Below are 54,412 nucleotides of genomic sequence, written 5' to 3' on the forward strand. Positions count from 1 at the left end.
CATGGGGTGGCTCCGGGGCTTTGCGAGGGCCTGGTCAGGTGCTGCGGCCGACCTTCAGCATGCACATGGAGATCCTCTGCCTCCAACTGGGCCATGAACTCGTCGTGGAACATCGACGGACCGGACGGAGTCGCCTGACGAGCGCGCGCTTCGGCGATGTCGGCTTCGTCGAGCACGCGCTGGAGCTTTTCCCGCGGAGTCATGTGGCTGCTCCGTCCATTCCGTGGTGGTCAGTGCGCGTAGTCCTTGAGCTTCTCGGTGTCGAGGGTGATGTTCACGGGGGAGGGGAGCTCAACGGATGCGCCCCAGGGGTAGGAGGGTGACTGCTGGTAGCGGCCTTCTTTGGGCTCGCTGTAGACGGTGACGGTGTTGTTGTCGCGGTCGATGAGGAGGTAGACCGGGATGTCGGCTTCGGCGTATCCCACGGGCTTGTCGATGCGGTCGCGCTGGTCGGTGTCGCGATCGTGGGAGGTGATTTCGACGGCCATGAGCGCCCCGTCTGTCTCGGACCATTCGCCGTCCTCCACGAAGTGGTCCACCGGTGCCAGGAATCCATCCGTACGGGCACGGCCCTTGCGGTAGGCCTCAGCCTTGACGCCCCGCTCGGGTGCGAGGTCCAGATCGGGGCGCTGCTGCATGCACTGGCGTAGCAGCCACATGAAGATCGACGTGTGTTTCCCGTCCGGCATGGCCTTGACGACTACCTTTCCGTTGATGTACTCGAGCCGCACGGTTTCCGGAGCTGCGGCGGCCAGCTCCTCGAATTCGTCGACGTCGAGTGGGCTGTGCCGGATGCAGAGCCTCCCGCCGAGGAACTCCAGCCGGTTGCGCAGCTCCCTCGGAGCCCTCCGGACGAGTTCATCGAAGTCCTCGACGGACATCTGCGGGCGTTCAGCGGTGTCAGGGGTCATGGCGTCGCCTCCTTCCTCCCATCCTGCCCTGGAGTGGTGACGTCGGACTGTGGGTGCTGTCATGCGGGTGTCCTTTCGTGTCGTCGTTGATCCATTGCGGCACGGATTTCTGCCGCGCGGGCTTGGACGGTGGAGGCTTGCAGAGGCGCGTGGTGGCGACTGGGGGCGCGTTCACCCCGGCACGCGCCGCAGATGCCGCCGGGCAGAGCCTCCGGGCGGCCGGGTACTCCGCACTTCGCGCACTCCAGGATGCGGAGGGGTGGGGGCGAGGTGGGCTTCTCCGGTGGGAGTTTGTCGGTCAGGCAGCGGCGGAGGAGGGCCGCCGGGTGGTGGACCGGCGTGGGCAGGCCGGTGGTCAGGGCTCGGCGTACGTCCGTGTCGGTGGCGCCTCGGGCGTACCAGTCGGTCACCAGCGGGGCGAGGGCCGCGCAGTCGGCCTCCGAGAGGGACAGGGCCGGGGCTTCGCGGCCGAGGGCGGCCAGGAGGATGTGCGCGCGGGAGCGGCTCGGGCGGGAGGGGATGTGGTTGTCCGGGGGCTCCTGCGGTACGTCGCCCCGTGTGAACGTCGTCCACCAGTCGTCGTCGCGGGCGGTACGGGTGAACCACGATCGGGTGATCCATCGCGAGCTGCCCTCGCCGGTGATCCGTTCGCGACCTCGGCGCAAGTGGCCTGCCCGCTGGAGGTTGTTGAGGGCCGTGCGGAGGGCGCACTGTCCGTACGGCAGCTGCTTGGCCAGCGTTTTTACGGAGATGTCGGCGCCGTCGGGGAGGCGGTCGATGTACGCGGCGATGGCGGCTTCGCGGGGTGGGAGGGCGGCGAAGCCGTGGGCGGCACGGGGGGGTTGGTCCGGGGCGCTGCGTTTGCCGTAGCCGGGATTGGCCATGGGGTGCGGGGACGCGTGCGCGGGCAGGGAGGCAGCACTAAGCTTGGCTTCAGCCATGGGATCGGTCCTCATCAGTCTTCGATCTCGCTGGTTAAGCCCCCGCAGGTGTTGGTAGCACCTGGCGGGGGCTGTTCGTTATTCGGGCACGCTAAACGATCGTGACTGTGCGTGGCAAGCCGAACGCGTCAAGTCAACTCGCGGGGTGGGAGGGTGGGTTGAGGCCCTCCAACCATTCCTTGAAAAGAGGGCTCGGGGCTGGATGCTTGAGCTTCGGGGGCGGATCAGTTCCTGATCGCGTTGACGAACGCGGTCCAGGCCGGGGCTTGGAACACGAGCTTCGGGCCGTGGGGGTTCTTGGAGTCGCGGACGGGGATGAGGGCGGGGTTGCCGTCGGCTACTTCGAGGCAGTCGCCGCCATCCCCGCCGCTGTATGTCGACTTGCGCCAGCGGGCGACCTCCAGGCAGTCGCCGCCGCTGCCGCCGCTGTAGCTGGACTTGTGCCAGGTGGCCGTGCTCAGGTCGTAGTCAGGGATGTTCCTCATGGGCGTAATCCTGCGCCACTGCCTCGATCAGGGATAGAGACTTCTCCGGCGAGAGTGCGGCGGCTGCGAGGAGTTCGAAGGTGAACCTCAGACGGGCGACGGTGGCCGGGTCGTCCTCCAGCCGCCCGGTGCCGACCCCCTCGAAATACACCAGCGGAGGGGCGTCCTCGAAGTCCATCAGCTTCAGGGGGCCCTGCATCGCCGTGTGCGCTCCCGCGCTGAACGGCAGCACCTGCACGATGACCCGGGCCCGGCGGGCCAGGTCCGCGACGTGACGGAGGACCTCCGCCATCACCGGTCGGCCGCCGGTCACCCTGCGCAACGCCGCTTCGTCAAGCACCGCCCACAACAACGGCTTTGTTGGATCGTCGAGTAGACGGGTCCGCGCCATCCGGGCTTCCACCCGCTCGTCGACGATCTCCTCCGGTGCTGTCGGGCCGTATGCGCGTGTCACGGCCCGTGCGTACGCAGGCGTCTGGAGCAGCCCCGGGATCAGCATCGGCGCGTACTGCCGGATCGCCGTGGCTTCCGCCTCAGCCTCTGCCGCCTCCGCGAAGTGCTCGGGATAGCGGGACTTGGCCGCAGCCCTACAGTTCCGCTGGAAGAAGTCCCCCGTCCCCAGCACCTCGTCCAACACCCGCGCGTGTTCGGGCTGTATCCGCCGCGTCCCCGCCTCCAGTTGCCCGACGAACGAGCCGCTGGCGAACAGCAGTTGGCCCAGCTGCTCCTGGCTGAGTCCCGCCTTCTCGCGTGCGTGCCGCAGCTCCGCGCCCAGCAGCGCGCGCGGCGATGACGACGGGTCGAGGTCCTTTGGTCCTGGCATCGGCAACTCCCGGTCCACCAGACGACGTTGTTGGTACGCCACGTATGGCCAGGTTAGGCACACGACCGACACGCTGTGTTGCGAATCGCAAACTCAGCGTGGATATGGGCGTGGATGTGGAGGCAAGTGTGCGGTCGACCGAAGAAGTCGTGGTGTCCCTGAGGGAGGCCCTCGTGGGCGCCGGGGTTGTTCTGCCGTCCCTGTGCGTGGATCCGGTGACCGGCGCCAGTGACGAGCCGTTCCCGCTCGGCGACCTCGGGCGCTGCAATGTCCGTGTCGCCGAGAAGCTGGCCTCCGTGGTGCGCGGGGAGCGGCCGGTCGTCGGCAGTCATGCCGTGGATGTGCGGGACGGGCGTATCGGCGAGGTCAGAGGGCATGTGGGCGGCAAGGTGCAGTTGCGGCCCGTCGGGGGTGGGCGGGAGTGGGACTGTCCGCCGGATGCGGTGGAGGTCGCGTCGCGTGCGGAGGTGTTGCGGGAGCAGGTTCAGGCCGTCAACCGGGAGGGGCGTATGCCCTGTTGAGCCGATCTGCCGATCTGCCGATCTGCCGATCTGCCGATCTGCCGATCTGCGGTGTCGGTCGGCTGTCGGGTGCTGTCGGGGGTTGTCGGTCCGGTGTCGGTGGCCTGTAGGTGGGGTCTTGCACCTTTGCGGAGACGGCCGGCCGGGGTTCACCGGGCGGCCCCGATCCCGAGGAGTCACCATGCACACGCCTGTCACGATCATCGGCGCCGGACTCGGCGGCCTCACGCTGGCCCGTGTCCTGCACGTTCACGGCATCCCGGTCACGGTCCACGAGGCCGAGTCCTCCGCGGGGGCGCGTACGCAGGGCGGGATGCTCGACGTCCACGACTACAACGGGCAGCTCGCCCTTGAGGCGGCCGGTCTCATGGACGAGTTCCGCGCCATCGTCCTGGAGGGGCGGCAGGCGATGCGGGTCCTCGACCCGGATGGGACCGTCATGTTCGAGCAGGGCGACGACGGGATGGGGGGACGCCCCGAGGTGCAGCGCGGTGAGTTGCGGCAGGTCCTCCTCGACTCGCTCCCGGTCGGTACCGTCCGGTGGGGGCGCAAGGTCAGCGGCACCCGCGCCCTCGGCGAGGGGCGCCACGAGGTGACGTTCGCCGACGGCGGCACCGTCGTCACGAGCCTGCTGGTCGGCGCGGACGGCGCGTGGTCACGGGTCCGCCCGCTGCTCTGCGACGCCACACCCTCGTACGCAGGCACGTCGTTCGTCGAGACCTACCTGTTCGGCGCCGACACCCGGCACCCCGCGGCCGCGAAGGCGGTCGGCGGCGGGTCGATGATCGCGCCCTCGCCGGGCAAGGAGATCCACGCCCACCGGGAGAGCGGCGACACCCTGCACACCTACGTGGTGCTGTCCAAGCCGCAGGACTGGTTCGCCGCCGTCGACTTCACCGATGCCGCCGCGGCCACCGCGCGGATCGCGGCGGAGTTCGAGGGGTGGGCGCCGGAGCTCAGGTCGCTGGTCAGCGACGGCGACATCGCACCGGTACTGCGCCCTCACTACGCTCTGCCGACCGGGCTCCGGTGGGACCGGGTGCCGGGGGTGACCCTGCTTGGCGACGCCGCCCACCTCGCGGCTCCGAACGGCGAGGGCGCCAACCTGGCCATGCTCGACGGCGCCGAACTCGGCAAGGCCCTCGCCGCGTACCCCGACGACATCGAGGGCGCCCTCGCCGAGTACGAGCAGGCGATGTCCCCCCGCAGCGCCGAGGCCGTCACCTATGAAGGTGTCGAGGTGGAGGGGATCGACTCCGAGAACAACACGGCTCAGGGCCTGATCGAGATGTTCACCGAGGGGCGTCGGTGAACCACTCAAGCCCCGAACCGCCACGTGGTCGGCTCAGCCCATGCTCTTCGCGCCGTCCAGGGACTCCCGGATGATGTCGGCGTGGCCCGCGTGCTGGGAGGTCTCGGCGATGATGTGCAGCAGGACCCTGCGGGCCGACCAGTGGGCGCCGGGCTCGTTCCAGGGGGCCTTGGGCAGCGGGTGGGCGGCGTTCAGGTCGGGCAGGGTGGTGACCAACTCGTCGGTGTGGCGGGCCACTTCGGCGTAGTCGGCCAGGACGCCCTCCAGTGTCTCGCCGGGCAGCATGCGGAACTCGTCGGCGCGCTTGGCGAAGTCGGCCTCGGTCATGGCGGTGAAGTCGGGCATGGACGACGGTCCGTGCTGGATGAAGTCCGCCCAGTTCCGTTCCACCGACGTGACGTGTTTGATCAGGCCGCCGAGGCAGAGTTCGCTGGCGGTGGTCCGCTGTCCGGCCTGCTCGTCGGTGAGGTCGCGGGTGGTGAAGCGCAGGAACTGGCGGTGCTTGGCCAGCGCTTCGAGGAGGTCGGCGCGCTCGTCGGTGGCGGTGGCGGTGGCGGTGGCGGGGGCGGAAGCGGGGGCGGTGGCGGTGTTGTGCGTGGTGTCCTGCATGGTCTCGGCCTCCATGGATGTGTGTTCCATCGGTCGAGGCTCACGCTAGAAGCCAATGAGGTCAGATTCTGACCTCAATCGCCCGGTCCGGGCTACCGGTTCCAGAACCACGTCTCTTCCATCCGGAAGGTGGAGCTGCTGGTGTGGCGGACGCGGAAGACGGACATCCTCAGGTCCCGGCGGCCCCATGGGTCGTACGGTCCGAGCGCGAGCCGGCACAGGGTCCGCCAGTCGATCTCATCGGACTCCTCGTCCAGGTCGATCGCTTCGTCGGCGAGGGTCTCGGAGCTGATGCCGAGGGCGCGCACCACGGCCCGAGGGTCGCCGGTGACTTCCAGCGGTTGCACGCCGGGCCAGCCTTCGGTGTGCAGCATCAAGCCGTCGGGAAGCTGGATGACGTGTTCGGCGCGGTCTTCTCCCAAGTCGACGTTGGCCGATCCGACGATCATGGCGTCGGGGTGGCGCTCGCGGAGCATGGTGGATGCCCCGAGCAGCGGCACATCGCCGATGTTGTCGGCCAGGGCCGGGTCGGATATGGAGATGACGTTGCCCCAGCAGCCCACCTTGATGATGTCCAGGTCCGCCCGCGTCACCAGAGCCGGAGAGTCGGCTGCGGAGGCAGGGGGCAGCTCTTCGAGGATCTCCTCGACGGTGTTGAATTTCTCGGCGAAGTGGCGGGCTTCCTCCGGGTTGTGGGGGGAGAAGTTCACGGTGCCCGCGGGGAACGGGGGGAGGAGAAGGGTGAGGGTGCAGTCATCGCTGGATGCCCGAACTTCTCGGTCCGGTGGGCAGGTCCAATATGTGGTGTCGGTCATCAGTGCACCGTAGCGACGGGCACTGACAGCCCGAGCCCTAGGACAGGCCTTAGGACCGGCCCTGGGCCGCCCCCGGCTCGGGACGGTTCCGGGGACGGACGGTCATCCGCAGGGCGCGCGGCCGTACGGTGAGCCGGGCGACCTGGCGGATGACCTGGCCCTCGGCGAGTTCCAGCCGTACCGAACGCAGCATCGTCGCGAGCGCCGTGACCATCTCGGTGAGGGCGAGACGGTCCCCCATGCACTTGTGCTTGCCGTCCCCGAAGGGCAGGAACGCGCCCGGCGGAAGCTCCTGCGCGGGGTCCTTCCACCGGTCCGGGTCGAAGGTGTGCGGGTCGGGGAAGCGCTCGGGGTCGCGGTGCAGGGCGTGCTGGCAGTAGGCCAGTTCGGTGCCGGCGGGCAGCGTCCACTCGCCGAGCCGGGTCTCCTCCGTGGTGCGGCGGGTGACCAGCCAGCCGGGGTGGTGCAGCCGCAGGGTCTCGGTGATCACCCGGTTCAGATACGGCAGCCGGGTCACGTCGTCGAGGGTGACCGGCCGTTCGCCGAGGACCTCGTCCAGCTCGGCCAGGATCCGGGCCTCGATATCGGGGTGGCGGGCGAGTTCGTACAGGAGCCAGGACAGCACCGACGCGGTGGTCTCGGTGCCCGCCACGGCCAGGGTGAGGATCTCGGAGCAGATCTGATGCCCGGTCAGCGGCTCGCCGGTCTCCTCGTCGATGGCGCGCAGCAGCATGGAGAGCATGTCCCCGGTGTCGTGCCCGGAGGCCTGCAGTTCGTCGACGGCGGTGTTGATGGTGGCGCGTACGCCGTCCCGGGCCCGGTCGAAGCGGCGGTTGAAGGGCAGCGGCAGGCGCTCGGCCCAGTCGGGCAGCATGATGCGCACACCGACGTCGTTCAACACCACCGACAGGTCGCTGCGCAGCCGGCGGAAGACGGCGTCGTCGAGGCTGCCGGCGAACACCGTCTTGGCCAGCATGTCGAGGCTGAGCCCGACCATCGCCTCGCGTACGTCGAGGGGCCGCCCGGGCTCCCAGCCGGCGACCGTGGCGGCCACCTCGGCGCGCATGATGTCGACGTACCGGCTGATCTCGGCGTGGGCGAACGCCGGTTGCACCTGGCGGCGTTTGCGGACGTGGGTCCGGCCGGTGGCGGTGACGACACTGTCGCCCAGCAGCTGGCCCAGCTTGTCGTAGAGCCGGCCCTTGTCGAGGGTGGGCGCCAGGGCCTTGAGCATCTGGTGGATCAGGGCCGGGTCCTGGACCACGATGGTGCGCGTCCCCGGTTGCAGGACGATCTCGACGAGTGGTTCCCGTGTCTCGCGCAGTGAGTCGATGAAGCCGAGGTTGTCGCGCATTTTCAGAGCGTGGCCGATGAACGGAAACGATCCTGCGGCTCGGGGTATGGGGGGAGGCGCAGTGGACGGCACGGGTCATCCCTTCAGGGCGGCAATGGCGCCTCTATGCCTTCCCTGACCTTTCCCCAACGCAATCCTGTCATGAACGTGTCCTGCGCCACGTGGGGGCGAGCTGGCCGGGGGGGGGAGGGGGAGCCCCTCCCCCCCCCGGGGGTCCCCCGGTTACCCCGTCCCGGTCAGCCGAGCTTGGCCGCCTGGGCCTCGATGACGGCGGTCGGCTGCTCGAACGCCTCGCCCCGGGTGACCGCCGCGATGTTGAAGGACGAGAACCCCGCGAGCGTGGTGCCCTGCCGGAAGACGACGACCTTGGTCTCGGCGGGGGTGGCGCCCGTCTTCGTGGCCACCGTCCAGGCGACGGCGTCCTCGCCGGCCGAGAGCTTCTCCTCGCTGACCTTGCTGACCTGCTGCTTCTCCCCGTCGATCGTCATGGAGAAGCCCCCGGCGCACTTCTTGCCCGCCTCCCGCAGCGTGGCGAGGGTCTGCTCGGCGCCGTCGGCCTCGTAGGACCAGAGGGAGGCCATCGTCTTGGTGATGTCGAGCGAGTCGAGCGTCGCCTGCTCGGCCTCCTCCTCCGTCATCTCCGCGAGCTCCTCCATCGAGGGCATGTCCTTCTTGGCCGCCTCGGGCTCCTGGACCACGAGCCGTTGGACGCTCGACGCCGGCTTGCTCGCCGGCAGGGCCGACAGCACCTGAGCGACGGGCTCGCACTCGGCCTTGTCGACGGACACCGAACCGGGCTCGAAGACGTCGTCCTTCCCCGGCACCGTGATCTTGTGGCCCTCGACATCGCCCTTGGCGACCACGAGCTTCTCCAGTTCGGCGGCGGTGAGCGCCTTCGCCGCGGACTTCTCGGACGTGGAGCCGCCCTTCGCCTCCTTGTCCTCACCGCCCTGCTCGCCGCCACCGCAGGCGGTGGCGAGAAGCGCGAGGGAGACCGCGGAAGCGGCCAGGACGGTACGGCGAATGGCAGTGGCTGACATGGTGCATCTCCCGTGCTCAACGCTCTGCGCCCGGTAGCGGCGCAGAGTTCACGGAGACAAGACCAGCGTGACCCGGGCAGGGTTGTGCGCGAGCTACGGGGTTTCTGTGGCGGCGCGGCTCAGCCGGTCGTACTGCTCCCGGCTGAGGCGTACGGCGTCCGCCCCGAGGTTCTCCTCCAGGTGCGCGACGCTCGACGTCCCCGGAATCGGCAGGATCACCGGGGAGTGGGCCAGCAGCCACGCGAGGGCGACCTGGGTGGGCGTGGCGTCGAGTTCGGCCGCCACCGCGGCGATCTCCGCCGACCTCCCCCCGGACCCGCCCGCCGCGGCCGGCCGCCACGGCAGAAACGCGATGTCCGCGGCCGCACAGGCCTTCAGTACGGGTTCGTGCTCACGGTCGAGGAGGTTGTACCGGTTCTGCACGCTCGCGATGTCGACGACCGACCGCGCCTCGGCGAGCTCGTCGGCCGTCACCTCCGACAGGCCGATCCGCCCGATCTTGCCCTCGTCGCGCAGGTCGCGGAGGGCGCCGAGCTGGTCGGCGAGGGGCACGCCCGGGTCGAGGCGGTGGAGTTGGAGCAGCTCGATGCGGTCCAGGCGCAGTCGGCGCAGGGCCTCGTCGACCTGCCCGCGCAGATCGTCCGGTTCGCCCGCGTGCCGCCAGCCCTCACCGGACGTGGTCTGCCGGAACCCGACCTTCGTGGCGATCAGGAGCCCCTCCGGGTACGGATAGAGGGCCTCGGCGAGGAGATCCTCGTTCGCTCCCCAGCCGTACAGATGCGCCGTGTCGATGAGCGTGACGCCCAGTTCGACCGCGCGCCGGGCGACCGCGACGCAGGCGGCGCGCTCCTCGGCGGATTCGGGACGCAGATGCATGGCCCCGAACCCGAGCCGTCGTACTTCCAGATCGCCGCCGATGCGGAACGTCGTCGGTGCCGTCATGCGGCCACGCTAACAGGGGAGTTGACTCAGTCCCCGGCTGTTTTCAGCGCCGTCCGCAGGTGTCCGTCGGACGCCGACAGCAGCCCCGTCGCGGTGGGCCCGTCCACGCCGGCCAGCAGAATCAGGATCGCCGTCTTCACCTCGCCGCCCGCCTCGGTCAGGGCCCGCTCGATGTCGGATTCGGGCGCGCCGGTGGCCAGGGCGACGATACGGCGGGAGCGGGCGCGCAGCTTGTCGTTGGAGGCGCGGACGTCGACCATCAGGTTTCCGTACGTCTTGCCCAGGCGGATCATCGTGATCGTCGAGAGCATGTTGAGGACCAGCTTCTGGGCCGTACCCGCCTTGAGCCGGGTAGAGCCGGTCAGCAGCTCCGGGCCCACGACGACCTCGATGCCGTGCTCGGCCGCGGCGGCCAGGGCGCTGTCCGGGTTGCAGGACAGGCCGACCGTCAACGCCCCCTGCGCCCGCGCGTGTTGGACCGCGCCGATCGCGTACGGGGTGCGCCCGGAGGCGGAGATGCCGACGACCGTGTCGGCGGGGGTGAGCGGGAGGGCGTCGAGATCGGCCCGGGCCAGCGCTTCGGAGTCCTCGGCGCCCTCGACGGAGGTCACCATCGCCTCCGGCCCGCCCGCGATGAGCCCGACCACTTGGTCCGGCTCGGTGTTGAAGGTCGGCGGACACTCGGAGGCGTCGAGCACCCCGAGGCGCCCGGCGGTACCGGCACCCGCGTAGACGAGCCGGCCGCCCCGGGCCATCCGCTCGGCGATGGCGTCGATGGCGGCGGCGATCTGCGGCAGCCGCGACGCCACGGCGGCGGGCACGGAGGCGTCCTCACCGTTCATGAGGCGGGCGATATCGAGGGTGGGCAGCTGATCGATCTCGGCGAGCTCGGGCCGGAAGGCTTCAGTTGTCAGGGAGTCCAACTCGGCGCGGAGATCACGGGGGTTGGATGGAGAGGTCATGAGAGACGGCTCTTTCTGATGTGCGGTGCTCTGTCCGACCTCCAGGGGCGCGGGGAACTGCGCGACCAGCCACAATGGACCCGCAGACAACCCACAACAGTCGGACCTACGGTCTATCTACGATGCCGATGTGCCAGCGCCTCGTAAGACGCGGCCAACGCAGGCGCCGCAGTCTCATAAGTCTGCTGAGCAACCCCCACAAACAGGCAGTCCACCACAAGAAGCTGACTGGTCCGAGACGACATGGCCGCGGGCCGCAACTCACTCTCCCGAGCCGTGGACGTCGTAAGGATGTGATCGGCGTACTGGGTGACGGGCCCGTCCGGCCGCCCGGTGATCGCGACGGTAGTCGCCCCGTGCTCGAAGGCGACCCGCAACGGCTCGATGACATCCCCCGTCGACCCGGAATGCGTGATCGCGATCGCCACGTCACCGGCACGGAGCTGCACGGCGTTGGTCACGGCAAGATGCGGATCACTGTGCGCATGGGCTATCAGCCCTATACGCGACAGCTTCTGCACAAGGTCCTGTGCGACCAGCCCAGACGCGCCGACGCCGTACACGTCGATCCGGCGGGCCCCGGCGGCGGCCGACACCGCCGCTCCCAGCTGGCCCGTGTCGAGGCCGGCGGCCGTGTCGGCGAGGGTCTGCTGTTCGTCGTAGGCGAGCTTGGCGACCACGTCCGCGATCGGGTCGTCCACCGCGATGTCGGTGGTGATGGCGGGCGCGCGGCCCGACTGCTGCTGGGCGGCGAGGCCGGCGAGGGCGAGGCGCAGGTCGCGGTAGCCGGGGTAGCCGAGGATGCGGGCGGTGCGCACGACGGTGGCCTCGCTGGTGCCGGTGCGTTCGGCGAGGCCGGTGACCGTGAGGGCCGCACAGCCCGCCGGGTCGTTCGCGACCGCTTCGGCGACGCGCTGCATGGAGCGGGTCATCGACGGGGCGAGCGTGCGCACCTTGGCCGCGAGGGCGGCGGGCGCGGGCGGGGGCCCTCCGGAACCACTGCCGAAACTTTCCTTCACTTCCTGGGTCACAGATGAAAGATATTTTCGGCTCGGTGTCGTGGTCAAGAGTGCGCACAATGGGACCCATGGAACCCATCACTCCGCTGGAGCAGGCGCTGCACACGGCCCGCGCCCTGGTGCTCGCCGATCTGGTCGCGGGCGAGGTCGCCGAGGCGGACGTCGTCTCGCTGGTCGAGGAGTCGGTCGTACAGCGGCGTTGGTGGGTGGAGCAGTGGCCGGACGGCGTGGCGTACGTGGCCGGGCTCGTCGCCCAGGACGTGCAGGACGCCCTGCTGGACAAGTACGGCCGCTGGCCGCTGTGCCCGGTCTGCCGCTCCGGCGTCCCGCACGCGCTGGAGATCGAGCCGGAGCTGGGCCCCGATCCGCACTGGGTGTGCCACGAGGCGGGCGTGAAGGTCGCGGCGGTGGGGTCACTGGGGTCGGCCGGCACCTCGTGACGATCTACATCGACCCGCCGACCTGGCCGGGGCACGGGCGGATGTGGTCGCACCTCGTGAGCGACGTGTCGTACGACGAACTGCACACGTTCGCCGAGGGGTTGGGCGTGCCGCGGCGGGCCTTCGAGCGGGATCACTACGACATCCCGTCCCATCGGTACGCCGATGTGGTGCGCGCGGGGGCGGTGGAGGTCAGCAGCCGTGAGGTGGTGCGGTTGTTGTACGGGGCGGGACTGCGCAGGCCGAAGGGGCGGGAGCTGGGCTGACGGGCGTTGGTCCGGCGCCCCCTCGGCCGTGCGGCAGGCTCGCAGGCCCTAGGCGAACTGGCCGGGCTGGTAGCTGCCCGCGGGCTGCTGGATCATGACGTTCAGTCGGTTGTAGGTGTTGATCATGGCGATGAGGATCACCAGGGCGGCGAGCTGCTCCTCGTCGTAGTGCTTGGCGGCGTTCGCCCAGACCTCGTCCGGGACCCCACCGGCCCCGTCCGCGATGCGGGTGCCCTCCTCGGTGAGTTCCAGGGCGGCGCGCTCGGCCTCGGTGAAACAGGTGGCCTCGCGCCAGGCCGCGACCAGGTTGAGGCGCAGCCAGTCCTCGCCCGCGGCCACGGCGTCCTTGCTGTGCATGTCGGTGCAGAAGCCGCAGCCGTTGATCTGACTGGCCCGGAGCGTCACCAGGTGCTGGGTGCTGAGCGGCAGCGGCGAGTCGTGCACCACCTTGCCGGCCGAGCCGAAGTGCTTGATGACCTTGCCGGCGATCGGGTTCTCGAAGAGGTTCAAGCGAGCGCTCATGGCCAACTCCCAAGTCGTTGTCGTCGGTTGTGGGTTACACAGCTCTGACGGAACGGCTCGGCGGGATGTGACATGAGTCGTGGCCCCTTGGGTGTGACGTGGGTCACGTGTGCGTGGCTCGGCGCATGGGGTACCAGGAGTCGCCGGCGGGCCGGGGAGGGTCGGACAGGTTCCAGCTCCACGAGAGGGTCGGCGTGATGCGCAGGTAGTGCCCGGGGCCCACCATGCCGGCCCGCTCGACGGGCCCGTCGGCGATGCCGTACACCCGGATGCCGCGCGCGATGAACGGCTCGACGGAGACCATGTCGTCCACGACGAAGGCCACCTTGTCGCGGCCGTGCCCGACATTGCGGAACTTGCGGGTGCCGAGCACCTCGGCGCCCGGCCCGCCCACCCAGAAGTGCGTGCCGTCGAACTCCAGGGCCACCGGCACGACATCGGGCTGCTCGCCCGCGCAGAGGCTGGCGAACCGGGCGAGCGGGTTGGCGTACAGGTAGGCGGTCTCCTCGTCGGTGAACGACATGGCGGGCTCCCTGAAGGCGTGCGGGTCGGCTCGGCGCGCCTCGGCTCATCGCGCCTCGGCTCGGCTCGGCCTCAGGCTAGGCTGCCGCGGGCCGCCCCCGGCGGACGTAGAGCCGGAGCGTCCGGTCCATGTCCTGCTCCTCGTGGGCCGTGCGCTCCTCCTCGCTGCTCGCCCGGACGTATCCGGCGCGCGTGGCCACGCCCTGCGACGGCGTGTTGGTGTCCTCGATCGTCGCGAACAGTTGCTTGACGTCGTCCCTGGTCAGCGCCAGGTCGGAGAGGGCGCGCAGGGCCTCGCCGGCGTAGCCGTGGCCGCGGGCGGATTCGGCGAGGTCGTAGCCGACCTCGGCCCGGCCCTGGTCGTCCGGTACGCCGTGGAAGCCCACGCCCCCGACGGCGCGGCCGTCCTCCCGCCGGACGAGGACGAACAGCCCCCATTCGGGCCGGTGCACGCCTCCCTCGTACGCCTTCATCATCCACTCGGCGGCCTCCCGCGTGCCCTGGAAGGGCCCGCCGGCGACCCATTCGAAGCCGCCGTCGCCGCCGGAGCGCAGGTCGGCGGCGGAGGCGGGGGTGACGCCCTGGAGGGTGAGGCGGTCGGTGGGGATGACGAGGTTGTTGCGCCAGCGCCACTCGGTGACGGGCGCGCGGCCGGGCAGGTCGCCGCGGCCGGTGGCCCACAGCAGGGTGCGCCAGTGGTCCGGTCCTGGCCGGACGTGCGGAAAGATCGTCGTGAGCACGAACTCGGGGAGTTCGGCGGGCGGTTCGTATGCCAGGCCGAGCCCCTCGGCGATGTCGTGCGTGTGCAGCAGCACTTCGGCGACGCCCATCGCGGCGAAGCCCTCGCGGTTCGCGCTGCGGAAGGGGTAGGGGTGGAAGCCGCGCGCCTCGCGGGGCGCGGTGCGGACGGCGGCGGTGAGGAGGGCGCCGGTCGTCTCGATGACGTGGAGGAGGCCCTCGTTGCCGGTGCCCTCGTCGAGGGTGATCTCGAACGGGACGTAGGCGTCCTGGGCGCGTCCGGCCAGGTTGGCGGCGTAGGCGATGAGGTCTTCGGCGATGTGGAAGGCGGTGGTGTGGCAGTCCCACTCCACCCGCCCGGCCCGGACGGCTGTCCAGTCCCGCTCCACGGCCGTCCGCAGCAGCGCCACGCTGCCCGCCACGGCTTCCTGTACGCGTTCCCCACCCATGTCTCGCATGCCGTGCAGGCTACGGCGACGGGCTGCTCAGAGCGACAGCATTTCCAGCTCGGAGGCGAGGTTGTAGCGGGCGGTCGCCTCCCATTTGTCCTGTCCGTGCGGGGTGCTGAACAGGCTTGGCAGGGCGAGGAGTTGGCGCAGGATCGCGGCGCGGCCCTCGCGGAAGGCGTCGTTCGGCACGAAGTGGTACTCCTCGCGGACGGCGGCCGTGTAGGCGGCGTACGCGGCGGGCGGCGCGGCGAGGATCGCGAGGTCGGCGTCGCACAGGACCTGGCCGTCGCGGTCGTCCGGCGCCGGGTCGTGGCCGGTGGTCAGGCGGACGAGGCGGGCCACCTCGGCGGTCCGCTCCGCGGGGACCCCGGCCTCTGGGAGGGCGCGTTCGGCGAGCCGGGCGGAGCGCTCCTCGTTCGTGGACCTCTCCGGCAGGTACACGGCATCGTGGAACCAGGCCGCGAGCCGCACCGCCACGACGTCGTCCGCGTACTGCTCCAGTACGTCGATGTGCCCGAGGACCGCGGCCAGGTGCTCGACGGTGTGGTATCGCCGCTGCGGCTCCGACCAGCGGCGCAGCAGGGCCTCCCCGTACCGGTCGGGGGAGGGGGCGGGGGAAGGGGAAAGGGCGGGGGCGCGGGAATCGTCGTCCCGCGCCGCGAGCAGGGTGCGCAGCCAGCGGGACCGGAGATCTTCGAGATCGGCCATGTCCTCATTCTCCCGTCCCGGCGTTCTCCCGTCCCGGCCGCCCCGGCCCCTAGCGTGGAGGGCATGACTTCTGCTGACGTGCACGAGGTACGGGATCCCGGGCTGCCGGGACGGCTGCTGGTCGTCGAGCGGGACGCGCTGGTTCCGCTGCTCCGCGCGAGGTCGGACGCCGACTTCGCGTTGCCGACCGTCGCGTGTCCGGGGTGGTCGGTGCGGGATGTGCTGGCGCACTGTTCGGCCGCGCTGATGCGGGTGGTGGAGAGCCGGTTCGAGGAGGGCGTGTTCTCGCCCGAGTCCAACGACCGGGACATCGCCGAGCGCGCCGACTGGCCCAACGCGCGGGTCGTCGACGAGCTGGAGCGCGGGATGACCGAGGCCGGCCCGGTGATCGCCGAGGCGGGCGGAGCGCTGGACGGCATCGCGCTGGGCGAGTGGGTGCACGCCGGGGACGTCCGGGAGGTGCTCGGGGAGCCCGGGGCGTATGCGGGCGCCGGTCTGCCGGATGCGCTGCGGCTGCTGGTCCGGCTGACCCGGGAGCGCCGGCTCATCCCGCTCCACGCCGATCTGGACGACGTCGACGAACCCCTGCGCCTGGGCGAGCCGGCGGCTCCGCGGCCCCCGGCGCGGTACATCGGCGACGCCGCCACACTCGTACGGCTGTATGCGGGACGCTCGGCGGAAGGGGCGTCGTACGAGCTGGCGGGGGCGGAGGTGCGGGAGCTGAACATCTTCGGGTGACCGCAGGGGATCACGCCAACTGGGAGGCCCTCCTCCGCGACGGCGTCTCCAACCCGTACCCTTGGATTGGACTAGACCTGTAGACGCGTGCAGTCGTCGTCGAATGCCGAGGAATGGGGTCCCATGAGCAAGCGTGCAGTCCTGGAGGTGATCGCCCTCGGCGTCGAGGACGCGGTCGCCGCCCAGGCCGGAGGTGCGGATCGGCTCGAACTGGTCACCGACATGGCGGCCGACGGGCTGACCCCGCCGGTCGAGACCGTCGCCGCGATCCGCGCCGCCGTCGACATCGACCTGCGCGTGATGCTGCGGCTGACGGACGGCTTCGCGGCAGGAGACCTGGACCGGCTGGCCCGTACGGCGCGCGAGATGCGGGACGCCGGAGCCGACGAGTTCGTGCTCGGCTTCCTCGACACCGACGGCGGTCTTGACCTCGCGGCCGTCGAGCGGGTGGTGGCGGCGCTGGATGGATGCCGGTGGACCTTCCACCGGGCGATCGACCGGGCCGCGGACCGTGACGCGCTGCGCAAGCAGATGGACGGGATGCCGGGGTTGGACACGTATCTCACGGCGGGTTCGGCGGCGGGGGTGGACGACGGGCTTTCTACGTTGCTCGCCGAGGCGGCGCGGAGTGGGGAGCCCGGGTACGAGCAGCGGATCCTGGTGGGGGGTGGGCTGCGGCTCGATCATGTGCCGGGGCTGGTGGCGGCCGGGATCGATGGGTTTCACATCGGCGGGGCGGCGCGGCCGGAGGGGTGGGACGGGTCGGTGTCGGCGGAGGCGGTGCGGGAATGGCGCCGAGTCCTGGACCTACCCAGGGGCGCGGGGCTGTGTTGAATTTGCGGCTACCGCCGCGCGGGCGCGACCAGCCCCCACGCGCCCGCACCCGGCGACGAACCGCACGAGGCACCCCACTAACCATCCAGAGGCACCGCACCAGCCATCCTGAGGCACCTCACTAGCCATCCAGCTGAGCCGGCAGCGGCGCCCCATGCACCACGATCAACCCCGAAACCGCCCGGGTCAGCGCCACATACAACCGCCGCAGCCCCGTCCGCTCATCCGGCTCGCCGTCCACCACCGCCTGGGGCTCGTCCAGGACGACGTAGTCGTACTCCAGACCCTTCGCGAGCGAAGCCGGGACCAGGGTCAGGCGGGTCTCGCGGGTCGTCTCCTCGCCGGGGGCCAGGTAGGTGATCCCCGCTGCCGTGAGCGCCTCCGCCAGAGCGGGCACCCGCGCATCCGCGGCGATCAGTCCGACCGACCCCTCGTTGCCCAGCAACTCCCCGCACGCGGCGACGACTTCGGCCGTCTCCGCGGACGCCGTACGGACCTCGAAGAACCCCGGGTTCTCACGGATCGAGGCCACCGGTGTCAGGCCGGGCGCGATGTGGGGGAGGAGGCGGGAGGCGTAGGTGATGACGTCCGTCGGGACGCGGAAGCCGGCCGTCAGTTCCTCGATGAGGCCGTCCGACTTGCCGAGGTGCGCCAGCGCCTCGTCCCAGCTGCGGGTCGCCCACGGCGTCGTGCCCTGCGCCAGGTCGCCGAGGACCGTCGCCGAACCCGTCGTGCAGCGGCGGCCCACCGCCCGGTACTGCATCGGCGAGAGGTCCTGCGCCTCGTCGAGGACGACATGGCCCAGGGAGGGGGTGCGGGCCACGATGTCGTTCGCCTCGTCGATCAGTACCGCGTCCGCGGCCGACCACTTGGCGGACTTCACCGACCGCGCCGGCTTCGCCCACAGGATCGTCTTCTGCTCGTCCTCGTCGAGGACCCCGTCCGCGTGTACGGCGAGGAAGTCGGCGTCCGACAGCAGCCGCAGCACCAGTTTCGCCGGGTCGACCGGCGGCCACAGCTCCTTGACGGCCGCCTTCACCGCGCTGTTGCGGGCCACCGCGTCCTGCACCCGGTCGTCCGGCGCCTCGCCGGACCGCTCCATCTGCACCAGCACGGCGTGCGCGATGCGCTGCGGAAGGGCCTCGCGGGCGGCGCCGTAGCGGATGTCGCGGGCGAGCAACTCGCGGACGATCTCCTCGACTTCGTACGCCGCGACGCGCCACCGCCGTGATCCGCGCACCACGACCACCGCCTCCGTCGGCATCGTCACGTGCGAGTAGATCGCCCGCCGCAGCACCTCCGCCATCCTCGCGTCGCCCTTGACCACCGCGGTCGCCGCCTCGTCCGCGCCGCGCACCTCGACGCGCGCGACCAGGTCGTCGACCGTCGCCTGGCGGACCGCCAACTCGCCCAGCGCCGGCAGCACTTGCTCGATGTACTGCAGGAAGGACTTGTTCGGCCCGATGACCAGCGTGCCGGTGCGGGCGAGCCGCTCGCGGTGGGCGTACAGCAGGTACGCCACCCGGTGCAGGCCCACCGCCGTCTTCCCGGTGCCGGGGCCGCCCTGGACGCACACCGTGCCGCCGAGACCGGACCGTACGATCTCGTCCTGCTCCGGCTGGATCGTCGCCACGATGTCCCGCATCGGGCCGACGCGCGGGCGCTCGATCTCCTGCTGGAGCAGCTTGCTGGTGCGGGCGGCCTCCGCCGGGTCGGAGAGGTGCTCGTCCTCGTAAGCCGTGAGGTCACCGCCCGTGTAACCGAAGCGGCGGCGCAGCGCGATGTCCAGCGGGTCCTTCTTCGAGGCCCGGTAGAACGGCTGGGACACAGGCGCCCGCCAGTCGATCACCATCGGGTCGCCGTCGGCATCGTGCACATGCCGACGCCCGATGTAGAAGCGCTCGCCCTCCGCGCCCTCCGCCTGCTCCACTCCGGGCGCGTGCAGATAGTCCAGCCGGCCGAAGAACAGCGGGGTGTCGCTGAGGTCGGCCAGTGCCTTGATGCGCAGGTCGATCTGGTGGGCGAGGACTTCGGCGTTGACCCAGTTGGCGGTGACGTCGCTGATGTCGAGGGACTCGACGTCCTCCCGCATGGCGCGCAGGGCGGCGCGGGAACCGGCGAGGTGGGCGCGCTCCCGGGAGAGCGGGTCGATCGGGTCGAGCGGGTCGGGTGGGCCAAGGGGGTCGTCGACGGGCGTGGACAAGGGGGGTGCCTCCGGAGGGCCTACGAGTGAGACGGGCGGCGCTGCGATGTGCCGACCGGTTTCCGTCCGGTCGGCGGCGCTCCATGAACGGAGGCGGGCAAGAGCGGAGATTTTAGGTGAGCGCCGAGGTCGGATGCCAATGCATTTTCCGGGTCGCAACGGGTGACGGGTCTGCGGGTGAAGGGTTTTCCGCCCCCTAGGGGACGCCGCCGACGCCGCCCTCCTCCCTGGGGGTAGGGGGGTCCGTCCGGAGGTGTACGGAGGTAGTACGCGGCTTGGCACCATAGGCCGATGCGTTCTTCGTGCCGATGAACCCATCATGAAGACATGAGCGCAGCAACCATCCACCCAGCCCCCATGGGCCCCCGAGGAGCGACAGCGCTCCAGGGGAGCCACCACCGTCACCGCCTCGGCGAAGCCCTGCGTGCCGTCAGGGTGTTCGCGGGTGCGGCCTTCGACGTGATCGTCCTCGGTGAGTACGGCGAGGAAGCGGGCGTCCGCCGCAAGTGACGCCTAGGGTCACTGCGTGACCTGCCGATCACACTCCGCAACTCCCTACGGCCTCCTGGCGATTTCCCTCCTCGCCTTCACCGCCTTCGCAGCCTTCATCGCCCTCAGCGTCCACCAGCGCCTCCCGATGGCCGACGCGCTGGTCTACCGGGCGGAAGGCGAAGCCGTCCTCCGAGGCGGCGCCGATCTCTACGGCTTCACGGTCACCGAGTGGCAGCTCCCCGCCACCTATCCGCCCTTCGCGGCCCTCCTCTTCGTCCCGGCGGCGCTCATCCCGGTCGCCGTCCTCAAGGCGGCCTTCCTGGTGGGCAACGCGCTCCTGGTCGCCGTACTGATCCATCTCTCCGCCCGCCTCGCCGGCCTGACCCTCGGCCTCCCGGTCCGCTGCGCCGCCACGGCCCTGGCCCTCTGGCTTGAGCCGGTCTTCCAGACCCTCCTCTTCGGCCAGATCAACCTCGCCCTGGCCTGCCTGATCCTGTGGGACCTGACCCGGCCGTCGGGCGCCCGCTGGAAGGGCGTCGCGATCGGCGTCGCCGCCGGGATCAAGCTCACACCGGCGATCTTCATCGCGTACCTGCTGCTGCGAGGGCGCCTGCGGGAGGCGTGCACGGCGACGGCGGCCTTCGCGGGGACCGTCGCCGTCGGCGTCCTCACGCTCCCCTCCGCGAGCCTCGACTTCTGGGCCCGCCGCCTCTACGAGACGGACCGCGTGGGCAAGGCCTGGATCGTCGACAACCAGTCCCTGCAGGGCCTGGTCGCCCGCGCCCTGGGAACTGCCGAACCGGGCCCGGCCTGGGCGCTCCCGGCGGCGGCCGTCGCCCTCACGGGGCTGTGGCTGACCGCGCGGGCCGCCCGGGAGAGCCACGCCGTCCTCCTCACGGCCTTCACCGCGCTGCTGATCTCGCCGATCAGCTGGTCCCATCACTGGGTGTGGTGCGTGCCGCTGATCGCGGTTCTGGTGGCGGAGGGGCGGCTGCGTACGGCATGGCTCGTGGTCGTCGTCTTCACGGCCCGCACCATGTGGCTGGTGCCTCACGAGGGTGCCCTGGACCTCGAACTGCCGTGGTGGCAGCAGGCATTGGCTGCCCCGTACCCCCTCCTGGTGCTCACCATCGTGTGTGGCAGCATGATCAGCCGTTGTCCGAATCACTCGAATCATTCGATTCAGTTGATTCATTCGATCGAGCAAACGGGGAAATCTGTATGCGCTTCTCGTCGCTTCCGTTCCGCAAGGCGGTGAGCGGTCTGACCGCCGCCACCGCACTCGCCCTCGGCGCCACGCTCGTGGCCGCGCCCAGCGCCTCGGCCGTGGGGGAGCACTCGTCGTGCACCAAGAACATCAGGAACAAGACCCTGCAGGTCGTCCAGTGGGACCACGCGGACATGTACGCCAAGCCCAGCTTCAGCTCCACGGTGAAGAAGTCCGTGTTCGCGGGCAGCAACGTGACCGTGTACTGCACCGCCAAGGGCGGTGACTGGTACTACTCCAAGTCCGGCAACACCAAGGGCTGGATGGAGTACCACGCGTTCTTCTAGGCCGCACAGCCGGGCTGTAGCGGGCCTAGCAGGCCATGGCCCGTTATAGCCGCTACAGCCCGGTTCTCTGCCTAGCCCTCCGCCAGCATCTCGTCCGCGTCCACGATCCGGTACGCGTACCCCTGCTCCGCCAGGAACCGCTGGCGGTGGGCGGCGAAGTCCTGGTCGATCGTGTCGCGGGCGACGACCGAGTAGAAGTGGGCCTGGTGGCCGTCGGCCTTGGGCCGCAGCACCCGCCCCAGCCGCTGTGCCTCCTCCTGGCGCGAGCCGAAGGTGCCCGAGACCTGGATGGCGACCGTGGCCTCCGGCAGGTCGATGGAGAAGTTCGCGACCTTGGACACGACGAGCACGCTGATCTCGCCCTCCCGGAAGGCGTCGAAGAGCTTCTCGCGCTGGGCGTTGGAGGTCTCGCCCTTGATGACGGGGGCGTTCAGATGCTCGCCCAGTTCGTCGAGCTGGTCGATGTACTGGCCGATGACCAGGATCTGCTGCCCGGCGAACCGGCGGACGATGGCCTCGGTGACCTTCCGCTTGGTGTCGGTCGTCGCGCAGTAGCGGTACTTCTCCTCCTGCTCGGCGGTGGCGTACGCGAGCCGCTCGGAGTCGGTGAGATTGACCCGGACCTCGACGCAGTCGGCGGGCGCGATGTAGCCCTGCGCCTCGATCTCCTTCCACGGCGCGTCGAACCGCTTGGGGCCGATGAGGGAGAACACGTCGGACTCGCGCCCGTCCTCCCGGACGAGGGTCGCGGTCAGCCCGAGCCGTCGCCGGGCCTGGAGATCGGCCGTGAACTTGAAGACCGGCGCGGGCAGCAGGTGCACCTCGTCGTAGAGGATGAGCCCCCAGTCGCGGGAGTCGAAGAGCTCCAGGTGCGGATAGACACCCTTCCGCTTCGTCGTCAGGACCTGGTACGTCGCGATGGTGACGGGCCGGATCTCCTTCTTCGTCCCGCTGTACTCGCCGATCTCCTCCTCGGTGAGCGACGTCCGCTTCACCAGCTCGTGCTTCCACTGCCGGGCCGAGACGGTGTTCGTCACGAGGATGAGCGTGGTCGACTTCGCCTGGGCCATCGACCCGGCGCCGACGAGGGTCTTACCGGCGCCGCACGGCAGCACCACGACCCCGCTGCCGCCGTGCCAGAAGTTCTCCACGGCCTGCTTCTGGTACGGCCTCAGCGCCCAGCCGTCCTCGTGCAGCTCGATCGGGTGCGCCTCGCCGTCGACGTACCCGGCGAGGTCCTCGGCCGGCCAGCCCAGCTTCAGCAGCGTCTGCTTGATCTGGCCCCGCTCGGAGGGGTGCACGGCCACGGTGTCCGGGTCGATGCGGGCGCCGACGAGCGGCGCGACCCGCTTCGAGCGCAGCACCTCCTCCAGGACCGGGCGGTCGGTGGTGGTGAGGACGAGGCCGTGCGTGGGGTGCTTGGAGAGCGTCAGCCGGCCGTAGCGGTCCATCGTGTCGGCGATGTCGACCAGCAGGGCATGCGGCACGGGGTAGCGGCTGTACGTCACCAGCGCGTCCACGACCTGCTCGGCGTCGTGCCCGGCCGCGCGCGCGTTCCACAGGCCGAGCGGGGTCACCCGGTAGGTGTGGATGTGCTCCGGCGCGCGCTCCAGCTCCGCGAACGCGGCGATCGCCCGACGGCACTCATCGGCCCGCTCGTGGTCGACCTCCAGGAGCAGGGTTTTGTCCGACTGGACGATCAGTGGTCCGTTCACGTGCGTCAGCCCTTCCGCTAGACCACCCGGCCAAACGTCCAGTGTGCCTGATCGATTCCGGAGTCCTACAGGATGTCTTTTCATTCTTGTGAGTGACGTGGTTTTCACCTGGACGGCGCAGGCTGCGAAGAATTGCCGACCGTGCAGCCCACCAGCCGTGATCCCTCCCCCACGACCACCACTCTCGGGTACGCCCTGTTCGCCACCCGCTGGCTGCAGGCCCCGCTCTACTTCGGCCTCGTGGCCGCCCAGGGGGTGTACGTCTACAAGTTCTTCAACGAGCTGTGGACCTTAATCCTCCGGTGCGTGAGCGGTCAGGCGACCGAGACGTACGTCATGCTCGCCGTGCTGAAGCTGGTCGACGTGGTGATGATCGCCAATCTGCTGATCATGGTGATCGTCGGCGGATATGAGACGTTCGTCTCGCGCATCGGCCTGCAGGGCCACCGCGACCAGCCCGAATGGCTCTCGCACGTGAACTCCAACGTGCTGAAGGTCAAGCTCGCCACCGCCATCGTGGGCATCTCCTCCGTCCATCTGCTCCAGATGTTCGTGGACGTCCACCACACCCCGCGCCACTCACTGCTGTGGGGCACGGTGATCCACATGGCGTTCATCGCCTCGGCGGCGATCCTGGCGTACATGTCGGGGCCGATGGCCGCGCACGCCGAGCGCGGCCATCAGAAGACGCACCGCGAGCACGCTCCCGAGGAGCCCGCCGAGAAGGTCTTCGTGCCGGCCCAGGCAGCCTCGCGCGAGGACGAACCGAGCGCCGAGGAGCGGCTGCGGGCCGCCGGATTCCCCGCCCGCAAGCAGCTGGAGGACTTCGACTCCGAGCACCCGCGCTCCTTCGACCGGGAGATCGTGGCCCGGCTCGGCAAGCTGGACTTCGTCGCCGCCCGCCGGAACGTGGCCTTCGTCGGCCCGCCCGGCACCGGCAAGACGCATCTGGCCGTCGGCCTCGGCGTCCGCGCCTGTCAGGCCGGGCACTCGGTGCTGTTCGCGACCGCCGCGGCGTGGGCCGCCCGACTGGCCGGCGCACGGGACGCCGGGCGGCTCACCGAGGAACTGGCCGCGCTCGACGACCACGCCGTGCTGATCGTCGACGAGATCGGCTACACGCCCTTCGACGCGGAGACCACCGCCCTCTTCTTCCAGCTGGTCGCCCACCGCTACGAACGGGCCTCTCTGATCGTGACCGGTGACCGCCCGCTCGGCCGCTGGGACGAGATCTTCGGCGGCCCGTCCGCGCCGGCGATGGTGGACCGGCTGGCCCACCACGCCGAGGTCGTACGGATCGACGGGGACAGCTACCGGATGCGCCGGGCTACTTCAGCGTGGGCAGATTGATGTTGTTCAGGAGCGGTCCTTCGATGGTGATGCCCTCGGTGATCAAGGGCTCCCCGCCCTGCGGCCCGATGGGCAGCGGCAGCGCGGACGGGTTCGCGGCGGCCTCCGGGGCGAGCACGGCGACGAGCGCGGTGGCGGAGATCAGCGCGGTGACGGAGGCGGCGACGGCGGAACGGGCGGGGCGCTTGGAACGCATGGGGACTTCGGGACCCTTCTGAAACGGACGGATGAAGCGGACGGATGAGTGGGCCGGTCCCAGGGACTGGGACCGGCCCGGGAGCGGGGCGGGACGTGTCAGAAGGTCAGGCCCCCGCCGAGATCGATGCCGATGGCGGCGGCCTGGGTGGTGAGGGCGCCGACCATCGCCGCGGTGGCGGTCAGGACGGCGGCGACGCGACGAACGGCTCGCATGGGGACTCCCTTTCAGTTGCTTGCTCAGGACACCGGGTTGCTGCCCGGCGGCCGTCGGCGCGATGCGAAAGGCCCCTCAAGGTCATACAAGGGTGGGAAAACCCCGGCGTGGCGTGCATGAACCCACGCCTACGCCCGAACGAGTGAGTGGATCAGCCCGCGTCGTCCGCCAGCTCGGCGACACCCGTGATCCGGTGCAGCGGATACGTCCGCACCTCGTCCGCGGTGTGGTCGTACGCCGTCACGAACCCGCCCTCGACCCGCACCGGCGCGATCACCCGCTGACTCGCGGCGCCCTCGGCGTTGACGTACCCGATCCACAGCACCTCGCCGGTCAGCACGGCGGCCTGCATGGTGGCGAGGGTCTCCGCGGAGGTGGTCCGGGGCAGCTCGCCGCCGGTCACCGCGGGGGCGCTCGCGCTCGGCTTGCGCGGCGTGGTGGAGGCGAGGTCGCCCGCCCGGATGGCGCGGATCGCGGCGGCCAGCAGTGTGGTGTCCGGCGTCGGCGGACCGTCCGGGACCGGCTCCGGGGCCGTGCGCGGCGGGGTGCGGTGGGCGTCGGCGCGGGTGATCACGACGTCACCCTCGGCCGACTCGGCGGCCGGCGCGAAGCCCATCGCGCGCAGGCCCTCCAGCAGCGCGGCCGGGTCGGCCTGGGCGGCGAGCACCGTCGGCGCGAGACGCCGCAGCCGCAGACCGGCGGCCCGCTTGTCGGCGAGGATCTCGTTCAGCACCGCGTCGTCGTCGCAGCGGACGTACGCCGAGGCGGCGCCCACCCGCAGATGCCCGTGCCTACGGGCCACGTCGTCGATCAGATACGCCAGCGGCTGCGGCACCGGCGTACGCGAGTGCTCGGCGAGGAAGGCGTGCAGATCGGAGGCGCTGCGCCCGGCGTCGAGCGCGCGGCGCACCGAGCCGGGCGTGAAGCGGTACACCGTCGCCCCGCCCTTCGACTCCACGTCCGCGAGCACGTCCAGCATGGCGGCGAGCGGCCGCTGCAACGGCCCCGGCGCCACGGCCGTGAGGTCGGCCTGGAGCAGGACGTGGTCGAGCGGCTCGGGCAGCAGCGGGGCGAGCAGCCGCACGGCGGCGGCGGTGGCCACGGCCTGCTCGGCGGGGGAGAGGGGCTCGGGGTGAGCCGCGGGGCGGGGGTGCTCGTGGTGGACGGGGAGCTTGTCGCCGGGGCCGGTGGGGGCGTTGTCGGGCGGGGCCGGTGCCGAAGGGGCGGTGGCTGCGGGGCCGGTGGTCGAAGGACCCGAGTCACGGGTTGTCGCCGAGGAGCCGGCGTCGCGGGCAGCCGCAGACAGGCCCGTGCCCGCCGACGGACCCACGACCGAGGGGCCCGCATCGCGCGTCGTCCCCGACGGACCCGTGGCCGAGGGACCTCCGCCCCGACTCCCCGTCGCAGGCCGACCGGCCGTCACCGGCGTCGTCGCCGCGGGTGCGCCCAGCAACGCCCGCCCCTGCGTCGACAGCGCCCCCCGCCCCGTCACCCCCAGCAGCTCCGCCTCGCTCAGCGCCCAGCGGGCGAGCCTGCCGCGCAGGTCGTCGTCCTGCTGGGGGCCGCGCAACGGCCGCTCCCAGCGCAGCCGGGCCAGCACCGACTCGGCGGACGGGGACTGTCCCTCCGGCAGCCCGGCGAGCAGGGTCAGCACCCGGTGTCGTACCTCCGGCGCGGCGGAGCGGTCGAGTCCGGGGCCCAGCGTGGACAACGTACGGTCCTTCGCGTCCCGCCCGCCGATCAGCCCCGCCGTACGCGTCGCCGTCAGCCAGGTCTCCGCCAGCAGGGCCCAGCGCTGGGCGACGGGCTGGTCCAGCCACTCGTCGTAGGCGGGCGTCGCCGCGTACCGCTCGTCGGCCTCGCCGTCGGAGGCCAGCAGCCCGGCGGCGTAGGCCAGCTCGACCCAGAACGCGGCGACGGGCTCGGGCACGTCGAGGGCGACGGCGGTCCGCTTGAGGTCGCGCACGCTGAGCCCGCCGGCCCGCAGCACGGCAGGCCCGCCCTCGTCCCAGTCCTTCAGCAGGTCCTCCACGGTCGCCAGCGCCGTGTACGCCTGCCCGGCCGCCGTCGTGTCCACAACCTGTGGACGGTGCGTCGAGGCCGCCTCCACGGGCGGCGGCAGCGGCTCGGTGGCGCGGTGCGCGCGGCCCTCGCGCAGGTGCAGGGCCACCTCGCGGGGGAGGACGACCGTGCCGGGCGTCGTCGGCAGGAGCAGACCGCGGTCGAGGAGCCGGCGCAGATGGGGCGCCGGATCGGCGGTGACCTGCCCGTACGGCGGGCCCCAGACCAGGCGGGACAGGACCTCCCGGGACTCCTCCGGGACGTCGGCGAGCAGGGCCGCCATGCGCCGCCGGTCGGTGAACAGCGCGCTGAGCGAGGCCACGGCGGACACGGCGTCGTGGGTCGAGGCCAGCCCGGCCGTCGTGACGATCTCCTGGATACGGCCCGGCGACATCCCGGAGGTGGCCTCCCGCACCGTCGGGCCGAGTCCCGTCGGCGACGGGTGCTGCGGCGCGGGCACCAGCAGCTCGCGTGCCGTGCGGACCAGACGCAGCCGGTCGTCGCCGCCCCACACCAGGGCCTGGTCGCGCAGGGTGCCGAGGGCGTGCGGCAGGGCGCCCGCCACGGCCGGGTCGCCCGCGTCGCCGGCCATCAGGCCGAGCAACTCGTCGTACGTCGCCGGGTCCGCCGCCACGGCCAGCGCCTCCGCCGTCTGCAGCGTGAAACGGTCCAGCCGTTCCAGGGCGCGCACGACGGAGGCCCGGGTGCCGGCGCGGGTCGCCAGCTGGGTGAGGTCCGTCGGGACGGGGGTGATGAGATCGGGCCGGCTGCGCAGGAGCACGGCCAGCGAGGCGTCGTCCCGCACGCGGAGGGCCTCCGCGAGGGAACGGGGCGGTGTAGCCGGGTCCGGGTCGCTCATCCTGCTCACGTTAGCGGGTGGGGCAACGGGACAGGGGGTGTGCCGGTCGCCCGGAACGCCGCCCCACGGGCGAACGGAACGTTTCGCAGATGACCCCCGGATGAACATCATCCGGAGGATTCCGGCACCCCTGGCAACACGACGCACCCACTGGTCACCCTGGGCACCCTGTCAACTACTTCACAGTGCAAGGGAATTGGGGGTCCCGGCGGTGAGTGAGCAGCTTGAGCGGTGGATCGCGATCCTGAGTCTCGCGTTTCCGGTGGCGGCGTTCGTCTGGGAGTTCGCCATCATCGGCCGCAAGCGGCTCGGTTACCGGGTGCAGATGGACACCCTGGCCGCGGAGGCGGCCGGCAAGCCGTACGCCGGCGTGCTGAACGACATGAAGCACGACGACCACGAACTCAAGGACCCCTCGTTCGTCCTGCTGCGCATCGAGAACGCCGGATCGGCCAAGATCGGGTCCGAGGACTACCTGGCCGACCCCAACGACCCCTACGGCATCAAGGTCACCTTCCGGGCCCGCCAGGTCGCGGCCGTCGTGCTCACCGATCCGAGCCAGGGCGTGCTGCGCGACTTCTTCTTCAGGACCGAGCGCTACCTGGCGCAGGACGGCGACGAACGCACCCGCTTCGTCGCCAAGGACGGCTTCAGCCGCGAGAACATCCGGGAAGAGCGCACGGGCATCATCCGGCTGCCGAAGGTGACGCTGCTGCGGGGAGCCGAGTACAAGGTGCTCGTCGTGCTGGAACGCTGGCCCGAGGACACCTCCAAGGACCCCTTCCCCGATCCGGTCGTCGAGGGCGCCGAGGGACCGAGCCGCTGGTACGACCCGCTGGTGCGGCTCCTGAGGCTGAAGGCGACCAGGACCGAGAGCCATGTCTTCGCCTCCCGGCCCGCCTGGTGGGTCATCTGGATCCTGATCGCCGCCGTCGCCGTACAGGCCTCCTTCACGCTCCTCATCCGCGACGACCGCCGCCCCCCGCTGGACTGCGTCGGCGGGACCCTGCACCTCACCGGCTCCACGGCCTTCGGGCCCGCCGTGCGAGCCGCCGCCGAGGACTACCTCAAGCGGTGCGAGGGAGCGGGTCTGTCCATTCCGCTCGACGACAACCCCTTCAAGGGCAGCACCGACGGCGTCACCGATCTCGACCAGGCCGGCAAGGACGCCGGAATCAAGGTCGGCGAGGGTCTCGGTGACCGCGTCACCTTCACCGACGGCGTCGCCTCCGACGGCCACCCCCGGCTGGTCCCCAAGCCCGTCGCCTTCTCCGTGTTCACCCTCGTCGTCAACAAGGACGCCGGCGTGGAGAACCTCAGACTGGCCCAGATCCGCGACATCTTCGCCGGCCGGGTGAAGAACTGGTCCGACGTCGGCGGGAACGACGTCCCCGTCCATCTGGTCAACCGCGACCCCGGCTCGGGCACCCGCAACACCCTCGTCGCCAAGGTCCTGGACGGCAAGGAACCGCCCCAGTTCACCGTGACCGACTGCGCGTCCCTGAACGCGACCCAGTACGGCAGCTGCCAGGTCACCAGCACGGACACCATGCTGAACACGACCGCCACGACCCCCGGTGCCATCGGCTACAGCGAGGCCGCCGGAGTCGACGACCACAAGGCCGCAGACCAGCTCGCCAAGCTGAGGATCGACGGCAGACAACCCACGGCGCAGGGCGTAGAGGACACCAACTACCCCTACTGGCAGACCGAGTACGCCTACACCTACGGCGACGCCCCGGCCCGCTCCGCCGCCGCGGCCTTCCTGAACTTCCTCACCCAGCAGAGCGGCCGCGACATCCTGCACGAGCACGGCCACGGCCTGTGCTCCGAAGCGGAGAACTCGGGGGAGTGCAGGCCGATCTGACCGAACCGACCCACGGACAGGACCCACCCGACCCACCCTGTCCTGCGCTAACGTCGTCCCACGGGGTATCCAACGCAACGCACCCACCCCGGAGGGGACTTCGTGGGGATCGAGAGCGACCAGGTCGTCTACGAGTATCTGAGCCGCGTCGGCGACGTGGCCCAGCAGCGACAGCTGCCGTCGTCCACCCGCATGCGCCTGGTGAACGAGCTGCGCGGCGAGATCGACCGGCGCCGCGCCAAGGCCCCGGTCGACAGCCCCGCCGCCGTCCGCCGCATCATCTCCCGCCTCGGCACCCCGGACGAGGTCGTCACGGCCGCCGGAGGCACGGCCGCCCCCACCCCCCAGGCGCCGGTCACCTCCGTACCCGTACAGCCGGAGAGCCGGGACGACGAGCCCGACGGGGAGCGCCGCAAGGGCCTGCGCCGGATGGTGCCGCGCCCGCGCCCCGCGGAAACCCCGACGGCACGCGACGACGCGCCCCCTCCGCCCCACCTCGCCAGTACCACCGACCTCGGGGGCAGCGCGACCCAGCCCGACTGGTGGCGGGTCGACAGCACGCCCTTCGGCCCCGGCGAGGACGTCCCGGGATTCGTCGGCGGCGTGGAGATCCCGGAGATGCTCAGACGCCCGCCCGCGAAGGACGAGGTGCTGCTGCGGAAGAAGGAGCCCGACCAGGCCGCGGTCGAGAAGGCAGAGGACCCGGAACCGGAACCGGAACCGGAAACCGAGGCCCCCCGTCGCCGCCGCCGCCTCCTTCCCCGCCCGACCCTCCCCACCGGCCGCTGGAGCAACCCCCTCCTCCTGCTCGCCGCCGCCCTCCTGGTCGCCGGCGCGATCCTCGGCAACCTCATCGCCCTGCTCCTCGGCTGGCTCATCGCCTGGGGCTCCCGCCGCCTGACCGACGCCGAAACGAAGTGGGCGGTCATCATCCTGCCCGCCCTCTCCCTCACGGCAGGCATCACCTGGCTCTGGGGCCGCACCACCGGCCGTTGGGGAGCCCCGATCGCGGAGGGCCACATGAACGCCGCGATCAGCGACACGTGGCCGTGGGCACTGAAGGGCGCGGCGGTGGCATCGGCGCTGTTCATCGTCTGGCGCTCACAGAAGCAGACCTAAGGGGCGCGGGGAACTGCGCGATCGACCCCCACAGGCCCGCAGTCGCCGTACAACGCACACAACCGAGCTACTGGGCGCACATCACACCCACCCACCGTCTGCCCCGCCGCAGGCCTGGGCACAATGGCCGATATGGCACTCACCGTCGGCTTCGACCTCGACATGACCCTCATCGACTCCCGCCCCGGCATCCACGCCTGCTACACGGCACTGTCCGAGTGCACGGGCGCATACATCGACGCCGACCTGGCGATCACCCGGCTGGGGCCCCCGCTGGAGGAGGAGTTGATCAACTGGTTCCCGGCGGAGCACGTCGCGGCCATAGCCGACCAGTACCGCGAGATGTACCCGACGATCGCCATCACCGCGACCCCCGCGCTCCCCGGCGCCCGCGAGGCGATCGCCGCCGTACGGGAGGCCGGCGGACGCGCGATAGTCGTCACCGCCAAGTACGAGCCGAACGCCAAGCTGCACCTGGAACACCTCGGCATCCAGCCCGACGCGGTCATCGGCAATCTGTGGGCCGAGCGCAAGGCGGAGGCCCTGCGCGAGCACGACGCGCGCGTCTACGTCGGCGACCACGACGGCGACATCCGCGCCGCCCGCGCGGCCGACGCCCTGTCGGTCACCGTGGCGACGGGGCCGTTCAGCGCCGACGAACTGGGCGCGCTCGGCGCCGACGTGGTCCTCACGGACCTGACCGAGTTCCCGGACTGGCTCGCCGGCTACCTCGAAGCGCCGCGCGCCTGACGCCTTCCGGCCGCGATCGACTGGAACACCCCCGCGCCGGCGACGAGGAATCCGACGCCCATGAACATGCTCAGTCCGAACATGTATGTCGGAAAGGGCGTCGTACCGAGCAGAAACGGGGCCACCGTGACCAGAGTGGCCACGGCACCGATGAAGAACAGGACCGCACCGGCACGGATCAGTCGGTCACCGGGAGCGGCGGAATTCGTTTGGGTTTTGTCGCGCACCGGACCAGGGTAGTTCCCTGCGCGAGGGAACTACCGGGCGACGTCTTGTCACCTGCCCGGGGAGCATTAGCCTTGGTACCGGCGGGTCATGGTCGACCCGCTGTAGTGCTATCAAGAGCCGTTTTCAGAAGCAGTTTTCCGACGAGTACGAGGACGAGGACAGACGTGCCTACCGGCAAGGTCAAGTGGTTCAACAGCGAGAAGGGCTTCGGCTTTCTCTCCCGCGACGACGGCGGTGACGTCTTCGTTCATTCCTCGGTCCTCCCCGCCGGAGTCGAGACTCTCAAGCCGGGCCAGCGGGTGGAGTTCGGTGTGGTCGCGGGCCAGCGCGGCGACCAGGCACTTTCGGTCACCGTCCTGGACCCGACCCCCTCGGTCGCGGCCGCAACCCGTAAGAAGCCGGACGAACTGGCATCGATCGTCCAGGACCTGACGACCCTCCTGGAGAACATCACGCCGATGCTGGAGAAGGGCCGTTACCCCGACAAGGCAGCCGGAAAGCAGATCGCCGGCCTGTTGCGGGCGGTCGCCGACCAACTCGACGTATAGACGCGTCAGATCCGACCAGACCGGTCAGACCCGACTACGGGAATTCCAGCGCATCCGGGCCGAGGGGGCGGCACCAGCCCCTCGGCCGCCGCACGTGGCACCTCTTTCTGCCGCCGGTGTGCGTGAAGGCGGAAGCCTGGGTCAGGTTCAGGGAAACGCCAGCGCTTCGGGCCCGAGTGCCGGCACCAGGCCCTCCGCCGCCGCACGCGTCAGCAAGCCCCGCACCGCCGCATACCCGTCCTCACTCAGTCCGGCCGTGAACTCGTTGACGTACAGCCCGATGTGCTGGTCGGCGACGGACGGGTCCATTTCCTGGGCGTGCTCCATGACGTACGGGCGGGAGGCCTCGGGGTCGTCCCAGGCGGCGCGTACGGAGGTGCGGATCGAGTCGGCCAGCCGCGTCAGCGCCGCAGCGCCCAGCGACCTCTTCGCGATGATCGCGCCCAGCGGGATCGGCAGCCCGGTGGTGTCCTCCCAGTGCTCGCCCATGTCTGCGAGCTTGTGCAGCCCGTAGTTCTGGTACGTGAAACGCGCCTCGTGGATGACGAGTCCCGCGTCGACCTTCCCGTCCCGCACGGCGGGCATGATCTCGTGGAACGGCATCACCACGATCTCGCCGACCCCGTCGGGGAGCGTGTCCGCGGCCCAGAGACGGAACAGCAGATACGCCGTCGACCGCTCGCTCGGCACCGCGACCCTACGGCCGGTGAGGTCCGCCCCCGCCTCCCGCGTCAGTACCAGCGGCCCACAACCCCGGCCCAGCGCGCCCCCGCAGGGCAGCAGGGCGTACTCGTCGAGGACGTACGGCAACACGGCGTACGACACCTTCAGCACGTCGAACTCGCCGCGCTCGGCCATGCCGTTGGTGATGTCGATGTCGGCGAAGGTGACGTCGAGGGCGGGGGCGCCGGGGACGCGGCCGTGGGCGAGGGCGTCGAAGACGAAGGTGTCGTTCGGGCAGGGGGAGTACGCGATCCGCAAGGGCTGCTCACTGGTCATGTGCGTTCCAACTCTCCAGTACGGGCGCGAGCTTCCCGAACGCCTCCGTCAGTGCGGCCAGCGCTTCGCCGATGCGCCACGCGGCGCGGTCGCGGGGGCCGACCGGGTTGGAGACAGCGCGTATCTCCAGCACGGGCACCCCGTGAACGACCGCCGCCTCGGCGACGCCGAAGCCCTCCATCGCCTCGGCCAGGGCGCTGGGGTGGCGTTCGCGGAGCTGCGCGGCGCGGACGGCGGTGCCGGTCACCGTGGAGACGGTGAGGACGGCGCCGGGGCGGGCGCCGGTGGCGGCGGCGATCTCTCGTACGAGTGCTTCCGGCGGGCGGTGCGTGACGGTGCCGAAGCCCAGCTCGGTGACCGGCAGGAAGCCGTCGGGGGTCTGCGCGCCCAGGTCGGCGGCCGTGATCTCGTCGGCGACGACGAGGGAGCCGACGGGGGCGTGCGGCGCGAAGCCGCCGGCGATGCCGGTGGAGACGACCAGGCCGTAAGGGGCGCCTTCCAGGGCGGCGGTGGTGAGCGCCGTGGCGGTGGCGGCGGCGGCCCGGGCGGGGCCCACGCCGACGGCGATCAGGTCGGCGCCGGGCACCGGGAGCGCCCCAGCCACCGCGTCCCTCTCAGCGGGGACCGCGGTGGCCACGAGCACGCGAAGCCGAGCGGCAGCGATCAGCTGTCCTTCTTGAGCTTGAAGGACCACAGACCCGTCACGTCCTGCTCGCCCTCCTTGATCGACACGAGCGTCGAGTCGCCGCTGGCGCCGTACTGGGCGTTGAAGAACACGCTGCCCGGGACGGTGCGGTAGGTCTTCTTGCTGGAGTCGGTGAGCGGCTGGCCGTTCATGAGGATGGTCCAGCCCTCGTCCGCGATCTCCGGGTCGACACCGAAGCGCACGGTCTCGTCGGGGTCGACCTTGATGGACTCGATGCCCTTGTCCTGCAGGCACTTCGCCAGATCAGCGGACTTCAGGGCCTCGCCCTCGCCACCGCAGGTCGCCTGCGCGTGGACGGAGGAGGTGCCGACGGTGATGGTGGCCAGCGGGGTCGGCTTGTCGCAGGCCGACAGGACGAGCAGTCCGGCGGAAACGGCGCCGGCGGCGGCGAGCGCGCGGCGGCGTCGCACAACGGATTGCATGGTCATGGGCGAAGGCTATCGGGCCCGTGTGACGCTCTCTCTACGCGGGGGCGGCGTGCCGTACCTCACGGAGGCGTATGGGCGCGTACGGCGTCCCGACCGGTCGCGGCGTTTCAGGCCACCCGTGGCCGTGCGTGGCCGCCGTGCCGGGCCGAGGCGATCAGGCCCTTGGCGGTGGTCAGCCAGCCGGTGGCGACGATCCCCGCGCCGATCAGCAGCCCCAGCGAGCCGTTCAGCGGCAGCACGATGCCGACCGCGCCGCCGAGCACCCAGGACACCTGCAGCAGCGTCTCCGAGCGCGCGAACGCCGACGTACGGACCAGTTCCGGCACGTCCCGCTGGATCAGCGCGTCCAGCGACAGCTTGGCCAGCGCCTGCGCGAACCCGGCGACCGCCGCCAGGAACGCCACCAGGACCGCCCCGAAGAAGAGCGCGGCCGTGAGCGCCACGGCCAGCACGAACCCCATGACGGTCACGATGATGATCTCCGGCGCCCGGGAACGCAGCCACGCCCCGACCGCCGTACCGCAGGCGTTCCCGACGCCCGCCGAGACGGCCACTATCCCCAGCGACACGGCGGCGCTCTGGCCGGACATCGGTTCCTCGCGCAACAGGAACGCGAGGAAGAAGATCAGGAAGCCGGAGAGACAGCGCAGGGCGGCGTTCGCGCCCAGGGCGTGGGTGACGGCGATGCCGACCGTGCGCAGCCCGGGCCGCTTGACGGGCTTGCGGTGCGGCCCGTGCAGATGCTGCTCGTCGGCCGCCAGCAACGCGGTGTCCTCACCCTTGGCCGAGTCGACCTTGTGCGGCAGGGAGAACGACAGGAACGTACCGGCGATGAAGATCACGAAGGCGCCGTAGAGCGGCCAGCGCGGCCCGATCGCCTGGAGCCCCGCGCCGACGGGCGCGGCGATGCCGGTGGCGAGCAGCCCGCCGAGGGTGACCCGGGAATTGGCTTTCACGAGGGAGAAGCGGGGTGGCAGGAGCCGGGGCACGACGGCGCTTCTCACCACCCCGTACGCCTTCGAGGCGACCAGCACCCCGAGGGCGGCCGGATACAGCTGGAGGTCGCCGCTGATGACGGCGCTGGACAGGACCAGGGCGAGCAGCGCCCGGGCGAGCATCGCACCGGCCATCGCGGCGCGGCGGCCGTGCGGGAGGCGGTCCAGGAGGGGGCCGATCACGGGCGCGAGGAGCGTGAAGGGCGCCATGGTGATGCCGAGGTAGAGCGCGACACGGCCGCGGGCCTCGTCGGTCGGGACGGAGAAGAAGACGGTGGAGGCGAGGGCGACGGTGATCATCATGTCCCCGGCGCCGTTCACCCCGTGCAGCTCGATCAGCTTGCCGAGGCCGGACTCGCCGGCGCCGTGCGCATGGGTGGCCTTGCGGATACCGCGGGCGGTGCCGGTGAACGGGAAGTGCAGGGCGCGGCCGACCGCACGGAGTGAGCCGCCGATCCGGCCCGCTCCGCCACCTCGACTACGGCCGCCCTTGGCCCCACCGACACCGGTGGCTCCTTGGGGCTGCCTCGCGGTTGCCACGACGCAATAGTGCCCCGAGATGGGGGTGGGTAGTGCGGTTACGGCGCGTATGGGGGGAAGCTATGGGCAAGGACTCAGGTTGCCGACAGGTCTGCGGGAGGTCGGATGGAGGTCTGCGGGCGGCAACTCTCGGGGCGGCGGCAGGGTTTCCGTTTGGTTTCCGTCGGCCGCCGCGCACGGTGAAAGGGCCGTCGGTGTAGGCCCAGCGCTCGCGAACAGGTAGCGTGCGTATCTCAGCCATCCCGCACAATGGATGACGTAGGTGCGCCCGAGCGCGTTTCGGACGCGGACGTCGACGCGGCCCACAGGTCCGCTCCGTCCGTTCCAACGCCCTAAGGCACCGCACCCGAGAGACGGCGTAGGAGAGAAGCGATACCTGTGAGCGCAGCGACAACGCGAAGCCGCACCCCCGACCGTCTGTGCGCCGAGGCGGTCGACCTCGCCCGCAGTGCCGCCGAGGAGGCCGCCGCGCCCGGCGTCGTGGGCGAGCACGCGGGCCTGTCCTCCGAGGGCGACCGTGTCGTCACGCACTTCTTCGAGTGCAAGGAGCTCGGGTACCGCGGCTGGCGCTGGGCGGTGACGGTGGCCCGCGCGTCCCGCGCGAAGGTCGTCACGCTCGACGAGGTGGTCCTGCTCCCCGGACCGGACGCCCTCCTCGCCCCCGAGTGGGTGCCGTGGAGCGAGCGCCTGCGCCCCGGCGACATGGGCCCCGGCGACCTGCTCCCCACCGACGCCGAGGACCTGCGCCTGGAGCCCGGCTACTCCGGCGAGGACGAGCCGGTGCCGAGCGCGGCCGTCTCCGAGGAGATGGCGGAGCTGGTGGAGGCCGAGGACGCCGAGGTCACGGCCGGGGTCCCCGCGAACCTTCCCTTCGCGCCCTCCCGCGGCTCGATCGCCGCCGTGGCGGAGGAACTGGGCATGCGCCGCGCCCGCGTCCTGTCCCGCTACGGCCTGCACGTCGCCGCCGACCGCTGGGAGGAGGCGTTCGGCGCGAAGACCCCCATGGCCCAGGCGGCCCCCGCCTCCTGCGTCACCTGCGGCTTCCTGGCCCCGATCGGCGGCTCCCTGGGCCAGGCCTTCGGCGTCTGCGCGAACGAGTTCGCCCCGGCGGACGGCCGGGTGGTGTCGTTGACGTACGGCTGCGGCGGCCACTCGGAGGCCGCGGTGATGCCGAAGCCGCCGCGTCCGGCTCCGCCGGTGATCGACGAGACGCGAGTGGATCCGTTCCCGTTGCGGCCGGCGGCGGATTCGGGGTCGGTTTCGGATGTCCCCGACGAGGATGCTGCGGAGCTGGGCCACTCGTAGCGACGTCAGTTCCGCAGACCGGGGCGGCCGGCTACTCGTCAGCGAAGACCTCGGTCGTGGACGCGGCCGTGATGGCCCGATCGAACCAGCGGCCCAGTACGCCCAGGTCGTCACAGGACGTGATGCGCTCGCGGTCGTCATTCGAGACGTCGATGCCGCGACGGTCCAGGAGCCGCAGGACGTCCGTAGCCGCGCGTTGCGCCCGGCCCTCGTCCCGGATCTCTTCTGCGATGGACGACTTGTAGAAGGAGAGGTCCACAGCCACCAGGTTCCTCCAGAGTTCCGCCGCCGGGCGCTTGCCCAAGCCTTGTGCGATGAGTTCGATGATCGGGTCGGCGATGGCCTGCGGCGTGTCCCGCAGCACGGTCGTCATTGCCTTCAGTATGGCCCCGACGTCCGGATTCTTGGCGTGGGTGATTGCCGACAGTGTGGCGAGCGCGAGGTCTTTCCGGACCTCGGCCGGGTCGGTGATCACCGGCATGTTGTGCGGACCGGCGACCAGCGGGCGCAGGGTGAGCAGGGGCCACTGGGGAGGGCCGAAGTCGACCGGGCCGGCGGCCCATTCTGCGGTGGAGCGGTCCTGGCACACGACCAGAAGTACCGGCTGCAGCCGGTACTTCGTGAGTAAGTACGAGGCGTAGTACGCCCAGCTGGCGGGCTTGTCCGGGTCCTTCTTGTGAGTACGAGGTAGCCGCTCAGGCGGCCTGTACGGGATCCGGCATACGGCAGGCGCGGCAGCTTCCGGGCAGCGGTGCGCGGAAGGCGCGGTCGCAGTCTTCGCAGGTCTGGAAGGGGTGGCGGACGGTCGGTCGTGGTGCTGGGGCGCGGAACGGGGGTGGGGGTGGTAGCTGGGCGGCGAGGCGGTGGGCCAGGAGGGCTGCCGGGCGGCACAGGGGTTCGGGTGGCAGGTCGGTGGTCAGGGCGTGGCGTACGGCGGTGGGGGTGACGTCGCGTTCCAGCCAGGCGGCGACGCCGGGGCCCAGGTGGGCCGTGTCGCGCTCGCTGAGCAGGAGGCGCGGGTCGTGGTGGCGCAGGCCCGCGAGGAGGTCGGTGGCCGTCTGGAGGAGGGGCGGGGCCGGGTAGGCCGGTTGCGGTACGGCGGGGAGGGGCTTGGGGGCGGACGCGGTTCGCCTTTTCCGGGGCCGGGGCCTGGGCTGGTGGTCCTGGGCGTCGCTGCCGCTGCCGGGCTGGTTGCAGGAGATCGTGCGGGTGACGATGCGGCCGTCGGGGATGCGTTTGCGCTCGCGGCGTAGGTAGCCGTGGGCCTCCAACTCGCGCAGGGCGGCGGCGATACGGGTCCTGCCCTCGGGGAAGCGGGCGGCGAGGGTCTTGATGTCGGCGCGGGCGCCGGAGGGGAGCGACTGGATGTAGACGGCCAGGCCGATTGCCAGGGCCGAGAGGTCCGGGTGTTGGGCCAGGTGGTTGCCGATCACCGTGAAGCGGGTGGTGTGGCGGGTGTTGTCGTGGACCAGGCCGCCGCCGGAGTTGGGGTGTCGGTGCCGCTGGTTCGGGTTGTTGTTGGCGGCAACACGGGACTGGGCGCGCGAGGGCGCGCTAGGGTTTTGCGTATCCATCGGGAAGGTCTTGTCTTCCTAGGTGGTCAGGCCCTCGCACTGGGATTGCCGTCCCGGCGAGGGCCGTTGCATGTCTGCGGTTGTGTTGCGGCGAGCGTAAGGCAGGCAACCTGTCCCGAATCCAGCCGAGTTGGTGATGTTCACCCGAGTGGGTGAGTTTGCGCCGGGGGCGGGAGGGAGGGGTGGGGTTTGGTCGGGTTCTTTCACCGTCTTGGTTCTTGGGGGAGGCCGCCCGTCGCACCGGAGCACGGGTTCCTGGAGCCCGGTGGGAGGACGACTTCGGCCCACACCGTCTTGCGCGGGGCCGGGCCCTCCGAGAATCCCCAGCGGTTCGCGAACGCCTCCACGAGCAGCAGCCCACGGCCCGACTCGGCCTCGGGGGCTGGGTGTTGGGGGTGCGGCAGGCGGTCACCGCACGTGTCCGTGACCTCGATACGGAGGGTGTCGCCGACGACGTAGAGCAGCAGGAGGAAGTCCCGCCCGGGGATACGGCCGTGCCGGACCGCGTTGGCCGCCAGCTCCGCGACCACGTGGGCCGCCGGGTCCAAGGGCAGGCCCCAGCTGCGGAGTTGTTCGGTGGCGAGGAGGCGGGCGAGGCGGGCGCCGCGGGGTGTGGGGGACAGCTGCACGCTGAAGTTGCGGATGGGGTTGTCGAGTTGGGCGAGTTGGGCGAAGTGGGCGAGTGGAGTCGTGGGGGCGGAGGTTTCTTGATTCACATCACTCAGCGTGGCCGCGCGTGCTTACTGTGAACAGTGACTCAACGGGTGCGTACGGTGACTGTCCGGAGCTTGTCCGGTCGTGTCCGGGCTGTCGGGACGGGCGTGCGGGTAGGGCGCTGCTGCACTGCGGCGGTACGACGGAGGGGTAGGGCATGACAGCGGTTGACGGCGACGGCGTACGGCTCAAGACGGAGGCGGATGAGCCGGGTTGGGAGGTGGATCCGGACGACGAGTGGGGCGTGGCGGTGATCGCGACCGTCGGGCGTCAGCTGAAGCTGTGGCGGGAGGCGGCTGGGATGCGGGCCGCCGAGTTCGGGAAGGCGGTGGGGTACGGCGAGGACCTTGTCTACAAGATCGAGGGCGGGAAGCGGATTCCTCGGCTTGAGTACCTGGACAAGGCGGACGAGGTGCTGGACGCGGGTGGGCTGATCTCCGCGATGAAGGAGGACGTGAAGAAGGTCCGGTACCCGAAGAAGGTGCGGGCGCTGGGGGAGATGGAGGCCAAGGCGGTCGAGATCGGCTTGTACGAGTGCAACATCATTCCTGGGTTGTTGCAGACGCCGGAGCATGCCCGGGCGGCAATTGAGGCGGCACAGCCTCCGTACTCGACGGACGATGTGGAGCGGATGGTGGCCGCTCGTGTGGCCCGCCAGTCCATCTTCGAGCGGGATCCTGCACCAGCGCTCGGCTTCGTGCTGGAAGAGGCGCCGTTGAGGCGCCCTCTCGGAGGCACAATGGTGTGGCGACGGCAGCTCGAACGTCTACTGGAGGTAGGCCAGATGCGGAGCGTCACACTCCAGATGATGCCTACGCACCGCGAGGTCCATTCCGGTCTGGACGGCAGGATCGAGCTGCTGAAGTTCGCGGACGGTACAGCCGTGGGGCGCTCCGACGGTGCGTTCAATGGCCGTCCTGTCTCCGACCTGAAGCAGCTACGCATCCTTGAGCTGCGGTATGGCACCATCCGAGCGCAGGCTCTTCCTCCAGGGGAGTCGCTGGCCTTCATCGAGCAACTGCTGGGAGAGACATGATCCGCAAGGCCTCCGCCGGGGACGCCTCCGAACTGGCGTGGTTCAAGAGCAGCTACAGCGGCGGCAATGACGGCAACTCCTGTGTCGAGATCGCCACCACCCCGGCCACCATCCACATCCGCGACTCCAAGCAAACCGACGGCCCCCGCCTCACCCTCACCCCGCAGGCCTGGGCCGGCTTCCTGCCGTACGCCTCCCGGAGTCCCCGTATCTGATGGCGCCGGTCGACCACGAACTCATCCAGGCCGCGGCGGACGTCGCCCGCACCCGCTGCCGGGGCGACAACCACACCATGGCGGCCGCGGCCCGTGCCCAGGACGGCCGGATCGTCACGGCGGTGAACGCCTACCACTTCACCGGAGGCCCCTGCGCCGAGCTGGTCCTCGTCGGCACGGCGGCCGCCCAGGGTGTCTACGAGCTGGACACGATCGTCGCCGTGGGCGACCGCGAACGGGGAGTCGTTCCCCCGTGCGGCCGGTGCCGGCAGGTCCTTCTCGACTACTTTCCCGCCCTCAAGGTCATCGTCGGCGAGGACGACCGCATCCGAACCGTCCGCATCACCGACCTGCTGCCCGAGAGCTACGTCTGGGCCGACCACCAGCTGGACGCCGAGCAGACCGCCACGTAGCGGCCCAGCTGAGGCCGGTACTCCCGTGAGCCTGCTACCCGAGCCATTTACCGATGCCGTCCCACGCGACTTCCAACTCGCGTGAGTAGTGGCGACCCAGTTGGTCGACCACCATCGCGTGCACGCGGCGCATTTCCGTCATCCCGCCTATCCGGTCCAGCTCGTCACCGATCTGCCGGGTTCGCGGGTCCTTTCCTTGCATGCTCAGGAAGCCCCGCGTGCTGCCGATCACAACGAGCTCGTTTCGGAGCTCGTCGGAGCGGGTGCGGGTGGTGCTCACGCTGCTGGTCCAGGGCGGGTCCGGAAGCCTGTGCCGGGGCCGCGCCGGGAGGTGCTCCTCCTCGCCTCCCTCAGCACGGCGCCGTACGTGATCGGGCCAGGACCGCATACGGGCCTCGCGCCGTCGGCGACCGCGCACGGTAGCCACGACGACCGCCAGCACTGCCAGAGCCACAACCGAAGCGAGCACCACCGCTGCGTCCATACCGTCTCCCGAGGCGAGTTGCCTCGGATGGTGCCCCGGCCGGTCCGGGACCGGTCCCGGCATCAGCCCGATCCGGCGAAGACACCGCCGCGGACGAGGGCGCACATGCGACCACAGCAAGGCAGGCGGGACGCTTTCGCTCCTGCGCGCGATACCTTCTCCTCAGCCGACGAGGAGAGTGATCGTGAGCAAGTTCGTGCGTCCCGCAGCCGAGGGTGCCGACCCCTTCGGGACGGCCCGGCTGCGCCGCGGTGTACTCGACGCCTGGGCCACCAGCCCCGCCCGTTTCCGGGAGGATGCCAACGCCGAGGAGGATCTCGTCCTCGGGGGGTACCGGGACCGCCTCGTCGTCGAGCTCGCTCAGAACGCCGCCGACGCCGCCGCCAGGGCGAATGTCGCCGGGCGGCTGCGGCTAACCCTGCGCGACGGGGTGCTCGTCGCCGCCAACACCGGCGCCCCGCTGGACGCAGCCGGCGTCGAGTCGCTGTCCACCCTGCGGGCCTCGGCGAAGCGGGACTCGGCCTCCATCGGCCGGTTCGGCGTCGGGTTCGCCGCCGTTCTGGCCGTCACCGACGAGCCCGCCGTCGTCGGGCGGCACGGCGGTGTCCGGTGGGCGCTCGCCGAGGCGCGGGAGCTGGCCGGCAGCACCGCGCGGCACAGCCCGGGACTGGGCGACGAGATCCGGCGCCGCGACGGGCACGTCCCGCTGCTCCGGCTGCCGTTCGCCGCCGAGGGCACCGCCCCGGACCCGTACGACACGGCCGTCATCCTGCCCCTGCGCGACACCGCCGCCGCCGACCTCGCCGAGCGCCTGCTGCACGCCGTCGACGACGCGCTGCTCCTCGCCCTGCCCGGGCTCGAGGAGGTCGTGATCGAGGCCGACGACGCCGAGCCGCGCACGCTGCGCCGCCGGGTCGACGGCGCCTTCACCGTCGTAGAGGACTCCCAGAACGGTGTCACCCACTGGCGTACGTCCGCCGCCCACGGCCCGCTCACGCCCGACCTGCTCGTCGACCGCCCGGTAGAGGAGCGGCTGCGTCCGCACTGGTCGCTCACCTGGGCCGTGCCCGTCAACGCCGCCGACAGCGCCCCCGCCCGGCCACGCACGGCCCCCGTCGTGCACGCACCCACCCCGAGTGACGAACACCTCGGCGTGCCCGCCCTCCTCATCGCCTCCTTCCCCCTCGACCCGACCCGCCGCCACGCCGCCCCCGGTCCGCTGACCGACTTCCTCGTGCAACGCGCGGCGGACGCGTACGCCGAACTCCTCGCCGACTGGCGCCCGGTGAGCGAGGGCATCATCGGCCTCGTGCCCGGCCCGCTGGGCAAGGGCGAGCTGGACGGCGCCCTGCGCCAGGCGGTCCTGGAGCGTCTGCCCCGGACGTCCTTCCTCCCGCCCGCCATCGAGCCGCACGAACCCGACTCCGAGCTGCCCGAGTCGCTGCGGCCCCGTGACGCCGAGGTCGTCGAGGGCGCCGGTGCCGACACGGTGCAGGTGCTCGCCGAGGTACTGCCCACCCTCCTGCCCGCCGGGCTCGAACGGCGCGTGGAGCTGCGGACGCTGGGGGTCGCCCGCGTCCCGCTCACCGACGCGATCGACCGTCTCGCCGGGCTGGAGAAGGAACCGGGTTGGTGGCGGCGGCTCTACGACAGCCTCGCCGGGGTCGACCCGGACCGCCTGTCCGGGCTGCCCGTGCCGCTGGCCGACGGGCGCACCACCATCGGGCCCCGCCAGATCCTGCTCCCCACCTCCGACGGCGCCCCCGTCGACCCCGAGATTCTGGCCCGCCTCGGCCTCAAGGTCGCCCACCCGGACGCCGCGCACCCGTTGCTGGAGAAGCTGGGCGCGCTGCCCGCGACGCCCCGCGCGGTCCTCACCACACCCCAGGTGCGGGCCGCCGTCGCCGCCTCCCTCGACGACGAGGGCGGCGTGAGCTGGGAGGAGGACGCCCCCGACGCCGAGGAGCTGGCCGACACCGTGCTCGCGCTCGTGCGGGACGCGGGTCTGGAGCCCGGTGACGAGCCGTGGCTTGGCGCCCTCGCCCTCGCCGACGAGGAGGGGGAGTTGGCGCCGGCCGGTGAGCTGGTCTTCCCCGGCAGCCCCTTCCACCAGGTCATGCGGGAAGGCGAACTGGCCACCGTGGACGCCGAGTTGGCCGACAAGTGGGGCGAGTCCGCCCTCGCCGCGTGCGGCGTCCTCGCCAACTTCGCCCTGGTCCGGGCGACCGACATCGTCCTCGACCCGGACGAACTCGACCCCCGCGAGGGCGACTTCGCCGAGCCCGACGACGCGGGCCTGCTGGACGCCGTGGACGTCTGGAGCGAGGACATCCTCGACCGCTTCCCGGACACGCCGGTACCGCCGGTCGCCACCGAGCTGATCGCCGTACGCGATCTGGACCTGGTCGACGAGGACAAGTGGCCCCAGGCCCTCGCGCTGCTCGCCCAGCCGCCCCTGCGGGACGCGCTCACCCAGCAGGTGCGGATCCTGCTGCCCGACGGCACACACGAAGTCGTACGGCCCTACACGGCGTGGTGGCTGCGGGGCAACCCGGTGCTGGACGGCCGCCGCCCCGCGGGTCTCCTCGCCTCCGGCGGTGACCCGCTCCTGCGCGGCCTGTACGACGAGGCCGACGCGACCGGCTTCGACGACGAGCAGGTGCTGCGGGCGCTGGGCGTGCGCACGTCGGTCGCCGCGCTGCTCGACGAGCCGGGCGGCGCCGCCGAGCTGCTGGACCGCCTGGCCGACCCGGAGCGGGAGGTGTCCGCCGCCCAACTGCACGCCCTGTACGGCGCCCTGGCCGACCTCGACCCCGAGCAGGTGACCCTGCCGGACGAGCTACGGGCCGTGATCGACGGCCGCGTCGAGGTCGTGGACGCGGCGGACACGGTGGTCGTCGACTCACCGGACCTGCTGCCCTTCACGGAGGGCGTCCCACTGCTGCCGGTGCGCCCGGCGCGCGCCGCCGAGCTGGCCGAACTGTTCCAGGTACGGCGACTGAGCGAGTCCGTGACGGGGTCGGTGGACTCCGAGGGGACCGAGCACGACGTACCGGAGTCGGTGCGGGTGCTGCTGGGGGCGCGGACGCCGGGGGCGTACGTCGAGCACGAGGAGCTCGTGGTCGACGGGGTCGAGATCGACTGGCGGCTGACGAACGACGGTGCGCTGCACGCGGCCACGCTGGAGGGTGTCGCGGCCGGGCTGGCTTGGGCGGCGGGGCAGTGGCCTCGGCGGTTCGAGGTGGCGGCTTTGTTGGAGGATCCGTCCAGGACCGCGGAGTTGGCTCGGGATCGTTGGTTCGACTGAGGCACAGGGGTCGTCCTCTCGGACGGCCCCCGCCTGTTTCGTCAGTCCGCCTCGGTTTCCAGGAAGTAGTCGTAGTTCTCCAGGTCGAGCGAGATACCGGTCAGCTGCTGGACCCGCTCGGCGTGCTCCTGCGTCAGCGGATACAGGTCGACCAGCCGCTCCGGCGGCATCCCCAGGAGCCCTCCGAAGGCTTCTGCGCCGACCGCGGTGACGTCGGTGGACGAGTCTGCGTGGTCATCGCCCTTGGGATAGCGGACGACAAGGAAGTGCACGGTCAAGGCGTCGCCTTCCGGGGAGGGTCGGCGGGCTCGGTCTGGGCTCGCACAAATTCTTCACGAACCGTACAACCATCCGCCCCCGCCGCAGATCTGATCAACCGAGTCAACAGACTCCTTGATCAACTTGAGCCCCGCGTACCCCGGATCGCGAGACCGAGGACCGCGGGGCCCTCTCCATATGGAGAACGCATGCGCATACGAGCCACCGTGGCTGCCGTCTCCGGCGCCCTGGCCCTCTCCTCCCTCGCCATGCCGGCCGCGCAGGCCGCCGGGGGTTCCTCGTACGGCAAGGACGATGTCCTGAAGGCCGTGCAGACGGCGCGGCAGGCCGCCGACGAGTCCGCCCGCAGCACCTATGCCGCCGAGGACACGGGTACGCCGTACGCCCTGGACCTGACCTTCTCCGGCGTGAAGGTCAACAACGGCAAGCCGATCGTCGTGGGCACCACCAACCACGTGAGCGTCCCGGTCACATACAAGGTCACGCACCCCGCGGACATCGACCTGAGCGCCCCCGACTTCTACATGGACGTGGAGATCTACCGCGGTGCCTCCTACGCCGAGTGGGACAACCTGCTCCTCGGCGACGACTGGCCGGTCTGCACGGCGACCTCGTCCACCACGGCGAACTGCAAGGCCACCATCGACGTCTATCCGGACCTCGAGCTGGAGAACGTCGACGCCACCACGTGGAAGGCCGGTGGCTACGCGGTCGACTTCAACGACCAGGACCCGCTCGCCGAGGACATCGACTGGAACCAGGTCGGCGTCGCCGAGCAGGACCTCCTCGCCACCACCAAGCTCCAGCGCTTCTCCAAGCTGACGGTCAACGCCTCCCCGGAGCCCGTGAAGAAGGGCAAGACCATCACGGTCACCGGCAAGCTGACCCGCGCCAACTGGGACACCCACAAGTACGCCGGCTACTCCACCCAGTCGGTGAAGCTGCAGTTCCGCAAGAAGGGCTCCAGCACGTACACCACGCTGAAGACCATCAAGACGAACACGTACGGCGACCTGAAGACCACGGTCACCGCGTCCACGGACGGCTACTTCCGGTACTCCTTCGCGGGCACCGCGACGACCCCGGCGGTCAACGCCGCGGGTGACTTCGTCGACGTGCAGTAGTCGCAGCGCGCGCCAGTAGGGACATTCGTCACGAACTTCCCGTCATCTACGGGGAGTTCGTGACGAAGGTCACGAAGATTCCTCGCCGGCGACACAACCGGGAACCCCCGCCGACAATCTGATCACATGGGCCAACAGGCCCCTCGATCACCCGGGCCCCGACGTGACCCGCAGTGCAGGGAACGACGACCAACGGGGCCCCTTTCCGTACCAGGGGAACGCATGCGTATCAGAGCCACCGTGGCCGCCGTCTCCGCTCTCTCCGGCGCCCTGGCCCTCTCCGCCATCGCCGCACCGGCCGCGCAGGCCGAGGAGTCCGCAGGCTCCGTCGCCTCCTACCGCGCCGCCACCGCGAAGATCCGCCAGGACGCGCAGGCCGCGCAGGCCGAGTCCCGCAGTGACAGGGCAGGTGCCCGGTACGACCTGAACGTCACCTTCTCCAACTTCAAGATCGCCAAGGCCATCAAGGTCGGCACGACCAACCACGTCGCCACCACGGTGACGTACACGCTGACGCACGGCGCGGACGTCGACATCAAGGCCGCCGACTTCATCACCGACCCGATCATCTACCGCGGTTCCTTCGCCAGCCCGGAAGCCAGTCTCCTCGGCAACAAGCCGGCCAAGTGCACCGCGACCTCCGCGACCACCGCCAACTGCAAGGGCACCATCGACGTCTACCCGGGCGACCACGAGCTCATCAACTCGAACGCCGGCACCTGGCGGGCCGCGGCCGAGGCCACCGCCTTCAACGGGCAGGACCCGGCGGGCGAGGAGTTCGACCAGAGCAAGGTCGGTTACGCCAACAAGGACGGCCTCGGCACCACGCTGATGCAGCGCTTCTCGAAGCTCACGGTCGACGCCTCGCCGGAGCCCGTGAAGAAGAACAAGACCATCACGATCACCGGCAAGCTCTCCCGCGCCAACTGGGACCGCGGCACGTACAACGGCTACGTGGAGCAGCCCGTGCAGCTGCAGTTCCGCAAGAAGAACAGCGACACGTACAGCACGGTGAAGACCATCAAGACCAACGCGACGGGCAACCTCAAGACGACCGTCAAGGCCACCCAGGACGGCTACTTCCGCTACGTCTTCGCGGGCACGACGACCACCCCGGCGGCCAACGCCACGGGTGACTTCGTCGACGTCCAGTAGTCGCAGTAGTCGCAGCAGCCACCGACCGCTACACCGGGAAGCGGCGGTCGACCCACCTCCACGTGAGCTCCAGGACGACCGCCGCCCCCGCCGAGATGCCGACCGCGATCCACGGCATCGTCACCCCCACCAGCCGCAGCGCGAAGAACTCCTGCAACCACGGCACCACCAGCACCACCAGGAACCCGAGGCCCATCGCCGCCACCAGCCCGAGGCGCCACCACGTGTACGGGCGGGCGATGATCGCCAGCACCCACATCGAGATCAGGAAGAGCGTCAGCGTCGCGACGCTCGTCTCCGCGTCCAGCGCGCCCTCGCCCGTGTAGTAGCGACGGGCGATCAGATACGTCGCGAAGGTCGCCACCGCTGCCACCACCCCGCCCGGGATCGCGTACCGCATGACCCGCCGGACGAAGTGCGGCTTCGCCCGCTCCTTGTTGGGCGCGAGGGCCAGGAAGAACGCCGGGACGCCGATGGTGAGGGTGGAGAGCAGGGTCAGGTGGCGGGGCAGGAAGGGGTACTCCACCTGCCAGCACACCACCATCAGCGCCAGCAGCACCGAGTAGACCGTCTTGACCAGGAACAGGGTCGCGACGCGCGTGATGTTGCCGATCACCCGCCGCCCCTCCGCCACCACCGACGGCAGTGTCGCGAAGCTGTTGTTCAACAGCACGATCTGGGCGACCGCCCGCGTGGCCTCCGAGCCCGACCCCATGGCCACGCCGATGTCGGCGTCCTTCAGCGCCAGGACGTCGTTCACGCCGTCCCCGGTCATCGCGACGGTGTGCCCGTGGGACTGGAGCGCCCCCACCATGTCCCGCTTCTGCTGCGGGGTGACCCGCCCGAACACCGTGGCCTCGTCGAGGGCCGTCGCCATCCCGTCCTCGTCGCCGGGGAGCCGACGCGCGTCGACCGTCGAACCCGCCAGGCCCAGCTTGCTCGCCACCGCGCCCACCGACACCGCGTTGTCCCCGGAGATCACCTTGGCCCGCACGTTCTGCTCGGCGAAGTAGCGCAGGGTGTCGGCGGCGTCGGGCCGCAGCCGTTGTTCCAGTACGACGAGGGCGGCGGGCTTGGCGCCCTGTGCGACGTCGGGAGCGTCGAGGTCGCGGCCGGCGCGGGCGAGCAGCAGGACCCGTAGGCCCTGCTCGTTCAGGCGGTCGGTTTCGGCCAGGGCGGGATCGTCGCGGGACAGGAGCACATCGGGCGCGCCCAGCAGCCAGCTGCTCGCCTCGCCGTTGCCCTCGCTGAACGTGGCGCCGCTGTACTTGCGGGCGGAGGAGAAGGGCAGGGACTCGGTGCAGCGCCAGTCCTCGGCGTCCGGGTAGGCGTCGATGATGGCCTGGAGGGAGGCGTTCGGGCGGGGGTCGGACTCGCCGAGGGCGCCCAGCACCCGCCGTATGTACTCGTCGTCGCTGCCGTTCAGTGGGCGCAGTTCGGTGACGTCCATGCCGCCCTCGGTCAGGGTGCCCGTCTTGTCGAGGCAGACCGTGTCCACGCGGGCCAGGCCCTCGATGGCGGGGAGTTCCTGCACGAGGCACTGCTGGCGGCCGAGGCGGATGACGCCGATCGCGAAGGCGACCGAGGTGAGGAGTACCAGGCCCTCCGGGACCATCGGCACGATGCCGCCGACGGTGCGGGCGATCGAGTCGTCGAGCGCGTTGTCCTTGACGACGAGCTGGGTGATGATCAGGCCCGTCGCGGCCGGGATCATCATCCAGGTCACGTACTTGAGGATGGTGGAGATACCGGAGCGCAGCTCGGAGTGGACGAGGGTGAAGCGCGAGGCCTCCTCGGCGAGCTGGGCGGCGTAGGCCTCGCGGCCGACCTTGGTGGCCTGGAAGGCCCCGCCGCCCGCGACGACGAAGCTGCCGGACAGGACCTGGTCCCCCGGGCGTTTGACCACCGGATCGGCCTCTCCGGTGAGCAGCGACTCGTCGATCTCCAGCCCGTCGGCCTCGACGCACACCCCGTCCACGACGGCCTTGTCCCCGGGCCCGATCTCTATCAGGTCGTCCAGCACGATCTCCGACGTACTGACCTCGGCGGCGAGCCCGTCCCGCCGTACCGTCGGCCGGGCCTCGCCGATCACGGCGAGCGAGTCGAGGGTCTTCTTCGCCCGCCACTCCTGGATGATCCCGATGCCCGTGTTGGCGAGGATCACGAAGCCGAACAGGCTGTCCTGGATGGGTGCGACGAACAGCATGATCAGCCAGAGCACGCCGATGATCGCGTTGAACCGGGTGAACACGTTGGCGCGGACGATCTCGGCCATCGACCGGCTGCTGCGTACGGGTACGTCGTTGACCTCACCGCGCGCGACCCGCTCGGCCACCTCGGCGGCGGTGAGCCCGCCCGTCGCGACCGGGGCGCGGGCGGCGTGCACAGGTGTGTCCAGTCCGGCGCCCGCGTCGGTATGCGTCATGCATTCGACGGTACGTGCGGATTTACGGCTTCACCCGCCGAGTGCACGGAAGTTCCGACTTGGGGAGGACCCGGGTCGTACCCGGGTTGTACGGCTGCCTAGTCGGCGGTCGGCGCGGGTGACTGTCCCTGCTCCGTCGCCCCGACGGCGGCCGCCCGCTTGAGCGCGGCGTCGCGCTTACGGACGTACCAGATGCCGATGAGCCCCAGCCCGCCGCCGGCCAGGCAGGTCCACACCCACCAGGCCTGCCCGCGGTCGTCGAACCAGCCGTAGAAGGGGAGCTGTACGAGGAAGAGGACGAACCAGAGAATCGTGCCGCCGGTGATGGTGGCGACCACGGGGCCCTCCAGGGGCTCCGGCGCCTCGTGCTTGGGGGTCCACTTCGCCATGGGGGACAGCTTACGAGGCGATCGGATCCACGCGGATCTACGCGCGGAGATGGCCGATCCCGGCTCTATATGTTCATACTGAAACGGTTTGTGTCTGACCACTTCTCATCGTAGGAACAACCAAAAACATGTCCACCTCGGCTCCTGCCAAGGCCCCCACCCCTGAACAGCCGGGAGCCGGGCCCGCCTACGGCGCACTCGACCGCTTCTTCAAGATCTCCGAACGCGGCAGCTCCCTGCCCCGCGAAGTCCGCGGCGGTTTCGCCACCTTCTTCGCGATGGCCTACATCATCGTGCTGAACCCGATCATCCTCGGCAGCGCGAAGGACATGTACGGCCACCAGCTGGACAACGGCCAGCTGGTCACCGCCACGGCCGTGACGGCGGCCTTCGCCACGCTGCTGATGGGCGTCATCGGCAACGTGCCGATCGCGCTCGCCGCCGGTCTGGGTGTCAACTCGGTCGTCGCGCTCCAGCTCGCGCCCCGGATGTCCTGGCCGGACGCGATGGGCATGGTGGTGCTCGCCGGTTTCATCGTGATGCTGCTCGTGGCAACCGGTCTGCGTGAGCGCGTCATGAACGCCGTGCCCTACAGCCTGCGCAAGGCCATCTCCATCGGTATCGGCCTGTTCATCATGCTGATCGGCCTCGTCGACGCCGGCTTCGTCTCCCGCATCCCGGACGCCGCCCATACGACCGTGCCCCTCCAACTGGGCGGCGACGGTCACCTCAACGGCTGGCCGGTGCTCGTCTTCATCCTCGGCGCGCTGCTCACGCTCGCGCTGATCGTCCGCAAGGTCTCCGGCGCGATCCTCATCTCGATCGTCGCGATGACCGTGCTCGCCGTGATCATCGAGGCGGTCGCGAACGTGCCGTCCTGGGGTCTGACGACCCCGAAGTGGCCCGGCAACCCCGTCGCCAGCCCCGACTTCGGGCTGATCGGCCAGGTCAGCCTGTTCGGCGGCTTCGAGAAGGTCGGCGCGCTGACCGGGATCCTCTTCGTCTTCACGGTCCTGCTCTCCTGCTTCTTCGACGCCATGGGCACGATCATGGGCGTCAGCGACGAGGCGAAGCTGACCGACGCCCAGGGGCAGATGCCGGGCATCAACAAGGTCCTGTTCGTCGACGGCCTGGCCGTCGCCGCGGGCGGTGCCAGCTCCTCCTCGGCCACCACCGCCTTCGTGGAGTCCACGGCAGGCGTCGGCGAGGGCGCCCGCACCGGCCTCGCGAACGTCGTCACCGGCGCCCTCTTCGGCGTGGCGCTGTTCCTGACGCCGGTCGCCACCATGGTCCCGTCGCAGGCGGCCACCCCGGCGCTGCTCGCGGTCGGCTTCCTGATCCTGGCGGGCTCGGTCAAGGAGATCGACTGGGCCGACTACACGGTCGCCGTCCCGGCCTTCGTGACGATGGTGATGATGCCGTTCACCTACTCGATCACCAACGGCATCGGCATGGGCTTCATCACCTTCGCGGTGCTGCGCCTGGCCGCCGGGCGGGGCAAGGAGGTGCCGGTCGCGATGTACGTCGTGGCGGCCGTCTTCGCCTTCTACTACCTGATGCCGGCACTGGGGCTCACGTAGGCCGTCTCACGTGGGCCGTCTCACGTAAGCCCGTAGAACTTCTCGGTCTCCTCGACCGCGGACTGGAACCGCTCGTCGAAGTCATCACGAATGAGCGTCCGGACGACATAGTCCTGGACGCTCATTCCTCTTTTCGCCGCATGCTCTCGGAGTCGTTCGAGCAGCTCGTGGTCTATCCGCAGGCTGAGCACGGTGGTCCCCATGCACACGAGGGTCGCGGCATGGGTCGGCCCGCCGTGTCACGTTCCGCCACCGGATCACCCGGATGAGTGATATCGCGCCCGGTGGTCTTTAGTCAGGGTAATGAGTTATGCTAAGGAACATGTCGGACCTTACCCATGGCGACGACGCTGCCGCCGTGAACTCTCTGCGCTCCGCCGTGATGCGACTGTCGCGTCGGCTCAAGCACCAGCGGGTCGACGAGTCGCTGAGCCCCACCGAGATGTCGGTGCTGGGCACCCTCTCCCTCTGCGGCAAGGCCACCCCCGGTGAGCTCGCCCGCAAGGAGCACGTTCAGCCGCCGTCGATGACCCGCATCGTCGCCCTGCTGGAGGCCAAGGGGCTGGTCCGTCTGGAGCCGCACCCGGAGGACCGGCGCCAGAAGGTCGTCACGAAGACCGAGCAGGCCGAGGCGATGCTCGAAGAGAGCCGCCGCAAGCGCAACGCCTTCCTGGCCACCCTGGTCGAGGGCCTCGACGAGGACGAGTGGGCGAAACTCCGCGCCGCCGCCCCCGTGCTGGAGAAGCTCGCCCATCTGTAAGCCGAAGCCGATGCCGTAGCCGTCGCAAGGAGGCGAGCCCTTTTGAGTTCGGGACCCGGAGCAGCTTCCGCCCCCGCACCAGACCCCAACGACTCCCCGCCCGCCCTCAAGACCCCGCCCGCCCTCAACTCCCGCAAGTCCTCGATGTTCAGCTCGCTGAAGGTCCGGAACTACCGCCTGTTCTTCCTCGGCCAGGTCGTCTCCAACACCGGCACCTGGATGCAGCGCATCGCCCAGGACTGGCTGGTCCTCAGCCTCACCGGCTCCGCCACCGCCGTCGGCATCACGACGGCCCTGCAGTTCCTGCCGATGCTGCTGTTCGGCCTCTACGGCGGCGTCCTCGTCGACCGCCTGCCCAAGCGCCGCACGCTGCTCGTCACGCAGACCTCGATGGCCGCCACCGGCATCGCGCTCGCGGTCCTCACCCTCACGGGACACGTCCAGGTCTGGCACGTCTACCTCGCCGCCTTCACCGTGGGGCTGGCCACAGTCGTCGACAACCCCGCCCGCCAGTCCTTCGTCTCCGAGATGGTCGGCCCCGACCAGCTCCAGAACGCCGTCAGCCTCAACTCCGCGAACTTCCAGTCCGCGCGCCTCGTCGGCCCCGCCGTCGCCGGCCTGATGATCACCGGCGTGGGCACCGGCTGGGCGTTCCTCGCCAACGGCCTGTCCTTCATCGCGCCCATCGCCGGTCTGCTGATGATGCGGGCGCGTGAGCTGTACTCCGTCGAGCGGGCTCCGCGCGGGAAGGGGCAGATGAGGGAGGGGCTGCGGTATGTCGCCGGTCGCCCCGAGCTGATCTGGACCATCGTCCTCGCCGGGTTCGTCAGCACCTTCGGCTTCAACTTCCCCGTCTATCTGTCCGCCTTCGCCGACGACGTCTTCCGCGCGGGCGCCGGGTCCTACAGCCTCTTCAACACACTGATGGCGGTCGGCTCCCTGGCGGGCGCCCTGCTCGCGGCACGGCGCGGTACGGCCCGGATGCGGGTGCTGATCGCGGGGGCGGTGGCCTTCGGCGCCATGGAGATCGTGGCCGCGTTCGCGCCGTCCCTGTGGATGTTCGCGCTGCTCATGGCCCCGATCGGCATCTTCGGCATGACCGTGAACGTCACCGCCAACAGCAGCATCCAGATGGCCACCGACCCGGCCATGCGGGGCCGGGTGATGGCCCTGTACATGATGGTGTTCATGGGCGGCGCACCGCTGGGCGCGCCGATCGCCGGCTGGATCACCGACGCGTACGGCGTCCGGGCTGCCCTGGCGGTGGGCGGCGCCATCACCGCCACCGCGGCGGTCGTGATCGCCCTGGCCCTGGCCCGCGTCGGCGGCCTGCGTCTGTCGGTCGGCTGGAACCGCGGCCATCCGCAGGTGCGGTTCGTGCCGCGGCAGCGGCAGGAGGAGCTGGCGCCTGTAGCTCGGGCCGCCTGATCCCGCGGCCCGGAGGCCGGGGCAGGTCCTAGACCCTCCGGGCCAGCACCTGCCCCGGCCAGTCGTCGGTGCCCGTGTAGGTCTCGGTGCGGACGAAACCGTTGCTCTCGTAGTAGCGGACGAGCTTGCCGTCGGCGCCCGCGTAGCAGTCCACACGCAGCAGGGAGACGCCCGCCTGTCGGGTCACCTCGGCGGCGTGCGTGAGCAGGGCGCTGCCCACGCCGTGGCCCTTGAAGCGGCGGTCGGAGGCGAGCCAGTGGATGTAGCGCTCGGGCTCGCCGACCGGTGGGAGGTGGGCCAGGGAGGGGCCGGGCGAGTCGGTGAGGGTGAGGGAGGCGGCCGGTACGCCGTCGACCTCGGCCATGAAGACGTCGCCCTCGTCCATGTAGCGGGCCACCGACTCCACCGTCTTCGGGCTCTGAGACAGGGGCTTCGTGCCCCACTGCC

Annotated in this window: 59 protein-coding genes (3 of these 59 running past the window's edge); 24 read left to right on the forward strand and 35 right to left on the reverse strand. The window is 70.8% G+C overall.

Annotated elements, in window-relative coordinates:
* On the reverse strand, positions 1 to 3 hold the 5' portion of the coding sequence (locus tag ACIA8X_RS26880; RefSeq protein ID WP_393452551.1) for a hypothetical protein. Its footprint begins 573 nt before the window's first position; only the first 3 of its 576 coding nucleotides appear in the window; the start codon lies at positions 1 to 3; the stop codon falls past the left edge of the window.
* Positions 1 to 203, reverse strand: the 5' portion of a protein-coding gene (locus ACIA8X_RS26885; RefSeq protein ID WP_393452553.1) for a hypothetical protein. Its footprint begins 1 nt before the window's first position; the window shows 203 of its 204 coding nt (coding positions 1–203); it begins with the start codon at positions 201 to 203; its stop codon straddles the left edge of the window (only 2 of its three bases are visible, at positions 1 to 2). The genes ACIA8X_RS26880 and ACIA8X_RS26885 overlap by 4 nt, the downstream gene beginning before the upstream one ends.
* Positions 204 to 230: 27 nt before the next feature.
* Positions 231 to 911 carry a Uma2 family endonuclease gene (locus ACIA8X_RS26890; RefSeq protein WP_399459272.1) on the reverse strand — a complete coding sequence of 227 codons (681 nt, stop codon included), beginning with the start codon at positions 909 to 911 and terminating at the stop codon, positions 231 to 233.
* Positions 912 to 970: 59 nt separating this feature from the next.
* Positions 971 to 1,852: a hypothetical protein gene (locus ACIA8X_RS26895; RefSeq protein WP_399459274.1), complete on the reverse strand. Its 882-nt coding sequence runs from the start codon at positions 1,850 to 1,852 to the stop codon at positions 971 to 973.
* 224 nt (positions 1,853 to 2,076) lie between these two features.
* Positions 2,077 to 2,337: a DUF397 domain-containing protein gene (locus ACIA8X_RS26900; protein WP_393452562.1), complete on the reverse strand. Its 261-nt coding sequence runs from the start codon at positions 2,335 to 2,337 to the stop codon at positions 2,077 to 2,079.
* The gene (locus ACIA8X_RS26905) at positions 2,321 to 3,160 is read right to left on the reverse strand and encodes a Scr1 family TA system antitoxin-like transcriptional regulator (RefSeq protein WP_393452565.1); all 840 of its coding nucleotides are present in this window, start codon (positions 3,158 to 3,160) and stop codon (positions 2,321 to 2,323) included. Before ACIA8X_RS26905 ends, ACIA8X_RS26900 begins: the two co-directional genes overlap by 17 nt.
* Before the next feature lie 128 nt (positions 3,161 to 3,288).
* Here ACIA8X_RS26905 and ACIA8X_RS26910 point away from each other — a divergent pair, with 128 nt between their 5' ends.
* Together ACIA8X_RS26910 and ACIA8X_RS26915 are read left to right on the forward strand one after the other, a co-directional pair.
* Positions 3,289 to 3,681, forward strand: coding sequence for a hypothetical protein (locus ACIA8X_RS26910; RefSeq protein ID WP_399459275.1), 393 nt, complete (start codon positions 3,289 to 3,291; stop codon positions 3,679 to 3,681).
* A gap of 181 nt (positions 3,682 to 3,862) precedes the next feature.
* On the forward strand, positions 3,863 to 4,993 hold the full coding sequence (locus tag ACIA8X_RS26915) for an FAD-dependent oxidoreductase (RefSeq protein WP_399459276.1): 1,131 nt from the start codon (positions 3,863 to 3,865) through the stop codon (positions 4,991 to 4,993).
* Between the two features lie 33 nt (positions 4,994 to 5,026).
* Here ACIA8X_RS26915 and ACIA8X_RS26920 read toward each other — a convergent pair whose 3' ends face one another.
* The 7 genes from ACIA8X_RS26920 to ACIA8X_RS26950 all read right to left on the reverse strand — a co-directional run bounded on the left by ACIA8X_RS26920 (position 5,027) and on the right by ACIA8X_RS26950 (position 11,746).
* A complete protein-coding gene (locus tag ACIA8X_RS26920) occupies positions 5,027 to 5,602 on the reverse strand; it encodes a DinB family protein (protein ID WP_399459392.1) in 576 nt (191 codons plus the stop codon).
* Positions 5,603 to 5,694: 92 nt separating this feature from the next.
* Positions 5,695 to 6,417, reverse strand: coding sequence for a DUF6333 family protein (locus ACIA8X_RS26925; RefSeq protein ID WP_393452577.1), 723 nt, complete (start codon positions 6,415 to 6,417; stop codon positions 5,695 to 5,697).
* 49 nt (positions 6,418 to 6,466) lie between these two features.
* Positions 6,467 to 7,843 (reverse strand): cytochrome P450, encoded by a 1,377-nt coding sequence (locus ACIA8X_RS26930; protein ID WP_399459277.1) that lies wholly within the window; start codon positions 7,841 to 7,843, stop codon positions 6,467 to 6,469.
* Positions 7,844 to 8,007: 164 nt separating this feature from the next.
* On the reverse strand, positions 8,008 to 8,811 hold the full coding sequence (locus ACIA8X_RS26935) for a hypothetical protein (protein WP_399459278.1): 804 nt from the start codon (positions 8,809 to 8,811) through the stop codon (positions 8,008 to 8,010).
* A gap of 93 nt (positions 8,812 to 8,904) precedes the next feature.
* Entirely contained in the window at positions 8,905 to 9,753 is an 849-nt protein-coding gene (locus ACIA8X_RS26940) for an aldo/keto reductase (RefSeq protein WP_399459279.1), read from the reverse strand.
* A gap of 26 nt (positions 9,754 to 9,779) precedes the next feature.
* Positions 9,780 to 10,715 (reverse strand): N-acetylmuramic acid 6-phosphate etherase, encoded by a 936-nt coding sequence (gene murQ / locus ACIA8X_RS26945; protein ID WP_393452589.1) that lies wholly within the window; start codon positions 10,713 to 10,715, stop codon positions 9,780 to 9,782.
* 113 nt (positions 10,716 to 10,828) lie between these two features.
* Positions 10,829 to 11,746, reverse strand: coding sequence for a MurR/RpiR family transcriptional regulator (locus ACIA8X_RS26950; protein WP_399459280.1), 918 nt, complete (start codon positions 11,744 to 11,746; stop codon positions 10,829 to 10,831).
* Positions 11,747 to 11,802: 56 nt separating this feature from the next.
* On the opposite strand from ACIA8X_RS26950, the gene ACIA8X_RS26955 reads away from it, so the two are divergent.
* Together ACIA8X_RS26955 and ACIA8X_RS26960 are read left to right on the forward strand one after the other, a co-directional pair.
* Entirely contained in the window at positions 11,803 to 12,174 is a 372-nt protein-coding gene (locus ACIA8X_RS26955) for a hypothetical protein (RefSeq protein ID WP_393452595.1), read from the forward strand.
* Positions 12,171 to 12,440, forward strand: a complete 270-nt coding sequence (locus ACIA8X_RS26960) for a DUF4031 domain-containing protein (RefSeq protein WP_093904425.1) — start codon at positions 12,171 to 12,173, stop codon at positions 12,438 to 12,440. Before ACIA8X_RS26955 ends, ACIA8X_RS26960 begins: the two co-directional genes overlap by 4 nt.
* Before the next feature lie 48 nt (positions 12,441 to 12,488).
* Here ACIA8X_RS26960 and ACIA8X_RS26965 read toward each other — a convergent pair whose 3' ends face one another.
* From ACIA8X_RS26965 to ACIA8X_RS26980, 4 genes are all read right to left on the reverse strand, one after another.
* On the reverse strand, positions 12,489 to 12,962 hold the full coding sequence (locus ACIA8X_RS26965; protein ID WP_393452598.1) for a carboxymuconolactone decarboxylase family protein: 474 nt from the start codon (positions 12,960 to 12,962) through the stop codon (positions 12,489 to 12,491).
* Positions 12,963 to 13,065: 103 nt separating this feature from the next.
* Positions 13,066 to 13,485: a PPOX class F420-dependent oxidoreductase gene (locus tag ACIA8X_RS26970; protein ID WP_399459281.1), complete on the reverse strand. Its 420-nt coding sequence runs from the start codon at positions 13,483 to 13,485 to the stop codon at positions 13,066 to 13,068.
* Positions 13,486 to 13,561: 76 nt separating this feature from the next.
* Positions 13,562 to 14,680 carry a GNAT family N-acetyltransferase gene (locus ACIA8X_RS26975; RefSeq protein WP_399459282.1) on the reverse strand — a complete coding sequence of 373 codons (1,119 nt, stop codon included), beginning with the start codon at positions 14,678 to 14,680 and terminating at the stop codon, positions 13,562 to 13,564.
* Positions 14,681 to 14,707: 27 nt separating this feature from the next.
* Complete coding sequence (locus ACIA8X_RS26980; RefSeq protein ID WP_393452604.1) at positions 14,708 to 15,379, reverse strand: hypothetical protein; 672 nt, start codon at positions 15,377 to 15,379, stop codon at positions 14,708 to 14,710.
* A gap of 63 nt (positions 15,380 to 15,442) precedes the next feature.
* Between ACIA8X_RS26980 and ACIA8X_RS26985 the strand changes: the two genes are divergently transcribed.
* Together ACIA8X_RS26985 and ACIA8X_RS26990 are read left to right on the forward strand one after the other, a co-directional pair.
* Positions 15,443 to 16,117: a maleylpyruvate isomerase family mycothiol-dependent enzyme gene (locus tag ACIA8X_RS26985; protein ID WP_393452607.1), complete on the forward strand. Its 675-nt coding sequence runs from the start codon at positions 15,443 to 15,445 to the stop codon at positions 16,115 to 16,117.
* A 123-nt stretch (positions 16,118 to 16,240) separates the two neighbouring features.
* The gene (locus ACIA8X_RS26990) at positions 16,241 to 16,951 is read left to right on the forward strand and encodes a copper homeostasis protein CutC (RefSeq protein WP_393452610.1); all 711 of its coding nucleotides are present in this window, start codon (positions 16,241 to 16,243) and stop codon (positions 16,949 to 16,951) included.
* 121 nt (positions 16,952 to 17,072) lie between these two features.
* Here the strand turns inward: ACIA8X_RS26990 and ACIA8X_RS26995 are convergent, their stop codons facing one another.
* Positions 17,073 to 19,154 carry a HelD family protein gene (locus ACIA8X_RS26995; RefSeq protein WP_399459283.1) on the reverse strand — a complete coding sequence of 694 codons (2,082 nt, stop codon included), beginning with the start codon at positions 19,152 to 19,154 and terminating at the stop codon, positions 17,073 to 17,075.
* Positions 19,155 to 19,481: 327 nt separating this feature from the next.
* Between ACIA8X_RS26995 and ACIA8X_RS27000 the strand changes: the two genes are divergently transcribed.
* From ACIA8X_RS27000 to ACIA8X_RS27010, 3 genes are read left to right on the forward strand one after another with little or no spacing between them, the layout of a single operon-like run.
* Complete coding sequence (locus tag ACIA8X_RS27000; protein ID WP_393452616.1) at positions 19,482 to 19,664, forward strand: hypothetical protein; 183 nt, start codon at positions 19,482 to 19,484, stop codon at positions 19,662 to 19,664.
* Between the two features lie 16 nt (positions 19,665 to 19,680).
* Positions 19,681 to 20,904, forward strand: a complete 1,224-nt coding sequence (locus tag ACIA8X_RS27005) for a glycosyltransferase 87 family protein (RefSeq protein WP_399459284.1) — start codon at positions 19,681 to 19,683, stop codon at positions 20,902 to 20,904.
* A complete protein-coding gene (locus ACIA8X_RS27010) occupies positions 20,868 to 21,200 on the forward strand; it encodes a hypothetical protein (protein ID WP_393452621.1) in 333 nt (110 codons plus the stop codon). Before ACIA8X_RS27005 ends, ACIA8X_RS27010 begins: the two co-directional genes overlap by 37 nt.
* 71 nt (positions 21,201 to 21,271) lie before the next feature.
* Here the strand turns inward: ACIA8X_RS27010 and ACIA8X_RS27015 are convergent, their stop codons facing one another.
* Entirely contained in the window at positions 21,272 to 22,915 is a 1,644-nt protein-coding gene (locus tag ACIA8X_RS27015; protein WP_393452624.1) for a DNA repair helicase XPB, read from the reverse strand.
* Between the two features lie 132 nt (positions 22,916 to 23,047).
* Here ACIA8X_RS27015 and istB point away from each other — a divergent pair, with 132 nt between their 5' ends.
* Positions 23,048 to 24,265: an IS21-like element helper ATPase IstB gene (gene istB, locus ACIA8X_RS27020; protein WP_399459285.1), complete on the forward strand. Its 1,218-nt coding sequence runs from the start codon at positions 23,048 to 23,050 to the stop codon at positions 24,263 to 24,265.
* Here the strand turns inward: istB and ACIA8X_RS27025 are convergent.
* Both ACIA8X_RS27025 and ACIA8X_RS27030 read right to left on the reverse strand, forming a co-directional pair.
* Positions 24,243 to 24,461 carry a hypothetical protein gene (locus tag ACIA8X_RS27025; RefSeq protein ID WP_393452630.1) on the reverse strand — a complete coding sequence of 73 codons (219 nt, stop codon included), beginning with the start codon at positions 24,459 to 24,461 and terminating at the stop codon, positions 24,243 to 24,245. The genes istB and ACIA8X_RS27025 overlap by 23 nt on opposite strands.
* A 367-nt stretch (positions 24,462 to 24,828) precedes the next feature.
* Entirely contained in the window at positions 24,829 to 27,597 is a 2,769-nt protein-coding gene (locus tag ACIA8X_RS27030; protein ID WP_399459286.1) for a helicase-associated domain-containing protein, read from the reverse strand.
* A 211-nt stretch (positions 27,598 to 27,808) separates the two neighbouring features.
* Here ACIA8X_RS27030 and ACIA8X_RS27035 point away from each other — a divergent pair, with 211 nt between their 5' ends.
* The 3 genes from ACIA8X_RS27035 (at position 27,809) to ACIA8X_RS27045 (ending at position 31,333) form a co-directional block, all read left to right on the forward strand.
* Positions 27,809 to 29,464: a PstS family phosphate ABC transporter substrate-binding protein gene (locus ACIA8X_RS27035; RefSeq protein WP_393452636.1), complete on the forward strand. Its 1,656-nt coding sequence runs from the start codon at positions 27,809 to 27,811 to the stop codon at positions 29,462 to 29,464.
* 102 nt (positions 29,465 to 29,566) lie between these two features.
* Entirely contained in the window at positions 29,567 to 30,583 is a 1,017-nt protein-coding gene (locus tag ACIA8X_RS27040) for a hypothetical protein (RefSeq protein WP_399459287.1), read from the forward strand.
* A gap of 132 nt (positions 30,584 to 30,715) precedes the next feature.
* Positions 30,716 to 31,333, forward strand: coding sequence for an HAD family hydrolase (locus ACIA8X_RS27045; protein ID WP_393452642.1), 618 nt, complete (start codon positions 30,716 to 30,718; stop codon positions 31,331 to 31,333).
* On the opposite strand, the gene ACIA8X_RS27050 is transcribed toward ACIA8X_RS27045, so the two are convergent.
* Positions 31,309 to 31,560 (reverse strand): hypothetical protein, encoded by a 252-nt coding sequence (locus ACIA8X_RS27050; RefSeq protein WP_393452645.1) that lies wholly within the window; start codon positions 31,558 to 31,560, stop codon positions 31,309 to 31,311. The genes ACIA8X_RS27045 and ACIA8X_RS27050 overlap by 25 nt on opposite strands.
* A 165-nt stretch (positions 31,561 to 31,725) precedes the next feature.
* Here ACIA8X_RS27050 and ACIA8X_RS27055 point away from each other — a divergent pair, with 165 nt between their 5' ends.
* The gene (locus ACIA8X_RS27055; RefSeq protein WP_093904444.1) at positions 31,726 to 32,109 is read left to right on the forward strand and encodes a cold-shock protein; all 384 of its coding nucleotides are present in this window, start codon (positions 31,726 to 31,728) and stop codon (positions 32,107 to 32,109) included.
* A 147-nt stretch (positions 32,110 to 32,256) separates the two neighbouring features.
* Here ACIA8X_RS27055 and ACIA8X_RS27060 read toward each other — a convergent pair whose 3' ends face one another.
* The 4 genes from ACIA8X_RS27060 to ACIA8X_RS27075 all read right to left on the reverse strand — a co-directional run bounded on the left by ACIA8X_RS27060 (position 32,257) and on the right by ACIA8X_RS27075 (position 35,777).
* Positions 32,257 to 33,108 (reverse strand): 1,4-dihydroxy-6-naphthoate synthase, encoded by an 852-nt coding sequence (locus ACIA8X_RS27060; RefSeq protein WP_399459289.1) that lies wholly within the window; start codon positions 33,106 to 33,108, stop codon positions 32,257 to 32,259.
* Positions 33,098 to 33,802, reverse strand: coding sequence for a futalosine hydrolase (locus tag ACIA8X_RS27065; RefSeq protein WP_399459290.1), 705 nt, complete (start codon positions 33,800 to 33,802; stop codon positions 33,098 to 33,100). Before ACIA8X_RS27065 ends, ACIA8X_RS27060 begins: the two co-directional genes overlap by 11 nt.
* A complete protein-coding gene (locus tag ACIA8X_RS27070) occupies positions 33,772 to 34,242 on the reverse strand; it encodes a DUF2771 domain-containing protein (RefSeq protein ID WP_393452654.1) in 471 nt (156 codons plus the stop codon). Before ACIA8X_RS27070 ends, ACIA8X_RS27065 begins: the two co-directional genes overlap by 31 nt.
* A 107-nt stretch (positions 34,243 to 34,349) precedes the next feature.
* Positions 34,350 to 35,777, reverse strand: a complete 1,428-nt coding sequence (locus ACIA8X_RS27075) for an MFS transporter (RefSeq protein ID WP_393452656.1) — start codon at positions 35,775 to 35,777, stop codon at positions 34,350 to 34,352.
* 378 nt (positions 35,778 to 36,155) lie between these two features.
* Here ACIA8X_RS27075 and ACIA8X_RS27080 point away from each other — a divergent pair, with 378 nt between their 5' ends.
* On the forward strand, positions 36,156 to 37,082 hold the full coding sequence (locus tag ACIA8X_RS27080; protein WP_393452659.1) for a DUF3027 domain-containing protein: 927 nt from the start codon (positions 36,156 to 36,158) through the stop codon (positions 37,080 to 37,082).
* 31 nt (positions 37,083 to 37,113) lie between these two features.
* Here ACIA8X_RS27080 and ACIA8X_RS27085 read toward each other — a convergent pair whose 3' ends face one another.
* The 3 genes from ACIA8X_RS27085 to ACIA8X_RS27095 form a co-directional block, all read right to left on the reverse strand.
* Positions 37,114 to 37,797 (reverse strand): hypothetical protein, encoded by a 684-nt coding sequence (locus ACIA8X_RS27085; RefSeq protein WP_399459393.1) that lies wholly within the window; start codon positions 37,795 to 37,797, stop codon positions 37,114 to 37,116.
* A complete protein-coding gene (locus ACIA8X_RS27090) occupies positions 37,778 to 38,656 on the reverse strand; it encodes a helix-turn-helix domain-containing protein (protein WP_399459291.1) in 879 nt (292 codons plus the stop codon). Before ACIA8X_RS27090 ends, ACIA8X_RS27085 begins: the two co-directional genes overlap by 20 nt.
* Before the next feature lie 203 nt (positions 38,657 to 38,859).
* Complete coding sequence (locus ACIA8X_RS27095) at positions 38,860 to 39,372, reverse strand: ATP-binding protein (RefSeq protein WP_393452664.1); 513 nt, start codon at positions 39,370 to 39,372, stop codon at positions 38,860 to 38,862.
* Positions 39,373 to 39,527: 155 nt separating this feature from the next.
* Here ACIA8X_RS27095 and ACIA8X_RS27100 point away from each other — a divergent pair, with 155 nt between their 5' ends.
* From ACIA8X_RS27100 to ACIA8X_RS27110, 3 genes are read left to right on the forward strand one after another with little or no spacing between them, the layout of a single operon-like run.
* On the forward strand, positions 39,528 to 40,406 hold the full coding sequence (locus ACIA8X_RS27100) for a helix-turn-helix domain-containing protein (protein ID WP_399459292.1): 879 nt from the start codon (positions 39,528 to 39,530) through the stop codon (positions 40,404 to 40,406).
* Positions 40,403 to 40,621, forward strand: coding sequence for a DUF397 domain-containing protein (locus tag ACIA8X_RS27105; RefSeq protein WP_399459293.1), 219 nt, complete (start codon positions 40,403 to 40,405; stop codon positions 40,619 to 40,621). The genes ACIA8X_RS27100 and ACIA8X_RS27105 overlap by 4 nt, the downstream gene beginning before the upstream one ends.
* Positions 40,621 to 41,034, forward strand: a complete 414-nt coding sequence (locus ACIA8X_RS27110; RefSeq protein WP_399459294.1) for a cytidine deaminase family protein — start codon at positions 40,621 to 40,623, stop codon at positions 41,032 to 41,034. The genes ACIA8X_RS27105 and ACIA8X_RS27110 overlap by 1 nt, the downstream gene beginning before the upstream one ends.
* A 34-nt stretch (positions 41,035 to 41,068) precedes the next feature.
* Here ACIA8X_RS27110 and ACIA8X_RS27115 read toward each other — a convergent pair whose 3' ends face one another.
* A complete protein-coding gene (locus ACIA8X_RS27115) occupies positions 41,069 to 41,314 on the reverse strand; it encodes a hypothetical protein (protein ID WP_393452676.1) in 246 nt (81 codons plus the stop codon).
* A gap of 388 nt (positions 41,315 to 41,702) precedes the next feature.
* Between ACIA8X_RS27115 and ACIA8X_RS27120 the strand changes: the two genes are divergently transcribed.
* Positions 41,703 to 44,825, forward strand: coding sequence for a sacsin N-terminal ATP-binding-like domain-containing protein (locus ACIA8X_RS27120; protein ID WP_393452679.1), 3,123 nt, complete (start codon positions 41,703 to 41,705; stop codon positions 44,823 to 44,825).
* Positions 44,826 to 44,866: 41 nt separating this feature from the next.
* On the opposite strand, the gene ACIA8X_RS27125 is transcribed toward ACIA8X_RS27120, so the two are convergent.
* Positions 44,867 to 45,097 carry a hypothetical protein gene (locus ACIA8X_RS27125; protein WP_393453083.1) on the reverse strand — a complete coding sequence of 77 codons (231 nt, stop codon included), beginning with the start codon at positions 45,095 to 45,097 and terminating at the stop codon, positions 44,867 to 44,869.
* Between the two features lie 195 nt (positions 45,098 to 45,292).
* On the opposite strand from ACIA8X_RS27125, the gene ACIA8X_RS27130 reads away from it, so the two are divergent.
* Together ACIA8X_RS27130 and ACIA8X_RS27135 are read left to right on the forward strand one after the other, a co-directional pair.
* Positions 45,293 to 46,228, forward strand: a complete 936-nt coding sequence (locus ACIA8X_RS27130; protein ID WP_393452682.1) for a hypothetical protein — start codon at positions 45,293 to 45,295, stop codon at positions 46,226 to 46,228.
* 222 nt (positions 46,229 to 46,450) lie between these two features.
* Positions 46,451 to 47,383 carry a hypothetical protein gene (locus ACIA8X_RS27135; protein WP_393452685.1) on the forward strand — a complete coding sequence of 311 codons (933 nt, stop codon included), beginning with the start codon at positions 46,451 to 46,453 and terminating at the stop codon, positions 47,381 to 47,383.
* 28 nt (positions 47,384 to 47,411) lie between these two features.
* On the opposite strand, the gene ACIA8X_RS27140 is transcribed toward ACIA8X_RS27135, so the two are convergent.
* The gene (locus tag ACIA8X_RS27140) at positions 47,412 to 49,808 is read right to left on the reverse strand and encodes a cation-translocating P-type ATPase (RefSeq protein ID WP_399459295.1); all 2,397 of its coding nucleotides are present in this window, start codon (positions 49,806 to 49,808) and stop codon (positions 47,412 to 47,414) included.
* Positions 49,809 to 49,906: 98 nt separating this feature from the next.
* Positions 49,907 to 50,197, reverse strand: a complete 291-nt coding sequence (locus tag ACIA8X_RS27145) for a DUF2530 domain-containing protein (RefSeq protein WP_393452691.1) — start codon at positions 50,195 to 50,197, stop codon at positions 49,907 to 49,909.
* A 128-nt stretch (positions 50,198 to 50,325) separates the two neighbouring features.
* On the opposite strand from ACIA8X_RS27145, the gene ACIA8X_RS27150 reads away from it, so the two are divergent.
* Positions 50,326 to 51,777: an NCS2 family permease gene (locus ACIA8X_RS27150; protein WP_393452694.1), complete on the forward strand. Its 1,452-nt coding sequence runs from the start codon at positions 50,326 to 50,328 to the stop codon at positions 51,775 to 51,777.
* Between the two features lie 20 nt (positions 51,778 to 51,797).
* Here ACIA8X_RS27150 and ACIA8X_RS27155 read toward each other — a convergent pair whose 3' ends face one another.
* A complete protein-coding gene (locus ACIA8X_RS27155; RefSeq protein ID WP_093904462.1) occupies positions 51,798 to 51,980 on the reverse strand; it encodes a ribbon-helix-helix protein, CopG family in 183 nt (60 codons plus the stop codon).
* Positions 51,981 to 52,099: 119 nt separating this feature from the next.
* Here ACIA8X_RS27155 and ACIA8X_RS27160 point away from each other — a divergent pair, with 119 nt between their 5' ends.
* Positions 52,100 to 52,537, forward strand: coding sequence for a MarR family winged helix-turn-helix transcriptional regulator (locus tag ACIA8X_RS27160; protein WP_062703619.1), 438 nt, complete (start codon positions 52,100 to 52,102; stop codon positions 52,535 to 52,537).
* 42 nt (positions 52,538 to 52,579) lie between these two features.
* A complete protein-coding gene (locus ACIA8X_RS27165; RefSeq protein WP_399459296.1) occupies positions 52,580 to 53,965 on the forward strand; it encodes an MFS transporter in 1,386 nt (461 codons plus the stop codon).
* 28 nt (positions 53,966 to 53,993) lie between these two features.
* Here the strand turns inward: ACIA8X_RS27165 and ACIA8X_RS27170 are convergent, their stop codons facing one another.
* Positions 53,994 to 54,412: the 3' portion of a GNAT family N-acetyltransferase gene (locus ACIA8X_RS27170; RefSeq protein WP_393452701.1), read on the reverse strand. 100 nt of this gene lie beyond the right edge of the window; the window shows 419 of its 519 coding nt (coding positions 101–519); the start codon falls outside the window, past its right edge; the stop codon is at positions 53,994 to 53,996.

The sequence above is a fragment of the Streptomyces sp. NPDC051738 genome (assembly GCF_044453205.1).
Classification (GTDB): Bacteria; Actinomycetota; Actinomycetes; order Streptomycetales; family Streptomycetaceae; genus Streptomyces.

Bases quoted from the DNA above. Each gene is read 5' to 3' on its own strand.
- ACIA8X_RS26935 (WP_399459278.1), bottom strand. From the start codon at position 8,811: ATGTCAGCCACTGCCATTCGCCGTACCGTCCTGGCCGCTTCCGCGGTC.
- ACIA8X_RS27145 (WP_393452691.1), bottom strand. From the start codon at position 50,197: ATGGCGAAGTGGACCCCCAAGCACGAGGCGCCGGAGCCCCTGGAGGGC.
- ACIA8X_RS27070 (WP_393452654.1), bottom strand. From the start codon at position 34,242: ATGACCATGCAATCCGTTGTGCGACGCCGCCGCGCGCTCGCCGCCGCC.
- ACIA8X_RS26900 (WP_393452562.1), bottom strand. From the start codon at position 2,337: ATGAGGAACATCCCTGACTACGACCTGAGCACGGCCACCTGGCACAAG.
- ACIA8X_RS27130 (WP_393452682.1), top strand. From the start codon at position 45,293: ATGCGCATACGAGCCACCGTGGCTGCCGTCTCCGGCGCCCTGGCCCTC.
- ACIA8X_RS26890 (WP_399459272.1), bottom strand. From the start codon at position 911: ATGACCCCTGACACCGCTGAACGCCCGCAGATGTCCGTCGAGGACTTC.
- ACIA8X_RS26980 (WP_393452604.1), bottom strand. From the start codon at position 15,379: ATGGCCGATCTCGAAGATCTCCGGTCCCGCTGGCTGCGCACCCTGCTC.
- ACIA8X_RS27150 (WP_393452694.1), top strand. From the start codon at position 50,326: ATGTCCACCTCGGCTCCTGCCAAGGCCCCCACCCCTGAACAGCCGGGA.
- ACIA8X_RS27105 (WP_399459293.1), top strand. From the start codon at position 40,403: ATGATCCGCAAGGCCTCCGCCGGGGACGCCTCCGAACTGGCGTGGTTC.
- ACIA8X_RS26905 (WP_393452565.1), bottom strand. From the start codon at position 3,160: ATGCCAGGACCAAAGGACCTCGACCCGTCGTCATCGCCGCGCGCGCTG.
- ACIA8X_RS26940 (WP_399459279.1), bottom strand. From the start codon at position 9,753: ATGACGGCACCGACGACGTTCCGCATCGGCGGCGATCTGGAAGTACGA.
- ACIA8X_RS26925 (WP_393452577.1), bottom strand. From the start codon at position 6,417: ATGACCGACACCACATATTGGACCTGCCCACCGGACCGAGAAGTTCGG.
- ACIA8X_RS27045 (WP_393452642.1), top strand. From the start codon at position 30,716: ATGGCACTCACCGTCGGCTTCGACCTCGACATGACCCTCATCGACTCC.
- ACIA8X_RS27135 (WP_393452685.1), top strand. From the start codon at position 46,451: ATGCGTATCAGAGCCACCGTGGCCGCCGTCTCCGCTCTCTCCGGCGCC.
- ACIA8X_RS26915 (WP_399459276.1), top strand. From the start codon at position 3,863: ATGCACACGCCTGTCACGATCATCGGCGCCGGACTCGGCGGCCTCACG.
- ACIA8X_RS26970 (WP_399459281.1), bottom strand. From the start codon at position 13,485: ATGTCGTTCACCGACGAGGAGACCGCCTACCTGTACGCCAACCCGCTC.
- ACIA8X_RS27155 (WP_093904462.1), bottom strand. From the start codon at position 51,980: ATGGGGACCACCGTGCTCAGCCTGCGGATAGACCACGAGCTGCTCGAA.
- ACIA8X_RS27160 (WP_062703619.1), top strand. From the start codon at position 52,100: ATGTCGGACCTTACCCATGGCGACGACGCTGCCGCCGTGAACTCTCTG.
- ACIA8X_RS26920 (WP_399459392.1), bottom strand. From the start codon at position 5,602: ATGCAGGACACCACGCACAACACCGCCACCGCCCCCGCTTCCGCCCCC.
- ACIA8X_RS27030 (WP_399459286.1), bottom strand. From the start codon at position 27,597: ATGAGCGACCCGGACCCGGCTACACCGCCCCGTTCCCTCGCGGAGGCC.
- ACIA8X_RS27110 (WP_399459294.1), top strand. From the start codon at position 40,621: ATGGCGCCGGTCGACCACGAACTCATCCAGGCCGCGGCGGACGTCGCC.
- ACIA8X_RS27010 (WP_393452621.1), top strand. From the start codon at position 20,868: ATGCGCTTCTCGTCGCTTCCGTTCCGCAAGGCGGTGAGCGGTCTGACC.
- ACIA8X_RS27090 (WP_399459291.1), bottom strand. From the start codon at position 38,656: ATGGATACGCAAAACCCTAGCGCGCCCTCGCGCGCCCAGTCCCGTGTT.
- ACIA8X_RS26975 (WP_399459282.1), bottom strand. From the start codon at position 14,680: ATGCGAGACATGGGTGGGGAACGCGTACAGGAAGCCGTGGCGGGCAGC.
- murQ (WP_393452589.1), bottom strand. From the start codon at position 10,715: ATGACCTCTCCATCCAACCCCCGTGATCTCCGCGCCGAGTTGGACTCC.
- ACIA8X_RS27100 (WP_399459292.1), top strand. From the start codon at position 39,528: ATGACAGCGGTTGACGGCGACGGCGTACGGCTCAAGACGGAGGCGGAT.
- ACIA8X_RS26985 (WP_393452607.1), top strand. From the start codon at position 15,443: ATGACTTCTGCTGACGTGCACGAGGTACGGGATCCCGGGCTGCCGGGA.
- ACIA8X_RS27140 (WP_399459295.1), bottom strand. From the start codon at position 49,808: ATGACGCATACCGACGCGGGCGCCGGACTGGACACACCTGTGCACGCC.
- ACIA8X_RS27000 (WP_393452616.1), top strand. From the start codon at position 19,482: ATGAGCGCAGCAACCATCCACCCAGCCCCCATGGGCCCCCGAGGAGCG.
- ACIA8X_RS26895 (WP_399459274.1), bottom strand. From the start codon at position 1,852: ATGGCTGAAGCCAAGCTTAGTGCTGCCTCCCTGCCCGCGCACGCGTCC.
- ACIA8X_RS26990 (WP_393452610.1), top strand. From the start codon at position 16,241: ATGAGCAAGCGTGCAGTCCTGGAGGTGATCGCCCTCGGCGTCGAGGAC.
- ACIA8X_RS27060 (WP_399459289.1), bottom strand. From the start codon at position 33,108: ATGACCAGTGAGCAGCCCTTGCGGATCGCGTACTCCCCCTGCCCGAAC.
- ACIA8X_RS26955 (WP_393452595.1), top strand. From the start codon at position 11,803: ATGGAACCCATCACTCCGCTGGAGCAGGCGCTGCACACGGCCCGCGCC.
- ACIA8X_RS27025 (WP_393452630.1), bottom strand. From the start codon at position 24,461: ATGCGTTCCAAGCGCCCCGCCCGTTCCGCCGTCGCCGCCTCCGTCACC.
- ACIA8X_RS26965 (WP_393452598.1), bottom strand. From the start codon at position 12,962: ATGAGCGCTCGCTTGAACCTCTTCGAGAACCCGATCGCCGGCAAGGTC.